Annotated in this window: 46 protein-coding genes (1 of these 46 only partly in view); 22 read left to right on the top strand and 24 right to left on the bottom strand. The window is 64.0% G+C overall.

Going from position 1 to position 40,458, the window contains the following annotated elements; genetic code table 11:
- Positions 1 to 94: 94 nt before the first annotated feature.
- Entirely contained in the window at positions 95 to 568 is a 474-nt protein-coding gene (locus tag WN73_RS07115) for a GNAT family N-acetyltransferase (RefSeq protein WP_162603689.1), read from the bottom strand.
- Between the two features lie 308 nt (positions 569 to 876).
- Positions 877 to 1,071 carry a hypothetical protein gene (locus WN73_RS07110; protein ID WP_161534046.1) on the bottom strand — a complete coding sequence of 65 codons (195 nt, stop codon included), beginning with the start codon at positions 1,069 to 1,071 and terminating at the stop codon, positions 877 to 879.
- 331 nt (positions 1,072 to 1,402) lie between these two features.
- Between WN73_RS07110 and WN73_RS07105 the strand changes: the two genes are divergently transcribed.
- Positions 1,403 to 1,588, top strand: a complete 186-nt coding sequence (locus tag WN73_RS07105; protein WP_028174439.1) for a hypothetical protein — start codon at positions 1,403 to 1,405, stop codon at positions 1,586 to 1,588.
- A gap of 66 nt (positions 1,589 to 1,654) precedes the next feature.
- Here WN73_RS07105 and WN73_RS07100 read toward each other — a convergent pair whose 3' ends face one another.
- The 3 genes from WN73_RS07100 to WN73_RS07090 all read right to left on the bottom strand — a co-directional run bounded on the left by WN73_RS07100 (position 1,655) and on the right by WN73_RS07090 (position 2,681).
- A complete protein-coding gene (locus tag WN73_RS07100) occupies positions 1,655 to 1,828 on the bottom strand; it encodes a DUF3606 domain-containing protein (RefSeq protein ID WP_011088855.1) in 174 nt (57 codons plus the stop codon).
- Between the two features lie 97 nt (positions 1,829 to 1,925).
- Positions 1,926 to 2,117: a DUF3606 domain-containing protein gene (locus tag WN73_RS07095; protein WP_271552160.1), complete on the bottom strand. Its 192-nt coding sequence runs from the start codon at positions 2,115 to 2,117 to the stop codon at positions 1,926 to 1,928.
- A gap of 159 nt (positions 2,118 to 2,276) precedes the next feature.
- Complete coding sequence (locus WN73_RS07090) at positions 2,277 to 2,681, bottom strand: phytanoyl-CoA dioxygenase family protein (RefSeq protein WP_246790646.1); 405 nt, start codon at positions 2,679 to 2,681, stop codon at positions 2,277 to 2,279.
- Between the two features lie 362 nt (positions 2,682 to 3,043).
- Between WN73_RS07090 and WN73_RS07085 the strand changes: the two genes are divergently transcribed.
- Positions 3,044 to 4,396 (top strand): NRAMP family divalent metal transporter, encoded by a 1,353-nt coding sequence (locus WN73_RS07085; RefSeq protein ID WP_271552159.1) that lies wholly within the window; start codon positions 3,044 to 3,046, stop codon positions 4,394 to 4,396.
- Between the two features lie 153 nt (positions 4,397 to 4,549).
- Here WN73_RS07085 and WN73_RS07080 read toward each other — a convergent pair whose 3' ends face one another.
- Positions 4,550 to 4,738 carry a hypothetical protein gene (locus WN73_RS07080; RefSeq protein WP_271552158.1) on the bottom strand — a complete coding sequence of 63 codons (189 nt, stop codon included), beginning with the start codon at positions 4,736 to 4,738 and terminating at the stop codon, positions 4,550 to 4,552.
- A 176-nt stretch (positions 4,739 to 4,914) separates the two neighbouring features.
- On the opposite strand from WN73_RS07080, the gene WN73_RS07075 reads away from it, so the two are divergent.
- On the top strand, positions 4,915 to 6,129 hold the full coding sequence (locus WN73_RS07075; RefSeq protein WP_271552157.1) for a mandelate racemase/muconate lactonizing enzyme family protein: 1,215 nt from the start codon (positions 4,915 to 4,917) through the stop codon (positions 6,127 to 6,129).
- Between the two features lie 6 nt (positions 6,130 to 6,135).
- Here the strand turns inward: WN73_RS07075 and WN73_RS07070 are convergent, their stop codons facing one another.
- The 4 genes from WN73_RS07070 to rocF all read right to left on the bottom strand — a co-directional run bounded on the left by WN73_RS07070 (position 6,136) and on the right by rocF (position 9,474).
- Entirely contained in the window at positions 6,136 to 6,420 is a 285-nt protein-coding gene (locus WN73_RS07070; RefSeq protein ID WP_011088860.1) for a hypothetical protein, read from the bottom strand.
- 114 nt (positions 6,421 to 6,534) lie between these two features.
- Positions 6,535 to 7,077 carry a c-type cytochrome gene (locus tag WN73_RS07065; RefSeq protein ID WP_011088861.1) on the bottom strand — a complete coding sequence of 181 codons (543 nt, stop codon included), beginning with the start codon at positions 7,075 to 7,077 and terminating at the stop codon, positions 6,535 to 6,537.
- Positions 7,064 to 8,332 (bottom strand): sulfite dehydrogenase, encoded by a 1,269-nt coding sequence (gene soxC / locus WN73_RS07060; protein ID WP_271552156.1) that lies wholly within the window; start codon positions 8,330 to 8,332, stop codon positions 7,064 to 7,066. The genes WN73_RS07065 and soxC overlap by 14 nt, the downstream gene beginning before the upstream one ends.
- A gap of 164 nt (positions 8,333 to 8,496) precedes the next feature.
- Positions 8,497 to 9,474, bottom strand: a complete 978-nt coding sequence (gene rocF, locus WN73_RS07055; protein ID WP_011088863.1) for an arginase — start codon at positions 9,472 to 9,474, stop codon at positions 8,497 to 8,499.
- 276 nt (positions 9,475 to 9,750) lie between these two features.
- Between rocF and WN73_RS07050 the strand changes: the two genes are divergently transcribed.
- Positions 9,751 to 10,011, top strand: a complete 261-nt coding sequence (locus tag WN73_RS07050; protein ID WP_028174432.1) for a hypothetical protein — start codon at positions 9,751 to 9,753, stop codon at positions 10,009 to 10,011.
- Positions 10,012 to 10,038: 27 nt separating this feature from the next.
- Here WN73_RS07050 and WN73_RS07045 read toward each other — a convergent pair whose 3' ends face one another.
- Together WN73_RS07045 and WN73_RS07040 are read right to left on the bottom strand one after the other, a co-directional pair.
- Positions 10,039 to 12,777, bottom strand: a complete 2,739-nt coding sequence (locus WN73_RS07045) for an EAL domain-containing protein (protein ID WP_271552155.1) — start codon at positions 12,775 to 12,777, stop codon at positions 10,039 to 10,041.
- Positions 12,778 to 12,838: 61 nt separating this feature from the next.
- Positions 12,839 to 14,056 carry a FecR family protein gene (locus tag WN73_RS07040; RefSeq protein WP_271552154.1) on the bottom strand — a complete coding sequence of 406 codons (1,218 nt, stop codon included), beginning with the start codon at positions 14,054 to 14,056 and terminating at the stop codon, positions 12,839 to 12,841.
- Positions 14,057 to 14,186: 130 nt separating this feature from the next.
- Between WN73_RS07040 and WN73_RS07035 the strand changes: the two genes are divergently transcribed.
- The 4 genes from WN73_RS07035 to WN73_RS07020 all read left to right on the top strand — a co-directional run bounded on the left by WN73_RS07035 (position 14,187) and on the right by WN73_RS07020 (position 17,555).
- Positions 14,187 to 15,980 carry a ShlB/FhaC/HecB family hemolysin secretion/activation protein gene (locus WN73_RS07035; RefSeq protein ID WP_271552153.1) on the top strand — a complete coding sequence of 598 codons (1,794 nt, stop codon included), beginning with the start codon at positions 14,187 to 14,189 and terminating at the stop codon, positions 15,978 to 15,980.
- A 152-nt stretch (positions 15,981 to 16,132) separates the two neighbouring features.
- The gene (locus WN73_RS07030; protein ID WP_182872222.1) at positions 16,133 to 16,963 is read left to right on the top strand and encodes an alpha/beta fold hydrolase; all 831 of its coding nucleotides are present in this window, start codon (positions 16,133 to 16,135) and stop codon (positions 16,961 to 16,963) included.
- A 78-nt stretch (positions 16,964 to 17,041) separates the two neighbouring features.
- Positions 17,042 to 17,203, top strand: a complete 162-nt coding sequence (locus WN73_RS07025; protein WP_156149853.1) for a hypothetical protein — start codon at positions 17,042 to 17,044, stop codon at positions 17,201 to 17,203.
- Positions 17,204 to 17,240: 37 nt separating this feature from the next.
- Positions 17,241 to 17,555 carry a c-type cytochrome gene (locus WN73_RS07020; RefSeq protein ID WP_271552152.1) on the top strand — a complete coding sequence of 105 codons (315 nt, stop codon included), beginning with the start codon at positions 17,241 to 17,243 and terminating at the stop codon, positions 17,553 to 17,555.
- A 194-nt stretch (positions 17,556 to 17,749) separates the two neighbouring features.
- Here the strand turns inward: WN73_RS07020 and WN73_RS07015 are convergent, their stop codons facing one another.
- The 3 genes from WN73_RS07015 to WN73_RS07005 all read right to left on the bottom strand — a co-directional run bounded on the left by WN73_RS07015 (position 17,750) and on the right by WN73_RS07005 (position 19,257).
- Positions 17,750 to 18,091: a phasin gene (locus WN73_RS07015; protein WP_011088870.1), complete on the bottom strand. Its 342-nt coding sequence runs from the start codon at positions 18,089 to 18,091 to the stop codon at positions 17,750 to 17,752.
- Positions 18,092 to 18,229: 138 nt separating this feature from the next.
- Complete coding sequence (locus tag WN73_RS07010; protein WP_028174427.1) at positions 18,230 to 18,415, bottom strand: hypothetical protein; 186 nt, start codon at positions 18,413 to 18,415, stop codon at positions 18,230 to 18,232.
- A gap of 377 nt (positions 18,416 to 18,792) precedes the next feature.
- On the bottom strand, positions 18,793 to 19,257 hold the full coding sequence (locus tag WN73_RS07005; RefSeq protein WP_271552151.1) for a hypothetical protein: 465 nt from the start codon (positions 19,255 to 19,257) through the stop codon (positions 18,793 to 18,795).
- 196 nt (positions 19,258 to 19,453) lie between these two features.
- On the opposite strand from WN73_RS07005, the gene WN73_RS07000 reads away from it, so the two are divergent.
- Entirely contained in the window at positions 19,454 to 19,810 is a 357-nt protein-coding gene (locus tag WN73_RS07000; protein WP_028174425.1) for a hypothetical protein, read from the top strand.
- A gap of 50 nt (positions 19,811 to 19,860) precedes the next feature.
- Here the strand turns inward: WN73_RS07000 and WN73_RS06995 are convergent, their stop codons facing one another.
- Both WN73_RS06995 and WN73_RS06990 read right to left on the bottom strand, forming a co-directional pair.
- Positions 19,861 to 20,436, bottom strand: coding sequence for a hypothetical protein (locus WN73_RS06995; RefSeq protein ID WP_028174424.1), 576 nt, complete (start codon positions 20,434 to 20,436; stop codon positions 19,861 to 19,863).
- Positions 20,437 to 20,482: 46 nt separating this feature from the next.
- Positions 20,483 to 21,010 (bottom strand): GcrA family cell cycle regulator, encoded by a 528-nt coding sequence (locus tag WN73_RS06990; protein ID WP_060908359.1) that lies wholly within the window; start codon positions 21,008 to 21,010, stop codon positions 20,483 to 20,485.
- A 166-nt stretch (positions 21,011 to 21,176) separates the two neighbouring features.
- Between WN73_RS06990 and WN73_RS06985 the strand changes: the two genes are divergently transcribed.
- Both WN73_RS06985 and WN73_RS06980 read left to right on the top strand, forming a co-directional pair.
- The gene (locus WN73_RS06985; protein ID WP_011088876.1) at positions 21,177 to 21,785 is read left to right on the top strand and encodes a S24 family peptidase; all 609 of its coding nucleotides are present in this window, start codon (positions 21,177 to 21,179) and stop codon (positions 21,783 to 21,785) included.
- A gap of 101 nt (positions 21,786 to 21,886) precedes the next feature.
- Entirely contained in the window at positions 21,887 to 22,162 is a 276-nt protein-coding gene (locus tag WN73_RS06980) for a hypothetical protein (RefSeq protein ID WP_060912630.1), read from the top strand.
- Between the two features lie 39 nt (positions 22,163 to 22,201).
- Here WN73_RS06980 and WN73_RS06975 read toward each other — a convergent pair whose 3' ends face one another.
- Positions 22,202 to 23,176: a quinone oxidoreductase family protein gene (locus tag WN73_RS06975; protein ID WP_011088878.1), complete on the bottom strand. Its 975-nt coding sequence runs from the start codon at positions 23,174 to 23,176 to the stop codon at positions 22,202 to 22,204.
- A 223-nt stretch (positions 23,177 to 23,399) separates the two neighbouring features.
- Between WN73_RS06975 and WN73_RS06970 the strand changes: the two genes are divergently transcribed.
- From WN73_RS06970 to WN73_RS06960, 3 genes are all read left to right on the top strand, one after another.
- Positions 23,400 to 23,600: a hypothetical protein gene (locus WN73_RS06970; protein ID WP_060908362.1), complete on the top strand. Its 201-nt coding sequence runs from the start codon at positions 23,400 to 23,402 to the stop codon at positions 23,598 to 23,600.
- 147 nt (positions 23,601 to 23,747) lie between these two features.
- Entirely contained in the window at positions 23,748 to 24,695 is a 948-nt protein-coding gene (locus WN73_RS06965; RefSeq protein WP_027545880.1) for an AAA family ATPase, read from the top strand.
- 5 nt (positions 24,696 to 24,700) lie between these two features.
- The gene (locus WN73_RS06960; protein WP_161534030.1) at positions 24,701 to 26,077 is read left to right on the top strand and encodes a vWA domain-containing protein; all 1,377 of its coding nucleotides are present in this window, start codon (positions 24,701 to 24,703) and stop codon (positions 26,075 to 26,077) included.
- Between the two features lie 26 nt (positions 26,078 to 26,103).
- Here the strand turns inward: WN73_RS06960 and WN73_RS06955 are convergent, their stop codons facing one another.
- Positions 26,104 to 26,286 carry a hypothetical protein gene (locus WN73_RS06955; RefSeq protein ID WP_025576443.1) on the bottom strand — a complete coding sequence of 61 codons (183 nt, stop codon included), beginning with the start codon at positions 26,284 to 26,286 and terminating at the stop codon, positions 26,104 to 26,106.
- 353 nt (positions 26,287 to 26,639) lie between these two features.
- On the opposite strand from WN73_RS06955, the gene WN73_RS06950 reads away from it, so the two are divergent.
- On the top strand, positions 26,640 to 26,861 hold the full coding sequence (locus WN73_RS06950; protein ID WP_038966715.1) for a hypothetical protein: 222 nt from the start codon (positions 26,640 to 26,642) through the stop codon (positions 26,859 to 26,861).
- Between the two features lie 8 nt (positions 26,862 to 26,869).
- Here the strand turns inward: WN73_RS06950 and WN73_RS06945 are convergent, their stop codons facing one another.
- From WN73_RS06945 to WN73_RS06935, 3 genes are read right to left on the bottom strand one after another with little or no spacing between them, the layout of a single operon-like run.
- Entirely contained in the window at positions 26,870 to 28,261 is a 1,392-nt protein-coding gene (locus tag WN73_RS06945) for an NCS2 family permease (protein WP_271552150.1), read from the bottom strand.
- A 13-nt stretch (positions 28,262 to 28,274) separates the two neighbouring features.
- Positions 28,275 to 30,140 carry an adenine deaminase gene (locus WN73_RS06940; RefSeq protein ID WP_038966716.1) on the bottom strand — a complete coding sequence of 622 codons (1,866 nt, stop codon included), beginning with the start codon at positions 30,138 to 30,140 and terminating at the stop codon, positions 28,275 to 28,277.
- Between the two features lie 8 nt (positions 30,141 to 30,148).
- Positions 30,149 to 30,817 (bottom strand): TetR/AcrR family transcriptional regulator, encoded by a 669-nt coding sequence (locus WN73_RS06935; RefSeq protein WP_028174416.1) that lies wholly within the window; start codon positions 30,815 to 30,817, stop codon positions 30,149 to 30,151.
- 197 nt (positions 30,818 to 31,014) lie between these two features.
- On the opposite strand from WN73_RS06935, the gene WN73_RS06930 reads away from it, so the two are divergent.
- On the top strand, positions 31,015 to 32,028 hold the full coding sequence (locus tag WN73_RS06930) for a formamidase (protein ID WP_011088885.1): 1,014 nt from the start codon (positions 31,015 to 31,017) through the stop codon (positions 32,026 to 32,028).
- 86 nt (positions 32,029 to 32,114) lie between these two features.
- Complete coding sequence (locus WN73_RS06925) at positions 32,115 to 33,434, top strand: dicarboxylate/amino acid:cation symporter (protein WP_028174415.1); 1,320 nt, start codon at positions 32,115 to 32,117, stop codon at positions 33,432 to 33,434.
- Positions 33,435 to 33,444: 10 nt separating this feature from the next.
- Here the strand turns inward: WN73_RS06925 and WN73_RS06920 are convergent, their stop codons facing one another.
- Together WN73_RS06920 and WN73_RS06915 are read right to left on the bottom strand one after the other, a co-directional pair.
- Positions 33,445 to 34,818 (bottom strand): hypothetical protein, encoded by a 1,374-nt coding sequence (locus WN73_RS06920; RefSeq protein ID WP_271552149.1) that lies wholly within the window; start codon positions 34,816 to 34,818, stop codon positions 33,445 to 33,447.
- A 96-nt stretch (positions 34,819 to 34,914) separates the two neighbouring features.
- Entirely contained in the window at positions 34,915 to 36,189 is a 1,275-nt protein-coding gene (locus WN73_RS06915; protein WP_039186028.1) for an allantoate amidohydrolase, read from the bottom strand.
- 407 nt (positions 36,190 to 36,596) lie between these two features.
- Here WN73_RS06915 and WN73_RS06910 point away from each other — a divergent pair, with 407 nt between their 5' ends.
- The 5 genes in view from WN73_RS06910 to WN73_RS06890 are tightly spaced (at most 25 nt apart) and all read left to right on the top strand, a layout consistent with a single transcriptional unit that may run on beyond the window.
- Complete coding sequence (locus WN73_RS06910) at positions 36,597 to 37,709, top strand: BMP family ABC transporter substrate-binding protein (protein ID WP_182872229.1); 1,113 nt, start codon at positions 36,597 to 36,599, stop codon at positions 37,707 to 37,709.
- A complete protein-coding gene (locus WN73_RS06905; protein WP_182872230.1) occupies positions 37,706 to 38,818 on the top strand; it encodes an ABC transporter permease in 1,113 nt (370 codons plus the stop codon). The genes WN73_RS06910 and WN73_RS06905 overlap by 4 nt, the downstream gene beginning before the upstream one ends.
- A gap of 1 nt (position 38,819) precedes the next feature.
- Positions 38,820 to 39,746: an ABC transporter permease gene (locus tag WN73_RS06900; RefSeq protein WP_011088891.1), complete on the top strand. Its 927-nt coding sequence runs from the start codon at positions 38,820 to 38,822 to the stop codon at positions 39,744 to 39,746.
- 25 nt (positions 39,747 to 39,771) lie between these two features.
- On the top strand, positions 39,772 to 40,455 hold the full coding sequence (gene biuH, locus WN73_RS06895; RefSeq protein ID WP_182872231.1) for a biuret amidohydrolase: 684 nt from the start codon (positions 39,772 to 39,774) through the stop codon (positions 40,453 to 40,455).
- Positions 40,452 to 40,458 carry the beginning of an ABC transporter ATP-binding protein gene (locus WN73_RS06890; RefSeq protein ID WP_182872232.1) on the top strand. It continues 1,526 nt past the right edge of the window, so the window shows 7 of its 1,533 coding nt (coding positions 1-7); it begins with the start codon at positions 40,452 to 40,454; its stop codon lies off the right edge, out of view. Before biuH ends, WN73_RS06890 begins: the two co-directional genes overlap by 4 nt.

Here is a 40,458-nt window from a genome sequence, read left to right as displayed (position 1 = left end):
AGGGTCAAAAGCTGGCGTCGCAGTCGCAGCGGCCAAGTCCGCAAGTGTGAGAAGCGGCCACGCGGGGCTCTCGAGAGTGGTCGATGGACATGGGCTAGTTGGCGAGAACCTTGGTCATGCACCAGAACGGAACATCGGTTTGCCCGTGCTCACCGGCAACCTGCTCCATGATGTCCGCTTTGTGATGCCAGCCCATGCGCTCGTAGAAGCGGCGCGCACGGTCATTGCCAACGACACAGTGCAGTTCTGCCTCGGCAATGCCGCCCTTGGCCATCTCAATTTCAGCGGCTGTCAGCAGACTTGACGCAACGCGCGTCCCTCGATGTGGCATCGCCACAAAAAGTTGGCCCAAAAGCTGGCCTCTCCACGCCGAAAACGCCACGACCTCTTCGTTCAACTCCGTTACCAAAGTCGAATGCAGGAGTGCCGTCATCCTTTCCAGGAAAAATTCCATGGACCGACGGATAATTTCTGCGTGGGGCATGAAGGGAGCCTGGGTCTCGTGCCAAACCGCGTGATAGAGAGCGGCCACCCGAGAGATATCTGACGCGTGGGCACGACGGATCATCGCGCTTTCTCCGGTAAGCCGAAGGGCGGGTAGAGCGCAGCGAAACCCATCATCCGCTGCATGTGACCGAGCACGCCGCTATCGTCTTCATCGGGTGGGACCGAGCGATGGGTTTCGCAAGTGCTCTACCATCCTACGCGCTGTGGCAATCCTGACATCATGCCAGTGTTTTGCCCGACGGAGCAAACTCTATTTAAATGCAGCAAATCGGATTTGGCGGAATGACAAGGCGGAACATCCGCCCGTCGGCCACCATGTGCGCAAAGGGCCCCAAGAGGCGAGATCCGAAACCGTCAACGATCGCGCTCTCACTGCCTCTGGATGATGTTGGCCGAGCTGGTTGGCTGCGGTGGCGACGCTTCCTGGACCTGCGCAAGGTAGGCCTTGTCGTAATACTCCAGGGCGAGGATATGCATGGCCCTCGCTTTTTCCGGGTCGGATTCTGCCAGAGCCATCCGGGACGCGATTTCGGCTTGCTTCAAATAGTACTCGGCGGTCGGCACGATGGTTTCCCCCAACGACGCCACCTAACGCACAGAATTGCAACTTGTTCCCGGGATGAATTCAAATTTCCGAGGCGGGCTTACCTATTCTGTTCGGGGTCAAGAGCTGGCGTCGCAGTCGCAACGGCCAAAGTCCGCAAGGGCGAGAAGCGGCCATGCGGGGCTCGCTGGGAAATGCCCGATGCTGCCATCATGCCAGTGATTTGCCCGACGGAGCAAACTTTATTCAAATGCAGCAAATCGGATTTGGCGGAATGAAATCTGTTCGCGTCAGGCTGGGACATGCCCTCCCAGGAGGGCGCAACCGGAAAGGTTTTCGGAGAGATCGCCGATGTACTACGTCGCCGCCGCACTGCTGGGGTTGTCGGGACTGTTCTATTCCGCGAGCCATCACGAGCTCGGCCAGTTCGGCGCGGACGTGTGCCGCTACGGCGGCACGTTCTGCGACAATCCGGTGGTCGTCTTCACCGGCGCGGCGCTGGCCGCGGTCTGGGGCATGTTCGTCAGCGTCAAGTAGCCGGACGCGGAGTTCACGTCTCGTTGTTCTCATGGCGCTCGCGCACGGTGCTGTCGGCGACATGCCCTACCCTGCGAGCTCCTTGCGGACGGCCGCGGCCGAATTGCCGACCTTGTCGACGGCCTTTTGCAGCTCCTCCTTCGACACGCCGAGCGCATGGGTCCAGTATTTGACCTCGAAGGCCTCGTCCATGTTGATCTTGCTGCGGTCCGGCTGCTCGCGCTTCGTCAGATTGTCCATCGGCCAATTCCTCGCTTCCTGAAAACGGGAAACGTCGTCATCGGCGCGCCGTTCCTAAATCCGGCCGTTCGCCGGCGGCGTCTGTCAGGCCGGCGGCTTACGCCTCCGGCTTGCCGGGTCGCGCGCCGGCCGCTTCCTTGACGAGGGCCGAGATCGAATTACCAGACTTGCGAAGGGCGTCGGCGAACTGATCGGGCGACAGCTTGAGGCGCTTGCGCAGGGTCTTCACCTGCACCTTGTCGCTCAAGTCGAGCGCATTGCGAAAATTGGCCGGCTTGAGCCTGTTCATGACTGTCTCTGCTGGTGAGGGGTGAGGCCGAACCGCGACAAGGCGGGCTTGACGCCGCCGTCGCCGCGATGGTGACTGTCCCGCTCCTTGCGAAGATTCCGTCGCCGCGGAGACAACATGCGCGATGAAGCGACGTTCCTCCGCATCCGGAATTATCGCTCAGGAGGGGATAAACACCTCGCTGGTGTCCATGCGCACGTTGCGGACGGCGCGACAGGCCTCAATGCTCGCCCGATCGCCCACCGGCATGAAGCTCAGCAACAGCGAGCGCCGCCGCGCGCCGGAGCGGTTGCAGGTCGCCCCATGCGGCAGATCGGCGTCGAACACCAGGATGTCCCCCGCCTCGCCGGCCGTCACGAGCGACAGGGTCTCGTCGGGCGCGCCGCGGTCGAGATGACGCGGGACCACGCGCGTTGAGCCATTGTCCGGCCCGTAAGCATCGAGGAAGACCAGGGCGGCGACGGCCTTCATGCCGGCGCCATCGCGATGCAGGGGCTGGTGGCCGCCGCCCGGAAGCGGCTCGCGGCCCTCGACCTGGGAGAGGAAGAAGGGACCGCCCAGCATCTGCGCCCCTGCCGCCAGCAGCGGCTGCAGGCGACAGGTCCGCTGCACCGTCGGATCGAGATCGATAAGGGCGTGTCGCCAGCCGGCGCCCCGGGGGGGCCGCCCACTGGTCGCCGGTGCCCACGCCGGACTCGAAAGCCGCGCGCAGCGCATCGCGCCACGCCGCGGGGACTGCGCCGCGCAGCAGGAGATAACCGTCACGGTCGAGAGCCGCAGCCTGCTCAGGCTTCAGGGGATCGACCTTCGTGGGTGCCGGATCACGGTTCATGGCGCTCCCTACAACCTCAACGTGCCGTTCGCAAGGGCTGGCAGCATCGGCTTCAGCAGACGCACGACGCTCATCGTGCAGGAACTTTGCGGCCATGAACGCGCTTAAGATCAGGATTCGCAATTCCGGAAGGTCCGCCCTGAAACACCGCCCCGCCAAGCACGACAGCGCCGACGCACCGACGAAGTCCGAGCCGACGCTGCTGCAACGACTGGGTCCCGGCCTCGTCACCGGGGCGGCGGACGACGATCCATCCGGCATCGCCACCTATTCGCAGGCCGGCGCGCAATTCGGCTACGGGCTGCTCTGGACGGTGTTTCTGACCACGCCGTTCATGATCGCCATTCAACTCGTCAGCGCGCAGATCGGCCGGGTCACCGGAAAAGGGCTTGCCGCCAACGTGATGCGGATCGCGCCGCGCTGGGCGGTGCTGGCGCTCGTCGCCATGCTCGTCGCCGCGAACACGTTCAACATCGCCGCCGACATCGCCGCGATGGCCGAGGCGCTCTCGCTCGTCATCGGCGGTCTCAACCACGAGCACGCGCTGATCTTCGCGGCGGGCTCGACCCTGCTCCAGGTGTTCCTGCCCTATCGCCGCTATTCGCCGGTGCTGAAATTCCTCACCCTGGCGCTGTTCGCCTATGTCGCGACCGCCTTCACCGTGGAGATCCCGTGGAGCACCGCGCTGCTCGCCGCGGTGTGGCCGAAGGCGAATGTCAGCGCCGATTATTTCATGATGGTGGTCGCCGTGCTCGGCACCACCATCAGCCCCTATCTGTTCTTCTGGCAGGCCTCGCAGGAGGTCGAGGAGATGAACCAGGGCAAGCGCGACCAGCCGCTGCGCGAGGAGACGCGGCGCGGCGGCGCCCCTGAAATCGCGCGCATCAAGGCCGACACCACGTTCGGCATGCTGCTGTCGAACGGCATCGCCTTCTTCATCATCCTGACCACGGCCGCCGTGCTGAACGCCAACGGCGTCACCCACATCAATTCGGCGACGGAAGCGGCCGAAGCGCTGCGGCCGCTCGCCGGCGACTTCACCTTCGCTTTGTTCGCGCTCGGCATCATCGGCACGGGCCTGCTCGCGATCCCGGTGCTGGCGGGCTCGGCGGCTTACGGTGTCGCGGAAATTTTCGGCTGGCGTGCCACGCTCGAGGCAAAGCCCGACGAGGCCGCCGGCTTCTACACCATCATCGCGGCCGCGACCGCGATCGGCTTCGGCCTCGGCTTCACCGGGATCGACTCGATCCACATGCTGGTCTGGAGTGCCGTGCTCAACGGAATCGTCGCCGTTCCGATCATGGCGATGATGATGCTGATCGTCTCGAGCCGCGCGATCATGGGCCGTTTCAGGGCCCGGTCGTGGCTGGTCGCGCTGGGCTGGCTCGGCACCGCGCTGATGGCGCTGGCCGTCCTCGCTCTGCTCGGCTCGTCGGTGGTCGGCTGACTAACCTTGCGACAGTGCCGCCGAAACCTGCGATGCGATGATGAAGGCCGCAAACACAGCCGGCACGCTGATGAGCCGCAAGAACTGGTCTATCGAAAGCATCGCTGTCCCCCCAAGACAACTGCAAAGACAAAAGCGCCTTCGCTCGCCGCGCTACTTCACCCCTTGCGCAACGTGCTCATCGGCCGTCAGAAACTGATCGGAAATAGCGGCCCCGCTGATTGTGAGCAGCGCCAGAAGCGAGATCATGCCCAGAAATTTCATGGGTGGAGGGTCGGTCCCGATTGTGGCCAAAAACGTCAGCGCCCGGCGCATTTTCGCGACGATCCCCGGAAAGATCATGGCCGTCCCGCCGGATCCCACGGCATTTCCCCGCCAAAGAGGGGCGAGAGGCAGCCTCGGCCGCAGCGCTGCGGGCTTCACGCCGGTCCATGGTTGGCCTAACAGTTGCCGTCAGGACCGGGCCTTGCGACCTGGCCACAAGAAAAACAAAGTCCCGCTGGGCGACAGGGAGCGACATGACCAAATCGTCAAAAGCAACAAGCCTTGAAATCCTTGCCTGCGATGCCGGCTGGAGAAACTACCACTTCGTCAAGCTGACGACCGACGACGGCATCGTCGGCTGGAGCGAGTTCGATGAAGGCTTTGGCTCACCGGGCGGCGGCGCGGCGATCCAGCGCCTATCCACCCGCATCATCGGGCAGAATATCTTCCAGCATGAGCGCATCTACGCCGAGCTGTTCGCCGCCACGCGCCCCGCCGCTGGCGGCGTGGTGGCGCAAGCGCTCGGGGCGATCGAGAACGCCATGCTCGATGCCAAGGCGAAGTGCCTCGGCGTGCCCTGCTACGAGCTGCTCGGCGGCAAGATCCGCGACCGTGTCCGGGTCTACTGGTCGCATTGCGCGACGTGGCGGATCAATCATCCGTCCTGGTACAAGCCGCCGATCGAAAGCCTCGACGGCGTCAAGGCGATGGGCCGCGAGGTGCGCGAGAAGAAGTTCACCGCGCTCAAGACCAACATCTTCTCCTACGACGACAGCAAGCCGACCGGCTGGCGGCCCGGCTTCGGCTCACCTTTCGCACCCGAGATCAACGTCGACCGCATGATCCTGCGCGACCTGCGCATGCATCTGGAAGCGATCCGCGACGGCGCGGGCCCCGACGTCGACATCCTGCTCGACTGCAATTTCAACGCCAAGACCGAGGGTTACCTGAAGATCCTACGCACCATCGCGGATCTCGACATGTTCTGGATCGAGATCGACAGTTTCAATCCGGAAGCGCTCGGCTACATCCGCAGGCAGAGCCCGCATCCGATCTCGTCCTGCGAGACGCTGCTGGGCCTGCGCGAATTCCTGCCCTATTTCCATGAGCAGGCGATGGACGTCGCGATCATCGACACGCCCTGGAACGGCGTCTGGCAATCGATGAAGATCGCATCAGCCGCGGAAGCGTTCGAGGTCAACGTCGCGCCGCATAATTTCTATGGCCATCTCTGCTCGATGATGAACGCGCATTTCTGCGCGGCCGTTCCGAACCTGCGGATCATGGAGATCGACATCGATCGCCTGTCCTGGGACCGCGAGCTGTTCACGCATGAACCGGAAATCGAGGACGGCCATCTGATCATTCCGGACCGGCCCGGCTGGGGCACCGAGCCGAACGAAGAAGCGCTGCGCGCGCATCCGCCGAAGACGAACGGCGGTCTTCTCAACTATGGTCGCAAGAGCTGACGGGGACTACGGCGTCACGGGATTGACGGTCGGGGACGTCTTCGGCCCCGGCCGCTCCGGCTCGACCGGCGATTTCGGTTCGGTGGGAAGCACCTTGGCGCCGGCGGCGTGTGCAGCCTCGCCCGTGGTTGCATACATCGCGACATGGGCCGGCTGCGTCTTGGCCCGGCTCCACGGCCCATGATCCACGACCAGCATCGCAGCAATCGTCAAGGCGGCCACGATCAACGCGATCACGCCGGGATGGCGAAGCGCCTTGGACATGGAGTTAGCGAAGCGATCAGCTGCCATCGAAGGATCCGTGCTTTTTTCCTCTCGCAGGTTAATTCAATGACGTCCCGCGAGTTCCGCCTTCGCCGAAGCAAGTTCCAAGCCAACGCAGGGAACCTCGTCCCCCGCGCGCGTTCACTTTTTGACGTCGGGCCGCGCATCGCCGACAAACCTGTCGCGGTTCGGCATCTTCACGGCCGCAAGCAATTTCGCGTCGAGCGTCGCGTCCGCTCCCACTAGCCCGTTCAGGTTCAGGACATAGGCCGATACCGCATAGACATCCTCATCGCTTAGCGATTGCGGCGCGTTCTGCGGCATGGCGCGACGGATATAATCAAACAGCGTCGGCGCATAAGGCCAATAGCTGCCGACGGTGCGAATGGGCCTGGCTGTTCCGATCGTACCTTGCCCGCCGGCGAGCCGATCACCCAAGCCGCCCTCGCCTTTTTCGCCGTGACACGAGGCGCATTGTTGAGCGAACACTTCACGGCCACGGCTGACTGAACCACTCCCGTTCGGCAGATTGCTGCCGTCGCGCCCGATATCGATATTCCAACCCGCGATCTCGGCGGACGTCGCCGGCCGACCGATGCCATAAGGGCTTTGCGCCTGCGCAACGCTCCCAAAGGTGCACAGCATGATTGCTAATGCGATGCCGCAAATCTCACGCCAGCGCATTGGTCACCTCGCCGTCCGCCGCGATGAGCCAGGGCCAGATCGCATTGTTGTGGTAGAAATAATTCTCGCCGCGCACTGCGAGCAGTTCGGCCAGCGTCGGCTGCACATAGCCGGTCTCGTCAATGGCGCGGCTCTGGATCACCGCGGGCTTGCCGTCCCATTGCCACGGCAAACGGAAGCGTGTCAGCGCACGCGTCAGCACCGGCTCTTGCAATCGCGCGTCCTGCCAGCTCCTCCCGTCGTCGACGGACACCTCGACGCGGGCGATCTTGCCGTGCCCGCTCCAGGCGATGCCGGTGACCTCGTGGAAGCCGGGCGCGCTCAGACGCTGACCGCCGGAGGGACGGGTGATGATCGACTTCGCTTCCATGTAGAAGGAGAACTCCCGCGCCGTGCCGTCGGGCAGGAGATCGGTGTATTTCGAAGTCTCCTCACGCGAATACACGGGCTCGGCAGTCACATGCAGGCGGCGCAGCCATTTCACGCTCATGTTGCCTTCGAAGCCCGGCAGGAACAATCGCAGCGGATACCCTTGCTGCGGTCGCAGCCGCTCGCCGTTCTGGCTGTAGACCAGCATGGCGTCCTCGAGGCATTTCTCGATCGGAATGCTGCGCGTCAGCGCGGCCGCGTCGGCCCCCTCGGCAACCACCCATTTGGCCTCCGGCTTCAGCCCCGCCTCCTGAAGCACCAGCTTAAGGCTGACGCCGGTCCATTCCGCGCAGCTCACCAGGCCGACGAGATCCGATGCCGTCTTGCCATACGGCTTGGTGTAACCGGGATTGCCGGAGCATTCGAGAAAGTGGATGCGTGACTCTGACGGGAAGCGCCGCAGATCGTCGATGGTGAAGATCAGGGGTCTTTCGACAAGGCCGTGGAGCATCAACCGGTGCTGCGCCGGATCGATGGTCGGGACGCCGCCATGATGCCGCTCATAGAACAGCCCGTTCGGCGTAATGATGCCGTCGAGCTCCTGCAAGGGCGTCCGGCTGGACGCCGAGATGTATTGCTTGAGAGCCCTCGAGATGTTCTTGACGACGCCCTTCTCGAAGGGCGATGGCACACCATAGAGCTGACCTCCCGTCGGCTCGCCCGGTGCCTTCATCCATTCGGGAACATTGGGCGGAAGATTGTCGGTCTCCGCAGCAGCAGTGCTTGTGCCGAGAACGGCGCCGCCGACCGCGGCCGAGCCGGCAGTCAGGAAGCGACGACGAGTGGTCGTCACGGGATCATCGTCGGCATGTGTCGTGCTGCTCATTGCGGGCCCCCGGCTGGCGCTGAGACCGCATCAAACATTCTGACGACGGCATTTGCAATTCGCAGCTATTTCAAAAGCAGGCGATTTCGATCAGCGTTGATCTAAATCGCCCGGCAACAACAGCAGTTCCTTTCCTTGCAGCGCACAATCGCCGGCCGCCCGATTCACTCGCCCGGCGCGATCGCATTGCTTGGCGTCGGCCGGTCGGTGATCTGCTGCCCGAACAGGCTGCCGATCAGCTCGACCGCGGTCCGCGCGGTTCGACCACGTTCGTCCAGGAATGGATTGAGCTCAACGATGTCGACCGACCCCACCACGCCGGAATCGTGCAGCAGCTCCATGATCAGATGTGCCTCGCGATAGGTCGCTCCGCCCGGCACCGTGGTTCCGACCCCGGGCGCCACGCATGGATCGAGGAAATCGACATCGAAGCTGACATGCAGCACGCCATTGCTCGCCTTGACCCGCTCGATCACACGGCGGATCAGCACGGCGACGCCGAACTCGTCGATCTGGCGCATGTCGACAACCCTGATCCGGCGTGCGCGCATCAGCTCCTTTTCGAGCTTGTCGATCGACCGCGCGCCGAACAGATCGAGCCTGTCAGGATCGATCGACGCACGCGGGTCATCGCCGAGCAGGCCGTCGAGGCCCGGCTCGCCACACAGAAACGCGGCCGACATGCCATGCATGTTCGCCGTGATCGTCGTCTCCGGCGTATTGTAGTCGGCATGCGCATCGAGCCAGAGCACGAACAGCTCGCGTCCGCGCTCCTGCCAATGGCGCGCCATGGCATTGACCGAGCCCATCGACAGCGTGTGATCGCCGCCGAGGAAGATCGGAAGCGCACCGGTTTTCGCGATCTCGTAACCTCTGCGGCTCAGCACGCGTGTCCAGCGCTGGATTTCGCGGTAATGATTGGCTTTTTCGGGCGGCCTGTCAGCGAGGTCCCTGACCTCGGCCACCGAAAGATCGCCGTAATCGACGACCTCGAAGTCCAGGCTCTCGAGCAGCGTCGCAAGGCCGGCGGTGCGCAGCGCCGGCGGGCCCATCAGGGTGCCGCGCTGCGAGGCCCCCATATCGATGGGCGCGCCGAGCAAGGCGATGCGCCGGGCTCGATCCGGCATGGTCCGATCGGTCACGGCAGTCTCCTGACATCCTCAAGATCGTGCCAGCCTAACAGAGATTCGTCCCCGTCGTTTCACGGGTATTTCCCGGTGAAAAGACGCCGCGCGGGAAGCCGTCCCGGAACAAAATCCAGCGCGCCGCATTTCCCCTGCAAGGCCGGCACCCGCCGTACATTACGGCGCCTGTCGCGGATAGCCAAAGGTCTTCGGACCCGCTGTTCAAAACGAGCGCTCGCGCGGATAGCCAAAGGTGCCGGCCTCATTCACCTCGTCAGAGCGGAGTTTACGAATTTGAGCACCGAAATTCCGCAGCCCCCGTCCCAGCCCGGCATGGCCGAGCGCGCCATCGACGCCGCGGCCGACGTCTCCCACACGATCGGCGAGGTCGCGGGAGGCTTGCGCGCCGCTGTCGACCGCTTGACGCATGTCATCGACGAAGCTCGAAAGCCGGGTAAACCGCTCGCGACGGTCGCCGCAATCACACGTGAAGCGCCGCTCGCGAGCCTGTTCGTCGCCTTCCTGTTCGGGGTTGCCATCGCCCGCCGGCGTTAGCAATGAAGCTTGCGTGGCGTGAGTCAGCTAGGCAGCGGTGACGGATCGGGGCCGCGTCAGGAACTGCCGTTCGAACGCATCCGCGGGCATCGGTCGGCCGAAGAAATAGCCCTGCCCTTCCTCGCATCCCATGCTGACCAGGAAGTCGGCCGTGGCACGGTTCTCGATGCCCTCGGCCACGACGGTGAGCCCGAGCTGCTTGCTGAGGCCGATGGTCGAACTGACGATCGCGGCATCGTCGGAATCGGCGAGCAGATCGAGCACGAACGACCGGTCGATCTTGAGCCCGTCGAGCGGAAATTTCTTCAGATAGCTCAGGCTTGCGTAGCCGGTGCCGAAGTCATCGAACAGGACGCGGACGCCGAGCTCCTGGATCCGCTTGAACATGTCGAGCACGCGGCCCTCGTCATGGAGCAGGATATCTTCGGTGACTTCGAGCTCGAGCAGCGCCGGCGTCAGCCCTGTTGCGCCGAGCAAGGCCGCAGCCGCATGCGCGAGATCGCCGGATTGTAGCTGCGACGGCGAGAGGTTGATCGCGACGCGCACGCTGTTGCCGGACAATTCCCACGCACGCGCCTGCCGGCAGGCCGTCTCCATCACCCAGTTCGCGATCCGCTCGGACAGCGCTGAGGTATTGACCACCGGCATGAACTCCCCGGGGGAGACGTAGCCGCGCACGGGATGCCGCCAACGGATGAGCGCTTCAGCCCCGACCAGGCCGCCGTCGACCAGGCGAACCTGCGGCTGGTAGAACAGTTCGAATTCGCCGCGATCCGCGGCAAGCGCCAGTTCGCTCTCAAGCGTCAGACGGTTCTGCAATTCCTGCCTGATCGCACTCTCGAAGATCACGTGGCTGCCGCGTCGCGTCGCCTTGGCGCGGCTCAGCGCGAGATGGCCGTTGCTCAGGAGGTCGTCCGCGTTGTGTCCACCGTCGGGATAGACGGCAACGCCGATGCTGATCCGGACTCGGTGCTGCCGTGTGCCCGTTACAAGCGGCGCTTCGAACGCGCGCGCGATCCGCTCGGCGAACGCCACAATCGGCTCGCCAGCCTCCGCACAATCAAGTGCGATGGCGAATTCGTCGCCGCTGAGCCGGGCGACCACCGCCTTACCAGCGATTTCGGTCCGGAGCCGCTCGGCGACGGACTGCAGCACGAGGTCGCCGGCCGAATGTCCAAGCATGTTGTTGATCTGCTGGAAGCCGTCGAGCCCCAGCACGAGCAGTGCGACGTCGGAAGACCGCCGCTCCGCCGCGGCGATCAGACCGGTAAGGCCGGCATGCAGCATGTTGCGGTTGGCAAGACCCGTCAGCGCGTCGTGTTCGGCGAGATATCTGACGCGTTCGACCTCGCGCTTGCGGACCGAGATGTCGCGCAGGATCGCTCCATACTGGAAACCGTCCGTTCCCTGCCAGCCCGAGAAGCTCGCTTCGACGGGGAAGGTTTCACCGTTCTTGCGCCGGCCCTCGAACTCGACGACGACCGCCCCGCCGGGCACGAGGAGCGCCTGGCGTGCGGCATCGCGCATGGACGGCCTTGCGTCGCCGTCCGTCGGCACGGCGCACAGCGTGTCGAACGGGCGGCCGATGATCTCGGCCGGCATGTAGCCGAAGATCACGCTCGCGCCGGGATTCCAGACCGTGATCCGGTGATCCTCGTCGGTGCAGACGAGACCGTCGCCGAGCGACATGGCGATGCGATGAAAGCGGCTCTCGGCGATGCGTCCCAGGAGACCGCGGAAATCGATCTCGTCCAGCGCGATCGCCGTCAGATAAGCGATGATCGCGATGTGGAATAGCGATGTGTCAACGACGAAGGGCCATCTTGCCTGCACGAGGGCCGCGGTCAGCTCGACCGCCGCTCCGGCCGCGATGAGGACCGCAACGCGATATCCCGATGCGAAGCGGCGCCACGAATACATCATGAGCAGGCAGATCACACCCAGGCCGAGGATCATGCCGGCATCGGACGTCCAGCGCAGCATCCGGTGCTGGAGGATCGATTCCGCCGCCAGCGCCTGGAGGACGGGCCCCGAGACGATGCCGCCATTCGGAACGCTGAACCGGTCGCCCAGCTCGAGCGCGGTCGCACCGACGATGATCTTCTTGTCTCTGAGCTTGTCGAGTGTCGCGGTATCGCCATGCAGCACGTCGACAAAGGAGACACGCGGAATGGAGGCCGCCCGAATACTGAAGTCGATCAGGAAGGAGGATCGCCGATTGGCGTCCTGCCCAGCCAGCACGATGGCCATCGACGGCATAAAGGCGTCGCCGAGCCTCTCGCCGACCGGATAACGGCGAACGAGCCCGTCGGATTCGACCGCGACATTGACGACGGCCGGCCACGACTGGTTGCTGAACGGCTTCAGGGGGCGATTGACGTGAGCTGGGCCACCATTCGGCGCCGGCTGCTTGAAGGACGGCAGGATCGTCGAGCCGCCGACCTCCCGAAGCGCCTTGACGAACGCCTCGTCGGAGGCCGGCTCCGAGGGCGTGCTGAAATCGACATCGAAAGCCACCTCCTGCGCGCCGGCGCTTTCGAGTTTGTGCAACAGCTCTGCGTGGAGCCGGCGCGGCCAGGGCCACACCCCGATCTGGTCGATCGAGGGCGCGTCGATGGACACCACGACGACATTGCCGCTTGCGGCACGCGATTGCCAGGCAAACCGCAGATCGGTGAGCGCATTGCGCAGCGCGCCATGCCATCCCGTGGACAGCACGACCGCCAGCGCGATCACGACAAGAATATGCGGCCGATGGCGTTTCACTTTGTTCCCCTGCACCGGCGGTACCTGCCGCCAGGCGCTCCCCTATGCCGACGACACGGTCCTAGTGATGGCCCCTGCCCCAATACCAACCGTAGTGGTGGCCATGACTGCCGTCACCGTTGTTGCCGCTATTCCCGTTCCCGCTGTTCCCGTTGCCGTTGTTGCCATTATTGCCGGTGCCACCGCTTCCATTGCTGGTCGCGCCAGTCCCGTTGCTTCCGCTCCCAGAGCTTCCTCCGGACACATCGCCGGTCGACCCGGCAGTGGTCGCAACGGTCGTCGTCGCACTTGACGACGAAGATGTGGCACTGGCAGCAGATACACTGCTGCTGACGGTGACCGCCGTTACGGTGGAGCTGTTGGCGGCTGTGGTCGTGGTGCTCGCCTTCGTGTCGCTCCAGACCGTCTCGGTACCGGTGCTGGCGTTGGCGTTGCGCACGTGCCCCGGCGCAATTGCACCGTGGGCGAGCCCATGCGTGACCTTGTGGACGTTCAGCTTGACCTCGCCGAGCGAGCTGGAGATGCGCACGACGCCGCCTTTGGGCGCCTGACCGCCAGCCGCCTTGGTCCCCTTGTCGATCGGACCCAGCGCATGGATCGCATGGCCGCTCGCCGCGTTGCGCGGCGCCGACAATCCCGATTTCGGCACAGGAATTCGCTCGATCGTCGAGGCGCGCGGCTTGCCATGTTCGATCGGATTGAACGTCCCCGCGCCGCTCAGGCTGAGGCCGGGCTTGCCATGCTCAAAGGCCGTGGCCGCTTGTCCGGGCATGACCTGAGCGATCTGTCCCGTCTTGAAGTCTGAGACTTCGACCTGGCCGCGGAGCACGCCGACCCTGGTGCTGCCCGCATTCACGGTGACGCTGAACTGCGTTCCCTTGACCACGGCGGCGAGGTAGGGCGTCTCGACCTCGAAATGCTTGACGTTACGCTTCTCCACCTCGAGCAGGATCGAACCTGACTGCTGGATGATCGTGGTCGAGAGACCTTCCTTCTTCTCGGCCGGCAAGCCGACCACCGAGTTGGGAGATATCAGTATCGTTTCCTCGCCGCGGACAAGCAGCACGCGTCCGGTACGTCCGGTGCGAATGGTATCGCCGGGCTTGAGCGCCTCCTGCTGATTCAACGACACCTGCTGCGCGCCGTTGGTGGCGACCCAGACCTCGCCGGCGGCTTTGCTGACCGACCAGACGCCATCCTCCGCCGCGAGTGCACCGGAAGCCATTCCCAGGATCAGCGCCGCCGCGAAGGCGCACCGCATTCCAATTCTGCCGAGCATCACGATCCTCAGTCCGCGTTACGTCCGGGCCTGAGGGGTATTCGAAATCACTCAAGAGAGGATTAGCAGGAAGAGGTCAGTGGAACTGCCGCATTAACCATTCATTGACCATAAAAACCTATGAAAAATCATGCGGCTAACGAACCCTTACCGCCCCGTGGCGATCGCTCCGTCAAATTACGGAGAGAGGTTTGCTGCGCGCGTTGAGAAGCGGCATTTCGCTACCACATTGGCGTTGCTGGTACCGCTTTTTGCGGGAAGTCCGCAATCATTCGCACAACAGGCGAACCAGCCGGGTTTTGATCCGCGCCAGCCCGAGAAATACTTTGAAAACCAAACCGAGCGGGAAACACTGAGCCGGCCTCCGGTCAAGCTACCGACGGTCGGCCAGGCCAACACCGGTGGCGATACCAAGCCTCAGTTCGTGCTGCGCGGTCTCAAGGTCAGCGGCGCCCACGCCATCTCTCGCGACCGCATCGCCGCGGTCTATCAGCCTTATCTCGGCAAGAAGGTCTCGCAGTCGGATCTCGCCGCGATCGCCGGCGCGATCAGCGACCTCTACCGCGCCGACGGCTTCCATCTGAGCCGGGCCGTCGTGCCGCCGCAGGACATCGCCGACGGCATGGTCCGGATTCAGGTGATCGAGGGCGCCATTGTCCAGGCCGATCTGAAAGGCGATGGCGCCGAGCAGTTCGGCGTGAGGCCGATGCTCGGACCGGTTCTGGCCGAGCAGCCATCGCGCCTGGCAACGCTCGAACGCCAGCTTTTCCTCATCAACGGCAGGCCGGGTGTCCGGATCATCGATACCGCGTTGGAGGAGATCGGCGGTGCGACCGGCCGCTTCCGCCTCACCGTCTATTTGAAGACGTGGCACGTGTTCACATCGTTCGGCCTGGACAATCTCGGCTCGTCCTCGGTCGGCCCCTGGCAGACCTATGCGACCGGCGCGTTCAACTCCTACCTCACGCCCGGCGATACGCTGGCGGTCAACCTGTCGACCATTGCCAACGACCCGCGCGAGCTCGGCTTTGCGCGGCTGTCCTATGACGCACCCGTCGGCGTCGACGGCGTGCGCCTCGGCGCGTCCGTCCTCTACAGTGCGGTCCGGCCAGGCGACGCCCGCCGCCTCGACAGCGACATCACCACGACCGAAGCTTTCGAGGTGCGGGCAAGCACCGTGCCCTTCATGTCGCAATCGTCGGCACTGACGCTTACCTTGGCTGGGACCTTCAGCAACGTGTCCGAGCATGACCTTTACGGTCCCTGGTACAACGACCATATCCGGACCGCGAGCCTGACCGCCGACTATCGGCTCCAGGATCGCTTCGGCGGTACCAATTTCGCGACGCTGACCTACCGTCAGGGCCTCGACGTCTTCGGCGCATCGCATTTCGACGACGATCTGTTGTCGCGCGACGGTGCGTCATCGAACTTCTCGGTGCTGAATCTCTGGTTCACGCGCTACCAGACGCTCAACGACACCTGGTCGCTCAAGCTCTCGGCGGCAAGCCAGACGGCATCGCGGCCGCTGTTCACCTCGCAGCAGTTCTATCTCGGCGGCGCGGCCTTCGGCCGGGGCTACGGCGCAGCCGAGATCAGCGGCGACAACGGTCTTGCCGGCTCGCTCGAGTTGCGTTTCGACCAGAAGCTCAATTTCCGCTACTGGACCGGCTACCAGCTCTACGCCTTCGGCGACGCCGGCGCAGTCTGGAACGACGGCTACCGCCTGAGCGACGGCCTGTCGCTGACATCAGCCGGAGCCGGCGCACGGTTCTTCCTGTGGGATCTCCAGGCCGATCTCGGCGTGGCCGTCCCCTTGAGCTACCGCGCACCGGACAACGAGCGCCGCAGCCCGCGTTTCCTGTTCACGCTGTCGAGCGCATTCCGGCTCTGCCCCGAACGCGGCAGGAGCGGCTGCCTCTAGCTGCAAAGCCCTCATGCCGCGTACCCGGCATGCGGCCCTTTTGCGGCCTTGCGCACAGACTTGCCTAAATTTAATCCCGTAACCTGCTCACGATCGCTCGATCCGGGCGCTTGCAGTGACCATTTTCAGTCGAAAGTGATTGGGACGGAACCATGAAGAGGGTGTTTGCAATTCTGGCGTTTCTTTGCGCCCTCGGCGTCGGCGAATATTTCGTCGTCAGCCGGTTTGCGATCCGCCATGAGCTTTTGACCCTGTTCGATGCCTCGCGCCAGCGGCCGATCTCGGTCGATATCGCGGTGCGGCGCGACTACGAGACCAAAGCCAATCTCGGTCTCTGGAAGCTGCCGCTCGCCATCATCAGCAACGGCAATACCGTCAAGGCCACCGAGTATTCCTTCCTCGCCAACGCGCTCGCGGCGCGCGGCTATCTCGTTGCCAGCATCCAGCAGGACCTGCCCAGCGATCCGCCGCTAATGACCCATGTCGGCCAGCAATATGTCGGCCGGCGTGAAGTCTATATCCGCTGCGAGGCCAACATCCTCTTCGCCCTGGGCGAACTGAAGAGGCGGCAGGAGAACGCCGACTACGACCACATCACCCTCGTCGGCCATTCCAACGGCGGCGACGTGTCCATGTATGTCGCCCATCAGCACCCGGAGCTGGTGTCGAAAGTGATCACGCTCGACAATCTTCGGGTGCCTTTCGTGCTCAGCGACAACTTGAAGATCCTGTCGTTCCGCTCGAAGGATCCGCATTTCCTGACCGACCCGGGCGTGCTGCCGACGCCGGAAGAGGCCAAGGCGCGCGGCATCGACATCGTCCACACCGGTGCGCAGCACACCGAGATGAGCGATCGCGGGCCCGACGCGGTCAAGGAGAAGATCCAGGCGACGCTCGACCGCTTCCTGCGCGACAGCGCCAGCAGCGCGCTCGCCCCGGCCGACACGAAAAGTCCGATGATCATGAACCCCGGCGACTATTAGCCGGGGACGCCTTGCGGCAGATCAAGGCGGCTCCGGGCCGGCCCCGATAGACAGGGTCTCACAATCTCGGAGAGGCACGTGTCGCACTACATCGAAAGCCTTGATACGAAACGGCTGGGCCTGCCCGCGACAAGGACGCCTGGATTCGTGCGGCATCTGTATCGTTCGACCCGCAGGCTGCTGCGGTCGATCATCGCCCGCATCGATCTCTCCCAATTTCCGGGCTCGTGCTGCGGATGAGCACAGTGGCTGCAAGCGAACGCACGAGGGTTGCCCGATGCTCCTGCATTTGAGAGGAATTTGCCTGGTACTTGCCGTAGCCTCGAGTTCCTCGTCCGCTCTCGCCGCCGATGCCGGTCACGGTGCCGACCTCGCCAAGCGCTGGTGCGCAAGTTGCCATGTCGTGGCCAATGGCCAGGCGGTAGCCAGCGCCGACGTCCCTTCCTTTGCATCCGTTGCGCGCCGGCCGGACTTCAGTTCGGAGAAGCTCGCCTTCTTCCTGCTCGACCCGCATCCGAAGATGCCGAGCTTTCCCTTGAGCAGGACCGAAGCCGGCGACCTCGCGGCCTATATCGGATCACTGCGTCCATAGAGCGCCGGCCAGTCGCGACACTTGTCGCAAAATGCAAATCCCTGCCGGAGGACCGACAGGGATCAGCAGAAAGGATGATGGACGGCGAATGAGAAACCATTCGGTGGCCCATCATGGACCTGCACCAGCATCGAAATGCGGATCTCAATGCTGCGCAAGATCAATTTGTAGGCACGCAGCGCGCAAACCAGGAATCAGGATTTGCCCTTGCCCGGCTGCATGAGACTGCCGGTCATCTGGCGCATGTGGTCTCCGGCGCTGGTGAACTGGCTACGCAGGAAGTCGGACTGGATTCGCATCGCTTCCTGAAGGTCGGTGGCATGAACAAGCTTGCGCGCGTGCTCGAACGCCGACTTCATGTTCTGCTCGGTAAAAGCGAGCGCCTGCTTTGACACCTCCGTCCCTGCTCCCGGAACGGATGACATCGATTTGGTGGCGGCATCGAAAAACATGCCGAATGCCTGTTCCGCCTGGTCGATCGTCTTTTCGGCTAGGTCGCGCAGTTCGGCCGGAACTTCGATTTTCGGTTCGATCATGGTCGCACTCCTCCCTTTTTCTTAGCTGAATACCACACTTGCCGGACCACCTTCCAGCGGCGCCCCCGGGGCAAACGTCCCCGGCGGCCCGGCTCGGGCAGGAAAATCAAGGAAAAGGCGTAAGATGCGCGGTCCAGCTCAGGACAGGGGGTGTTCGGGAAGGACTTCTTCGGTGGCGAGGTCTTCAACGAGCTTGATGACCTCGAAACGCTGGCGAGGCGCGAGCTTCAAAAAAGCACGGAGCAGGCGCAGGCTTTCGACAGTGCCGCTCGCCGGCGCGCCGAGCTTGAGGTGCAGTTCAGCCGCGAAATTGAGGTTCTTCATCTCGCACCTATGACCAGCATCGGCCTTCCTGATCCGACATCGTCCCACTCGAGAGCCGAACACCGCCATGGTGAGGACGAACTTTCGGCCAAGGGGGCCCCGGCGGGTTAGCACGCTCAACTACATATCCGAACGGGCGGGCTCAACCGAACAGGTTGTAGTTATGCCAAGAAACAACCCTTCCGGCAAGCCCGACCAGCGGCCTAGCGATGCTTCGTCTGCATCGCACTACCGCAATTCCGGATAACAGGAATATGGACCGTCGTCACCCACCTGCGTCAAGAAGCGGCATCAGTCACGCACACGGCCCTGATCGCTGTCAACCTGCGCAGCATTTCGCCTTGTTTCCGGCGTGAATGGGCATTGACGGAGGCGATCTAACGCTTCTTGAGCGTATACACGTAATTGTTGAGTCCCACCTCGGCGGTTGTATCGCCGACGAAATGAACGTCGATCTCGCAGCCGGTCTCCAAAGTCCGGATCGGGGCGCCAGCGAAGCCGAGCGAGGCGGCAAGCGCCTTGGGATCGGCCTTCTTGTCGGCACGTCGCATCTCGTCGAATGCGCCCTGGAAGATCATGTCGGGGCCATAATCCGTCACCTTGTACTGCGGCTTGGCGCAGGCAAAGGGGCGCGGTCCCGAGATTTCTTTCGCCTTCAGGACGACTGTCTTGCCCATCAGACGTGCCCGCTCGGTGTCGTCGGGCTTGCGTTGCGGATCGGCCCATGGCGCGACCACGGCAGCCGTGAATGTCCAGCTTCCGATGTAGAAGGGATCTGCCGCCGCAGCGGCGCCTGCGGCACCGACAGACACGAGAAGGCAAACAGTTGCGGCGAATTTCATCTGACGTATCCCCTTGAGCCTTCGGCTTGGACTCGCCTGTTCGCTTCAAGGTTCATCGCTTCCGACATGTTTCTGCCGATGAACCGCTGTTCAAGATCGGACGACCAAGCGTTGCGATACGGCCACGCAGATCACGGGCGCCATGGCTGACGGATTCAACCGATTCGGGCGCGCCTCAGCACCAAAGGACGACGGCATGCTTTCTCGCTGCGATCTCATCAAGGGCGCCGCGGTTGCGCTTCTCACCCTCTCGATACAAGGCGCATGGGCGCAGGAGACCAAGATGAATCTGTTCAAGATCGTGACCATCAAGGACGAAATCGTCGTCGGACTGTCGGCGGAGGAGCTTCAGGCGCTCGGCGGCAATGATGCGAGCGCGATTGCGCACGCGCTGGCGCAGAAGGGTGACCTCACCGTCTGGCAATACAACGTGCATCGCGGCCCGAACGGCGAATTGCAGCAGGCGCCGACCGCCAGGATCGGGCTTTTGGCCAACGCCTCGCTCCGTGTCGAGCCCTACACGACGCCTTACCAGATTGTACCGCATCCGTAAGCAGCAGGCAGACCGGCACGCCGGCGGCCGAGACCGCCGGCGTGCCGCGATCATCTGCGCTGGTCTGCACGCTGTGTCCCGGCCTCCGTCGCAAAGCCGTAGATCAGTGCCAGCCGGTCCAGGCATTCGCGAAACCGCCGCGCAAAATAGTCGTTCCAGCGCTGCGTACGGACGGCGCGACGCTGCCCGATCTGATCCATGGTCAGACCCAGGACCAGCACGTCGTGCACCAGCGCGGCGCCGTCGGTGCCGAGTTCGCGCTCGACCCGGTTCAGCCGCAGCACCGCCTGCCGCTGGCTCTCGGTGACGGGCTCGCGTGAGCGGGCGCCATCGACATATTCGCGGGTTGGGTCCATGGCCTGAGGCCCCCGCTCCGCCCGCTCCCAATCGTTCTGGAAGGCGCGCCCGCCGCGGTATTGAGCCTCGTCGATCTGGTGGTGCGAGTGCAGACGGCCGAGCGGATCGCTGCGGATCGACCGGATCGCCATAATCTTCTCGCCGGGATCGAGCGCCAGCGGATTGTCGACCTCGACCTCTGCCACTTCCGCATTGAATGGCACCTCGCGCGACCTCCGGTCGTAGATCTGTGCCAGTTTGTAGGATCTGTTGCGTCGGACACGTCCCACTCGGATACTCCTTGCAAGATTGACGATTGAACGGCTGAGCGCACTTTCAGGCGGCGGAGACCAGCCTCAGCACGACGGGACCCGCGACACGGGCGGAGGCAGCCCCGGAGCGGCGCGTCAGGCGCGCATGCGGCGCGCAATAGCTGGAGCGCGGCTGGCACGGGTGGCCGCAGAAGGCGATCTCCTCCCCGTCCTTGTCGCCGCCATAGGGGTAGCGGCAGTCGGCCTTCGCAAGTTCGACCAGCTGGACAAGGCGCGGCTGGACGCCGACACAGCGCAACTTGACCTGCGCGGCCGGCTTCAGTGCGGACTTCGGCGGCAGATTCAGTAGCGCCGGCCGGCGCGGCGAGAGCAGACCGGCCTCGCCCGGCAGAGACGGCGCGATCGACGGGCTCATCACCCATTGCGGCGCAGCGAGTCCGAGCCGCTTGGCGCGGCCGGCGACTGCGCTGCGCGTGTAAGCCGTTCCAAACCTTGCGTTAATCTGTCTTCCGATCTCCGCATAAGACATTCCCTTGAGAAAATAGTCGCGAAGCGCGTCGGAGTGCTCCGACGGCCAATGACCCGGTTCCATGCTGCTGTCCTGTGATGCACCCCCTCCGATCGCACGACCGGGAGGCGAAACACACATTCCGGTATTCCGAAGCGAGAGTCAAGGCGGAATTCTGATATTCATAATTGCATCAATTCCGAATTTCGGATTACAAGAGGCGAGACGATGGACAATCGAGGGAATCACCATGTTGGACGTTGCGATGATCGAGCGGGGCCTGGAAAAGACAGGTAAAAGCAAGGGCGGCCTGGCGGCAGCCATGGGCGTGCGCCCCGGCGCGGTCTCGGAGATTCTTGGCGGCGAGCGCCTGGTGAAGGCCTCGGAGATCATTCCGATCATGGAATATCTCGAGCTCAATCTCGCGCCGATCATGGGGCGCGTGGGCGCCGGCGCCGTGATTGAGCCGGATTATGAGCAGGTTCCCCCGGAGGGGCTCGGCGACATCGCGCTGCCGTTCCCGATCATGGAAGAGACGATTGCATTCGAGATCGTGGGCGATTCGATGCTGCCCAAATACGAGAGTGGCGACGTGATCGTGGTCTACAAGGACCAGCGTCATCCGCTGTCGAGCTTCTACGGCGAAGAGGCCGTAGTCCGGCTCAAGACCGGCGAACGCTATTTGAAGACCATCGAGCGGGGCAAATCCCCTTCCGTCGTCAATCTCAACAGCTTCAACGCCAAGCCGATCGTCGGCGTCAAGCTCGACTGGGTCGGGGAGATCTGCCTCTCCATGCCCAAGGGTCAGCTCGAACGGCTGCGCGCCAAGTCGGCGCGCCCCCGCAAGAAGGGCAAGTAGGCTACCGATTTCTGATTTTTAGAAATCGAACTTGACTTAATTCTGCTTTTCGGAAATACTCTGCCGTGCTCCCGACCGTCGGGGCGCGGCAGGATCGTTCCATGCAGTATTTCGTCGTGATGATCGACTACGGGCGGCGCGGCCGCGAGGCGGTCGTCGACCCTGAAATCACGAGACGCGAGGTCATCTCCCGTGTGGCCTCGGGTGAATACCGGAACATCTCGTTCATCCACGAGATCGCGGAGAACTCGGTCGAGGACGTCACCGAGGCCATCCTGGCCGAGGCCACCCTTCCCCACGTTCCGCCTGGAGATGTCGACCTCCACGCAAGCCGCCTCGATCACGCCCGCGACCTGCGCAAGCACGAACGGACGTGACGCGGGCCCGGGCGGTCCGCGTCAGCGTCGGGCAGAACATCACACCAGGAGCACGGTCGATCCCGTCGTCTTGCGCGCGGCGAGATCGGCATGCGCCTTGGCCGCGTCCTTCAGCGGATAGGTCTGGTGGACCTCGATCTTGACCGCGCCGGACTTGACGACGTCGAACAGCTCGCCCGCCATCGCCACCAGGCTCTCGCGCTTGGCGGCATAGGTGAACAGCGTCGGACGGGTGACGTAGAGCGAGCCCTTCTGGGCGAGCAGGCCGAGATTGAGCGGCTCGACCGCACCGGAGGACTGGCCGAACAGCGCAGCGACGCCGAGCGGTGCGAGGCAGTCCAGCGATTTCAGGAACGTATCCTTGCCGACGGAGTCGTAGACCACCGGCACCTTCTTGCCGCCCGTGATCTCGTCGACGCGCTTCACGAAATCCTCGCGCGTGTAGATGATGACATGGTCGCAGCCATGCGCCTTGGCCAGCTTTGCCTTCTCGTCGTTGCTGACGGTGCCGATCACGGTCGCGCCGAGATGCTTGGCCCACTGGCTCAGGATCAGGCCAACACCACCGGCCGCGGCATGGAGCAGGATCGTGTCGCCGGCTTTCACCCGATAGGTCTGCCGGATCAGATATTGCGTCGTCAGCCCCTTCAGCATCATCGCCGCCGCCGTCTTGTCGTCGACGCCGTCAGGCAACTTCAGCAGACGATCGGCGGGGATCAGCCGCGCCTCGGAATAGGCGCCAAGCGGCGAGGCGCCATAGGCGACGCGATCGCCCGGCTTCAGATCGGTGACACCCGGGCCGATCTCCTCGACGATGCCCGCCGCCTCGCTGCCGAGCCCGCTCGGCAGCTGCGCCGGATAAAGACCCGAACGGTTGTAGATGTCGACGAAGTTGAGACCCACGGCGGTGTGGCGGATACGCGCTTCGCCCGGTCCGGGCTTGCCAACACTGACCTCCTCCCAGACCAGGACTTCCGGCCCGCCGGTCTTGTGAAAGCGAATGGCATGCGTCATGGGGTTGCTCCCTTATCGTTGCAGTGAGGGTCCGAGAACCGGATCGGCCTGTGAAATAGGCATTTGATCTGCCCGTTACAGTACAGAGACGTAACAAGAATATCACAGCAAACGACAAACGCGCGCCGTTCCGCCTCTGTTCGAAAGAGTTGATGACGGCTCCGGGGCAACCGGCAGTAGCTTTTGCGCGGGGTTTGGTGGTCGCCTGCGAAGGAGAGCCGAGATGCCAGCTTATGTACAGCATCATCAGGATATCGAGATCGCGCCTGTGATTTGCCCCACGTGCATAGGGTTCCTGCCGATGTATGTGCGCGAGGTCGAACCGCATTGGAGCCTTGCCAAGATCGACTTCGTCTATGAATGCGCCGATTGCGGCGCCGAGGTCCGGCAGACGATCCGGAAGCCGGCGCTGCTGCGGCACTGACCGCGCGATCGGCAGACCGCTCAAGTATTTGCGTTAAGCGGAAAAAACGCCGTTCACGCGGGTCTGATGTCTCCCAAACGAGACTTGTTCTTTGCCCGGAACGCAGGCAGAACAAGCCTCAAGCAAGACCTTTGGGAGCGCCAATTCGTGGCTGAACAGAAGCCCTCGACCGCGATCGAGGCAGTGGAGAGCGGCCTCGCCGCGCAAGGCTATATTGCCAGCCGGCAGATCGCGACCGCCGTCTATTTGTCGCAGCAGATCGAGAAGCCGATCCTGGTCGAGGGCCCTGCAGGCGTCGGCAAGACCGAGCTTGCCAAGGCGATCGCCGCCTGGCGCGGCATGAAGATGATCCGCCTGCAATGCTACGAGGGCCTTGATGAGGCCAAGGCGCTCTATGAATGGAAATACGCCAAGCAGCTTCTCTATACGCAGATCCTCAAAGACAAGCTCGGCGAGGTCCTCGGCGGCGCGCAGACGTTGCACGCTGCGCTCGATCAGCTCCACGATTTCGGCGACGTGTTCTTCTCCAAGGAGTTCGTCGAGCCGCGGCCGCTGCTCCAGGCGCTCGAGCAGCCCGGCGGCTGCGTGCTGCTGATCGACGAGATCGACAAGTCGGACGCCGAGTTTGAATCGCTGCTGCTGGAAATCCTGTCCGACTTCCAGGTCACGATCCCCGAGCTCGGCACCGTCTCCGCCATTACACCACCGACCGTGATCCTCACCTCCAACAGCGAGCGCGACTTGGGCGATGCCCTGAAGCGGCGCTGCCTGCATCTGCATATCGGCTTCCCCGAGCAGCGGCTGGAGGAGCGCATCGTCGAGAGCCGCGTGCCCGGCATCTCGCAGACGCTGCGCCGGCAGATGGTCGGGTTCATCCACGAGATCCGCTCGCTGGATTTGAAGAAGCTGCCCTCGGTCAGCGAGACCATCGACTGGGCGCGCGTGCTGGTGCTGCTTCAGGCCTCCGAGCTCGACACGGAGATCGTCAAGGACACGCTTAACGTGCTCCTGAAATACGAAGCCGATATCGAGGCGGCCCAGCCCCAGGTCACGACCTTCATTGCCAAGGCAGCACGATCCAACGTCTTCGGTTGACGCCGATGCGCGAGAACATCCATCGTTTCTTTCGGGCCGCACGTGGCGCGGGCGTACACGTCTCGCCCGCCGAAAGCATCGACGCGATGCGCGCGGTCGCGCAGGTCGGCTTTTCAGACCGAACCATCCTGCGCGACACCCTGCTTCTGACGCTCGCCAAATCGCAGGACGAGAAACTCGCGCTCGGCGACTGCTTTGATCTGTTCTTCAGCCAGCCGGAGCCGCGGCAGGAGCAGCCCGAAGGCACCGACGAGGATGCGTCGCAGGAGACGGATCAAGCCCCCTCTTCCAGCGCGTCCAGTGATGCGGGCGGCGGTTCGCCGCAGGAGGGACTAGGCGCGCTCGCGCAGATGCTGCTGTCGCAGGATCGCAATGCGATCGCGGCAGCGATCGCCAGCGGGGCCGGCGCCGCGTCCCTGTCCGACATCCGCTATTCCACGCAGCGCGGCATCTTCTCCAGCCGCATCCTCGACGCCATGGGCCTGCAGCGCCTGCGCGACGAACTCGATGAGCTGACCGCAACCAATCCCGCGCTGGCCGAGCGCCTGCGCGCCGCGCTCGACGCCTTGCGCGAAGCGGTCCGCGACACCGTCTCCCAGGGGCTTGCGCTCTATGCTCGCGAAGAGGCCGAAAACCTGCGCAACGAGATCCTGCGCAACGCGCCGCTTGCGCGGATCGAGCGGCGCCAGGTCGCCGAGATGCGCGCCCTCATCCGCCAGATCGCGCGCCGCCTGCGCGAGCGCTATTCCAAGCCGCGCAAGCGCCAGCGCCGCGGGCATCTCGACGTCCGCCGCACGCTGCGCCGCAATGCGGCCTGGGGTGGTGTGCCCTTCCTCACGGCGTGGAAGCGCAAGCATCGCGACCGGCCGAAAATCGTCGCGCTCTGCGACGTCTCCGGCTCGGTCGCGCAGGTCTCCGATTTCTTCCTGCTCCTGATCCACTCGCTGCACGAGGTGGTCGACGACGTCCGCTCCTTCGCCTTCTCCTCACATCTGATCGAGGTCAGCGACATTCTGGAATCGAAGTCGCCGGAAGAGGCGATGGCCGAGATCATGTCCAAAGTCGGCTTCGGCTCATCCGACTACGGCTCGTCGCTGGTCGATTTCGAGAAGGATTTCATGAGCGCGCTGACGCCGCAGACCACGGTGATCGTGCTCGGCGATGCCCGCAGCAACAATCTCGATCCGCGCGCCGACATCCTGCGCCGGATCTCCGAGCGCTCGAAGCGGCTGGTCTGGCTCAATCCCGAGGGGCGGCTCGCCTGGGGTTTTGGCGATTCGGAGATGCCCCGCTATGCGACCTTTTGCAGCGTGGTGCGCCAATGCGCCACCGCGCACCAGCTCGAGCGCGCAGTGTCCGATATCGTGGCGACTTATCAGTAGACGGGGATCACGTCCGTCGTCTGGCGTCAGGCGGCAGCCAACTCGGCCTGGACGAGGTTGCACTCTCGAAAGTGATAGGCGATTTCGTCGAGCGCGCGCTGCTCCCATTCCTGGGCCTGCGCGAGCCAGAACATCCGGCGCTCCGAATCCAGCGCGGCGCGCTCCCGGCACAGGAATTCCTGACTGCGAATTTCCACCAGCCTGTTCATGCACTCACACTCCAGTTGTGTGAAGCCAATCCCCTGCGAATCAACCTAGCAGAGTCCCGTACCCCTCGCCTCACGATTTCTGTGCATATTGCGACGCAGAATGGGACAGCAATGCTTGCCGTGCACTGCGGTAGCTTTCACCACACGATCAACAGCCAATCATCAATTAGTGATCGCAGGTCGGGACGATAGTCGTGCGCGAACGATCTTAACTCTTGTGGCGCAACGAAGTGCGGCAATTCGTGAAGAGATGTTCCAAGCAGCTCACCGAATTCCCGACTCATTGTCGTCGCATGGTCTTCATGCAGCGCCGTTAACAGAGGCGCGCGAACGGTACGATCGCTTGAGGCAATATGAGCAACGATTTCGACTTCGATCTTTCACCCGACCAGTGGGAAGCACTGAAGGCGCTTCGCAATCCGGTGTCGAATGGTCGCCTCGCGAAGGCTTATGTCGTCGAAAGCCTCGTCAAGCTCGGCCTTGTCGTCGTCGATGACGGCGCGCCCGCGATGACACCGGCCGGCCGCAAGGCGCTGGTGCGCGGATCGTGCAAATTGCTGGATCTCGCGGCGTAGGGCGAGCATCAAAAGATCTGGGCGATCACGATCGCGTAAGCGATGAACACGGCGCCGAGCCCCCACACCATCGCCGGAATCTGCGACCGCCGGCCGACTGTCACTTCCAGGGCGATGTAGCTCAGCGTTCCCAGGGCCATTCCGTTGATGAGGTTATTGGTCAGAACGGTGACGAGCAGCGTCAGCACGATCGGAACCGCGTTGCCGAGATCGGTCATGTCGATGCGGGCAAGCCCCTGCATCATCAGCACACCGACGAGCACCAGCGCGGGCGCAGTCGCTTGCGGCGGGATGATGACGAAGATCGGCCAGAAGAACAGCGCAAGGAAGAAGAGCCCCGCAACGGTCAGCGAAGTCAGCCCCGTTCGGCCGCCGGCCTGCACGCCGGTGATGGACTCGATGTACGCCGTGACGACGGAGGTGCCGAGCAGCGGGCCGACGATGGATGCCGTCGCATCGGTGGCAAACGCAGCGGTGGCGTTCGGGATCGAGCCATCGGGCTTGCGCAGGTTGGCGGCGCCCGTCACGCCGATCAGCGTGCCAAGCGTCGAGAAGAATTCGGCACACAGGAAATAGAACAGCAGCGGCAGCGCGACGACGAAATGGCTGAAGAGATAGCCGAAATCGAGCGCCATGAACGTGCTGCTCGGCCAGCGGGGCCATGACATGATCGCCGAAGGCACCGACGTCACCATCTTGCCGTTGCCGCCGGGAACGAAGAAGCCGATCAGGGTGAGTACCGCGATCGACAGCATCAGCGCCGCCGGAACCCGGCGCGCCACCAGCACCGGCGTGAGCAGGAGGCCAAACAGCGTCAACAGCACCGGCGGGCCGCGCAGCGATCCCATCGCGATGTAGGTCGACGGGTTCTGGACCACGAAGCCGGCGCCGCGCAACGCAATGAAGACGATGAGCGTGCCGACGGCCGCCTGGATGCCGATCTTCAGCGCTTCCGGCACATCCTTCGCGACTTTCTCGCGCAGCTTCGACAGGCTGAGGATCAGGAACAGAACGCCGGTGAAGGCGACCATGGCGAGCGCACCTTGCCAAGGCATGCCCATCTGCTTGACGATGACATAGGTGAAGATGACGTTCGACCCCATAGCCGGCGCAACCGCGAGCGGCAGATTGGCCCACAGCCCCATCATCATCGAAGCGAAAATCGCGGCGAGTGCCGTGGCGCTGACCAGATCGCCACGATCCATTCCGGCGTTGGACATGATCGCCGGGTTCACGGCGATGATATAGGCCATCGCAGCGAACGTGGTCGCGCCGGCCATCACCTCGCGGCCGACACTCGTGCCACGCTCGGTGAGGCCAAAGATGCGATCGAGCAGTCCGGCGGCTGCGCGCGGCGCCGGCTCTGCGGAGGCGGCTTGCGGCTTCGTCATCTCGTTCATCCAGTCCTCCCCCCTACCAGATCACCGGGTGCGCTTCGCCGGTCTGCACGTTGATGAAGCCGAGCGGCGCCTGCTCACACGGCGCCACCAGCACCCAGCTCCAGGGCGCGCAGGTCAGCGTCGCGAACATCAGCCGCTCGGGGAATCCCGGATACCAGCGTGGCCGGTAGGTCGGCTCATACATCCAGTCGACCTTGCGCCCCTCCGCGTAGAGCGCCTGCATCTCGGCATCGAGCGCTTGCGCCGAGCGGCAGCTCATCAGCCCGCCGACCTCGAAGCGCACAGTTGCAACGAGCTCTCCCTCACGCACCAGCGCCCACCCGCCCTGAAGTTCGATAAGCGCGTTCACCGCCTTCGCCATGGCCGCGTCTGAGGAGCCGACCACCCAGATATTGTGCTTGTCGTGCGCCACCGAACAGGCAACCGCCGTCTCCGGCGTGCGCGGTCCACAACCGCGCCAGAACATCTTTGCGATGCGCCCGTCGCCCGAAAAGCGGTCGACGATCGCAAATTTGGTGATGGCCTCGCTCTCGTCGCGCTGCACGGCACCGTCACGCACCGGCAGTTCGAGGGTGTAGAATTCGGGATGCCAATGGAAGGGACGGATCACGGCCGCCTTCATCGTGGCACGGCCGGGCTCGGCTCGCAGTTCGAAATCCTGAGGCTTGATCGAGCGCTTGATGTTGACCGTCTTCGTTGCCCAGTCCGGCCAGACGATCTCGGGCACTTGGCCGATGTAGCGCTCGCCTTCGGAGATTTGGACGCCGTCGGCCCACACTTCGGCGATCGTGAGTTTGCCAACATCCGAAAGCAGCACCACGTCGCCGAAACGGCCTGGAGCCAGGCTGCCGACGAACGGCGTAAGCCGCATGTGGCGCGCCGGATTGATGGTGAGACACTGGATGGCGATTTCCGGCGCGAGGCCGGCCTCGATCGCGAGCCGCGCATTGTGGTCGCTGGCGCCGAGCTCGAGCGTGTGGCTGGCACTGCGGTCATCCGTCGTGAACGCGATCTGCGACCAGTCCTGCAAACCCTTCGCGAGCAGCCATCTGACGATCTCGTCCATGGCATAGACGCGCAGCTCGACGAACAGGCCGCGGGTGAGCTTGTCCCAGGTTTCTTCCGGAGTCTGCACTTCGTGGTCGGACGCGAGCCCGGCCGCCGCAAAGGCGTTGATAGAGGGCAGATCCCGCAAGCCGGAGGCATGGCCTTCGACGACGCCGCGCGCCGCGAATGTCGCCTCGATCATGCCCCAGAGCCGCTTGTAGGACGGATTGTCGGGATTCCAGACCGCTGGCCAGTCCATGACCTCGTCGAGCCCGGTCACCATCAGGCTCTCGGCCATGAAGCGCGCCTGCTCGTCGCGGCCATACCAGCCGCCACCCCATTCATAGGCCGTGGGTGGCACCGCCGAACCAGGCTGCGGAAAGATCTTGAGCGGCGAGCCGCGGCGACGCGCTTCGAACCAGAACTCGAGATTGCGCGCACCGTTGACGTTGGAGAACTCGTGGCTTGCCTCGCAGGTCCAGGTATTGCCATGCGGCAGCACCAGCGCGGCCTCCCATTCCGGCGTCAGATGCGAGCTTTCGATATGCTTGTGCACCTCGCCGAAGCCGGGCACGGCGGCAACATCAGGCCGATGCACCCGCTCGCGGACCTCGCCCGGATAGCTGCCGGCGGGCCCGACCCAGGCGATGCGGCGGCCCTTGATGACGATCTCCTGATCTTCGCTCCAGGTACGGCTGTGCACGTCGAGCAGCCTGCCGACCCGCAAGGAGCGATCGGCCGGCCGGTGGCCGAGCGCCGTCAGCACCAGGTCCTGGCGGATGCGAACCTCGTCGGGCGCAGTGATCAGAAGATCGTCGGGTATCGCATTCATGACCTGCCTCACTCTACGCCGGTACGTTCGCGGCTCGTGGTCCGCGTCCGCGAAGATTTGCCGGCCTTGCCGCCTCGCGCCGCAGCGGCATCGCGCTGCCGGACATCCTTCAGGAGGGTCGTGAGCGCCCACTCGATGGCATCGGCGATCTCGCTGCTGGTCATGCCGAAATCCTCGCGCATCGCATTCCAGGCCAGCACGTTGTTGAGATAGGACGCGAGCGCCTCCGCCTGGCGAACCTCCTTCGCGGGGAGATGTCGCACCAGCGGCGCCATCGCCTTGCGATGCTGGTCGATCAGGTGCCGCCGGAAGCCGGCGCGCACCCGGCGGCCGGCCCGCGTCATCGCAATGGCGCGCGCCAGATGCGGATGGCGGTCGAACCGCTTGCACAGTTTGCGGAAAATCTCCGGCAGCTCGTCAGGCGAGGTGAAGGGAATGTAGCTGAAGACGTTGTCCTCGATCCACTCGCCGGCCGCAGCAAACAGTTCCGCACGGGTCTTGAAGTGCCGATAGATGGTTCGTTCGGCCACCTTCGCGCGCTTGGCCACCGCGGCCATGGAAATGTCGTCGGCCGCCTCGTCCTCCAGCGTCTCGACGAAAGCCGCAACGATGCGCTGCCGCGTCATCTCGGCATATTCGTCACGAAGACTGGCGATATGTCGCTTTGCTGTACTCATGTCAGAAGTCTGACATCAGGCGATTTGGAGGGTCAAGCCGAGACTTGAGGCACGCCGCGCCGCAACAATGGGCGTCGGCACGCTCGGCCGCCCGCCTGAAAAATGGACTTTTGCGCGTCGCCAAAATCGGATTTGCTCTTCCACGAAACGATCGCACGCAGCGGCGCGGCGCTCTGGTTCCAGCAAGGGAGCTGATCATGAACGGGCTTGGCGGGTTGAACAAATCGCCTGAGGGCGTGGTCATCGGGCTCGTGCAGCTGCAACTGCCGAACGTCGTCACGCGGGCCGATCTGGCAAGGCAGACCGAGCGTATCGTCTGGATGGTCGGCAAGGCGCGCCGCAACCTTTCCACCATGGATCTGGTGGTGTTCCCCGAATATTCGCTGCACGGCCTCTCGATGGACACCAATCCCGAGATCATGTGCCGGCTCGACGGACCCGAAGTCACGGCCTTCAAGAAGGCCTGCGTCGACAACAGGATCTGGGGCTGCTTCTCCATCATGGAGTTCAACCCGCACGGCAATCCCTATAATTCCGGCCTGATCATCGACGACCACGGCGAGATCAAGCTGTACTACCGCAAGCTCCATCCCTGGATTCCGGTCGAGCCGTGGGAGCCCGGCGACATCGGCATTCCCGTGATCGAGGGTCCGAAAGGCGCCAGGATCGCGCTGATCATCTGCCATGACGGCATGTTCCCGGAGATGGCGCGGGAATGCGCCTACAAGGGCGCCGAGATCATGATCCGCACTGCGGGCTACACCGCGCCGATCCGCGAGGCCTGGCGCTTCACCAACCAGGCCAATTCGTTCCAGAATCTGATGGTGACGGCCAATGTCTGCATGTGCGGCAGCGATGGCTCGTTCGATTCCATGGGCGAAGGCATGATCGTCAATTTCGACGGCGCGGTGCTGGCGCACGGCACCACCGGTCGCGCCGACGAGATCATCACCGCCGAGGTGCGGCCCGATCTCGTGCGCGAGGCGCGGATCAATTGGGGCGTCGAGAACAACATCTACCAGCTCTGGCACCGCGGCTATGTCGCGGTGAAAGGCGGCGCGATGGACTGCCCCTATACCTTCATGCAGGACATGGTCGCTGGCACCTTCCGCCTGCCGTGGGAAGACCAGGTCAAGGTCACCGACGGCAGTTCCTGTGGCTTCCCGGCACCGACACGGATGTACGGCAAGACGGCGAAGGCGGCGGAATAGAGCCGTTTTCGGCTCCGACCGCGACATTCTGGCACGGTAGTTGCTCCTTTTGACGCCCGAGACGCGCCAAATTGGGGGAGTTCACCATGTCGACCATTGCCGCGGCCCCGGCCGCCGAGCGCAAGCCGCTTTACGCCTCACTGTTCGTCCAGGTCCTGGCCGCGCTGGCGCTTGGTGTCATCCTGGGAATGGCCGTTCCGGACTTCGCGATCGGGCTCAAGATCCTCAGCGACGCCTTCCTGAAGCTGATCTCGATGATCGTGGCGCCGATCGTGTTCTGTGTCGTCGTCCACGGCATTGCCGGCGCCGGCGACCTCAAGAAGGTCGGCCGGGTCGGCGTCAAGGCGCTGGTCTATTTCGAGGTCATGACGACGGTCGCCCTCGTGGTCGGCTTGCTGCTCGCCTACCTGTTCGGCCCCGGCCACGGCATGAACATCGATCCGTCGACGTTAGATGCGAAGGCGCTCAACACCTACGCCGACAACGCCCACAAGCTGTCCGGCGGCGGCATCGGCGCCTTTCTGATGAACGTGATCCCGACCACCTCCTTCGATGCGCTGTCGCGCAATGACGTGCTCCAGGTGCTGTTCTTCGCGGTGCTGTTCGGCGTCGGTCTTGCGCTCGTCGGCGGCGAGAAGGGCGCGCTCGTCACCTCCATCATCGACGCAGCCTCCACCGTGCTGTTCCGCGTCATGGGGCTTATCGTCCGTGTCGCTCCACTCGGCGTGCTCGGCGCAGTCGCCTACACCGTCGGCAAATACGGCGTCGGCTCGCTGAAGCAGCTCGTCTCACTGGTGATGCTGTTCTACGTCTCGGTCGGCATCTTCGTGCTTGGCGTGCTCGGGGGCGTGATGGCGCTTGCCGGAATCAACATCCTCAAATTCCTCGCCTACCTGCGCGAGGAGCTCACCATCGTGCTCGCAACGGCGTCCTCCGACGCGGTGCTGCCCCAGATCATGAAGAAGCTGGAGCGCATGGGCGTGAAGGATTCCGTGGTCGGCCTCGTGATCCCGACCGGCTATTCGTTCAACCTCGATGCCTTCTCGATCTACCTCACACTTGCCGTCGTGTTCATCGCGCAAGCGACCAACACGCCGCTGTCGTTCGGCGATCTCCTCCTGGTGCTCGGCGTTTCGCTGATCACCTCAAAGGGCGCACACGGCGTGCCGGGCTCCGCCATCGTGATCCTGGCCGCGACGCTCAACGCGGTGCCGAGCATTCCGGCGATCGGCCTCGTGCTGGTGCTCTCGGTCGACTGGTTCATCGGCATGGCCCGCGCGCTCGGCAACCTCGTCGGCAACTGCGTGGCGACGGTGGTGGTGGCGGCCTGGGAAGGCGACCTCGACCGCGCCAAGGCGGCTAAGGTGCTCGAAGGCGGCGAGATGGTGGACGTAACGGCGGGCTAGCGCTCGCGGATCAATCGTTCCACTGGAGGAGCGGCGTTCCATACGCCCTCCTCCAAACGGACAGGAAGCGTGGAAACCAGGAGTGAGCTACGGCGCCCTTGTAAGCCCAGGTGCGATATTTCAGACCATGCTCCGAGATCAATTCCTGATAACCGCCATGGACCTCGGTCGCGGTCCGGATGTCCTTCAATATTCCCTGGGCGCAGGCCCGATAGGTGTCGCCTCCCGAGAATTCATCATAGTCCAGCATGCGATCGGCAAATTCGACGTTGAAGGTCGGCCAGGACGAACGCCCCTGATAGGCGGGGGCCGCGATCTTGTGGATCATCTTGTTCCGGGGATTATCCGCGGACACCAGGAAATGGAACGTGCTGGGGATGCGGAAACGCGGCTCGGCGATGATCAGATCCGTCGTGGCCGCGAACAGCGCGCGCTCGCTTGCCTCGCTCATATCCCAAAATCCGCGATGCACGCTGACGAAGTCCAGGGCGACCGATGACACCGGCGAGCCCGCCGGACCATCCAGAGAGTGCCTGATATAGCCGCCCTTGCCGAACAGGCGGAGCAGGTCCCTCTTGTAGTGCCCGAGGTCGTGCCCGAGCAGCCGCATCAGCTCATTCTCGTCGACGACCCCGAGCTCCACGCCCCATACGAACGTCGTGTAGACGCAGGCGTTGGTGACGAAACGCCTGCGCTCGGCACGCGTGTCCGTCGCCGCGGAGCGCGGCGCGCGGGCGTCGCAGAGCAAATGCCTGACACCGTCGTCGTCGAACGGCTCCAGCTCACGCGCGAGCTGAAGGATCGCGCGCTTCAGGTCGCCGCCGTATTCGGCCAGCAGCAAGCGGCCGGCATGCGCGCATTGTGACATCGCCAGATAGGACGACGCTCTCTCCTCGGCAGAGATCATCTGCCGCAGGCCGGCCAGAATGCCGAGCAGCGTGTCCGACGGGCGCGAGAAATAGTTCACGCCGAGATACCGTGCGTGTCCCGCCGGGACGATGGTCGTCGTGACGACGTTGGCTCGAACCGCCTCCAGCAACAGACGGACGCTCTTTTCGAGCAGACGCGCCCGCCGCACCGCGTCCTGCGCATCCATGATGGTCTCGGGGTCGAGGACGTCAGGATAGAACCAGGCGAAGTCGCGCGGATAATAGGCGGATGCGTGCGGCGCTCCCGTGACGAGAAAGGACTCGGTCACCGAGAAGGCGCTGTCCATCGAGTGCCGGTAAAGATCCTCGATGGCCGACAACGAAGGATGCGACTTTCTCAGGAATCGATCACCGAGAAAATTGACGGCCTGAAGAGCGTTGGCGGCAAAGGTCGCGGCCATACCCTGGTAAAACCGATTTCCGCGATGTGACGGCAAGGAAATATCGCTGTTCATGTGCGCCTGGTGTCTCGGGATCCCGGCGATGGCCGGCCACCGTTCCAAGCGTGACTGATTCGTGTCTCGTCCCGATGACGTGCGGGCTCCCAATAGTCACTTCGCGCCGGCGCGATCCTCCCGCGGCCTGAAATTCTCGATCACCCTGAGCAGCACCCGGGCGCCGGCGTCGGCGTCGGCGAGCTCGACATGCTCGTCCGGGTGATGGCTGACGCCGCCACGGCAGCGGACGAAAATCATGCCGACATCGGCGATGTCAATCATGGCCATGCCGTCGTGCCCGGCCCCGCTCGGCAGGTCGAACACGGAAACGCCTTCCGCGGCGATCGCCTGCGCGATCTGGTCTTTCAGCCAGGGCGCGCAGGGTGCGGTGCGGTTCTCATGGGTGACATCGAGCTGGAGCGCCAGCTGCCGGCGCTTAGCGATCGCCTCGATCTGCCTGACGACGTCGGCGACCGCGCGCTTGCGGTGCATGTCGGTCGGCGCGCGCATGTCGATCGTGAAGGACACCTCGCCCGGGATGACATTGGTCGCGCCGGGCCTCGCCTGGATGTAGCCGACGGTGCCGACCAGGCCGCCCTCGTCGGTCCGGCAGAACTGCTCGATCGCGCCGATGCATTCGGCCGCGCCGGTGAGCGCGTCACGGCGCAGCGCCATCGGCACGGTGCCGGCGTGACCGGCCATGCCGTTCAGCCGCGCGGCCAGCCGTGTCGCGCCCGCAATCGCGGTGACAACGCCGACGGGCAGGTTCTGTGCTTCCAGCACCGGACCCTGCTCGATGTGCAATTCGAGATAGGCCAACAACTCGCGCCGGGCCCGCGCGGCCGCGCCGACATGGTCCGGGTCGAGGCCAAACTTGACGAGCGCATCGCGCATCGACACGCCGTCGCGATCGCGCGTGTTCAGGACGCTCTCGTCGAAAGTGCCGGCCACCGCACGGCTGCCGAGCAGCGTTGAGGCGAAACGTACCCCCTCCTCGTCGGCAAAGCCAATGACCTCGATCGCGAACGGCAGGCGCTTGCCGCGGCGGTTGAGATCGGCGACGCAGGCGATGGCCGTGATCACACCCAGCGGCCCGTCCCATTTGCCGGCGTCGCGCACGGTGTCGTAGTGCGAGCCGAGCATCAGGCAGGGCGCCCCCGGCCGCTCGCCCTCATAGCGGCCGCAGACATTGCCGATCGCATCGAGATGCGCGCTCATGCCGGCCTCACGCATCCAGCCGAGGATGAGATCCGCAGCGGCGCGCAGCTCCTTGCTGAGATAGATGCGGGTGAGCTTGTCGGTCTCTTCCGAAATCGCGCCGAGCACGTTGATGCGGCGAACGATCTCCTCGCCGAGCGATGCATCTTGAACGGCGGTAGCAGCACCCATCTCGGTCGAGCTTTCCATCTTCTGGGACCGCGGCGGCGGCGGCCTGGCGGCGATCGATACAAGTTCGGTGCCAGCAAAATAATGCGGCCGGCGCCGTCCCCAATCAGCGCGTGGTTAGCATGAATGCGCCTCGCCGGCAGACTGCCCGACGCCAGTCATGCACATGCGAGAGCTGGTTAAGGCTGCTCAACTCCACTGCATACAATAGAACAATATTGCCCATAAATTGACCTGCTATTTTCCTCAGCGGGATTCCATCAAGATATATATCCTTTATTTTCAATAGTTTGTATCGTTATGCACACTTCATAGCCTCTGGCACAAAGCTTGCGACAACTTATCCCGGCTCCGCCAAACCGGCGGTGGCCGCGAGATCAAGGCGGGGCATCCGCCAAGGGGAGCAAGCAATGGATATTGGCAGGATTTCACGACGTCGTTTGTTGCAGGGCGGCGCCGCCCTCACCCTCGGCGCGGCGGCGGGCGCCCGCCCGGCCTTCGCGGCCGACACCACCATCGGCTTCATCTATGTCGGCTCGCGCGACGACTACGGCTACAACCAGGCGCATGCCCAGGGCGCGGCAGCGCTTAAGAAGATTCCCGGCCTCAAGGTCGTCGAGGAAGAGAAGGTGCCGGAGACCGACGCGGTCGAGAAGACGATCGAGTCCATGATCAATCTCGATGGCGCCACCCTGCTCTTCCCGACCTCGTTCGGCTACTACAATCCGCACATGATCAAGATGGCCAACAAGTTCCCGAAGCTGCGCTTCGAGCACTGCGGCGGCCTCTGGACCGACAAGGACCCGAAGAACGCCGGCAGCTATTTCGGCTATATCGACGAAGCCCAGTACATCTCCGGCATCGTCGCCGGCTACACCTCCAAGAGCGGCAAGCTCGGCTTCGTCGCCGCAAAGCCGATCCCGCAGGTGCTGCGCAACATCAATGCCTTCGCGCTCGGCGCAAAGCTCGCCAATCCCAAGGCGACGACGCAGGTGATCTTCACCGGTGACTGGTCTATGCCGGTCAAGGAAGCCGAAGCCACCAACAGCCTGATCGACCAGGGCGTGGACGTCCTCACCTGCCACGTCGACGGGCCGAAGACGATGGTCGAGAACGCGGCGCGCCGCGGCGCCTTCGTCTGCGGCTATCACACCAACCAGTCGCCGCTCGCGCCGAAGGCGTATCTCACCGGCGCCGAGTGGAATTGGGAAGCGCTCTATCCGAAATTCGTCAAGATGATCGCCGCCGGCGAGAGCATCCCGAACTTCTATCGCGGCGGCCTCAAGGAAGAGATCGTCAAGACCTCGCCCTATGGCGAAGCCGTCTCCGCCGAGGCGCGCAAGCATGCCGACGACATCAAGGCCAAGTTCCTGTCGGCGGAAGGATACGCGATCTTCAAGGGAGGGCTCGTCGACAACAAGGGCAAGACGATGATCCCTGCCGGCACCGATCGCGGCCAGAAGGATCCCGAACTGGAGAAGATGGACTATCTCGTCGAAGGCGTGATCGGAGCGACTTCGTGACCACGGAAGCGGCGGATTCCGCCGAGGCGGCCGGGACAATTGCCCCGGCCGCCGATCCGGGATTCCTCCAGCGCCACGGCGCGACAATCGAGTACATCCTGATCCCGGGCGCGGCGCTCGCCGGCGCGCTCGTGGTCTTCGGCATTTTCGTCGCGATGTTCGGCAAGAACCCGCTCGACCTCTTTTTCTACATGTACTACGGCGCCTTCGGCACCTGGTTCTCCTGGCAGAACACGCTGACGCGTGCTGCGCCGCTGATCCTCACCGCGCTCTGCACCGCGCTGCCCGCGCAGCTCGGCATGGTCATCATCGGCGGGGAAGGCGCGCTGCTGATCGGCGCGCTGTCCGCGACGAGTGCTGCGCTCGCACTCCAAGGCATGCCGCCGCTCGTCGTGCAGATCGCCATGGTCATCGCCGGCGTAATCGGTGGCGGTCTGTGGATCATGCTATCTGGCGCGCTGCGGCAGTACCGCGGCGTCAACGAGACCATCTCGAGCCTGCTGCTCGTCTACATCGCGCTCGCGATCCTCAACCATCTCGTCGAGGGGTTGATGCGCGATCCCGCCAGCCTCAACAAGCCGTCGACCCGCGAGATCGGTGCCGCCAACATGATCGGCTCCATCCCCGGCACCGACGTGCATTGGGGTCTCGTCTTCGGCCTGATCGCGGCGATCGCCGCCTACATCCTGATCTATCACACCGTGTTCGGCTTCGCTGCGCGGGTCGCCGGCGGCAACATCCGCGCCGCGAAGATCGTCGGCCTCGGCGTCAGCAAGCTGATCCTGACCGTTTGCTTCCTCGCCGGCGGCGCCGCAGGCCTTGCCGGCATGGTCGAGGTCGCGGCCGTGCAGGGGCGCACCAACGCCAATCTCGCGGCTGGCTACGGCTTTACCGGCATTCTCGTTGCGTTCCTGGCGCGGCAAAATCCGCTCGCCGTCATCCCCGTCGCGATCCTGCTCGGCGGCATCAGCGCCAGCGGCGGCCTGTTGCAGCGCCGCCTGGGGCTGCCCGACGCCTCCGTGCTGGTGCTCCAGGGCATCATCTTCGTCTTCGTGCTGGCCAGCGATGCGCTCTACGGCCGCATCGGATTCTTGAAGGGAAGATCCTGAGATGGCAGACGGATCGATCGGACTCTGGACCGTCCCGCTCGCCGTGCTCGGCGGAGCCATTCGCGTCTCCACGCCTTTCCTGTTCGTGAGCCTGGGCGAATGCATCACGGAGCGCTCAGGCCGCATCAATCTCGGCCTCGAAGGCACGCTGGTGATGGGCGCGATGAGCGCCTACGGCATCTCCTATCTCTCGGGATCACCATGGTTGGGTGTGCTCGCCGCCGGCATCACCGGGGCGCTTCTCGGCGCACTGCATGCCGGCATCTGCTCGCTGCCGCGCGTCAACGACGTCGCGGTCGGCATCGCCCTGATGCTGTTCGGCACCGGGCTTGCCTTCTATCTCGGCAAGCCGCTGATCGAGCCCACCGCACCGCGGTTGCCCGCGATCGATTTCGGCTGGTGGAGCGACATCCCGCAGGTCCGCGCGGCGCTACGCGTCAATGTCCTGTTCCTGATCGGCGTCGCGCTCGCGCCGATCCTTTACTGGGCCTTCCGGACCACACGTTGGGGCCTTCTCATTCGCACCGCCGGCGAAAGCTCTGACGCTGCACGCGCCATGGGCCATTCCGTGCTGCTGATCCGCCTGCGTGCCACCATGGTCGGCGGCTTCCTCGCCGGCATCGGCGGCTCGTTCCTGTCGCTGTTCTATCCCGGAAGCTGGAACGAGGGCCTGTCCTCCGGGCAGGGCATCACCGCGGTCGCGCTTGTCATCTTCGCGCGCTGGGATCCCCTGCTCTGCCTGTGGGCCTCGCTCGCCTTTGGCGGCGCCGCGGCGCTGGGACCGGCACTGCAATCGGTCGGCGTCACCTCAGGCTATCACCTCTTCAACGCCGCGCCCTACATCCTGACGCTGGCGATCATGATCATCACCTGCTCGCCCAAACGCACGCTGACCGGCGCGCCCGCCGAACTCTCGATCACACGGTAACACGCGACACGCAACGAGGTCGTCCATGCCCGAGCGCTACATCAAGTCCGAGCCCTATGCCTGGCCCTATAACGGTGACCTCCGTCCCGAGAACACGGCGCTGATCATCATCGACATGCAGACCGATTTCTGCGGCGTCGGCGGCTACGTCGACAAGATGGGCTATGACATCTCGCTGACGCGGGCGCCGATCGAGCCGATCAAGAAGCTGCTCGCGGCGATGCGCGCCCAAGGCTTTCACATCATCCATACCCGCGAGGGCCATCGTCCCGATCTCTCCGACCTGCCCGCCAACAAGCGCTGGCGCTCGCGGCAGATCGGCGCCGGCATTGGCGACCCCGGACCCTGCGGACGTATCCTGGTGCGCGGCGAGCCCGGCTGGGACATCACCGAGGAGCTTAGCCCCCTGCCGGGCGAGCCCATCATCGACAAGCCTGGCAAGGGCTCGTTCTGCGCCACCGACCTGGAGTTGATCCTGCGCGTGCGCGGCATCGAGAACATCGTGCTGACGGGCATCACCACCGACGTCTGTGTCCACACCACCATGCGCGAGGCCAACGACCGCGGCTTCGAATGTGTCCTGCTGCACGATTGCTGCGGCGCCACGGACAAGAGCAATCACGATCATGCGCTGAAGATGATCAAGATGCAGGGCGGCGTATTCGGCGCGGTCTCGACCTCCGAGGCCTTCATAGGAGCGATTTCGTGATCA

Source organism: Bradyrhizobium sp. CCBAU 45394 (assembly GCF_028128655.1).
In the GTDB taxonomy this organism is placed as follows: domain Bacteria; phylum Pseudomonadota; class Alphaproteobacteria; order Rhizobiales; family Xanthobacteraceae; genus Bradyrhizobium; species Bradyrhizobium diazoefficiens.
Note: the sequence above shows the minus strand (reverse complement) of the source record. Positions and strands in the feature narration are given on the sequence as shown.

Bases quoted from the DNA above. Each gene is read 5' to 3' on its own strand.
- WN73_RS07115 (WP_162603689.1), bottom strand. From the start codon at position 568: ATGATCCGTCGTGCCCACGCGTCAGATATCTCTCGGGTGGCCGCTCTC.
- WN73_RS07105 (WP_028174439.1), top strand. From the start codon at position 1,403: ATGTACTACGTCGCCGCCGCACTGCTGGGGTTGTCGGGACTGTTCTAT.
- WN73_RS07100 (WP_011088855.1), bottom strand. From the start codon at position 1,828: ATGGACAATCTGACGAAGCGCGAGCAGCCGGACCGCAGCAAGATCAAC.
- WN73_RS07095 (WP_271552160.1), bottom strand. From the start codon at position 2,117: ATGAACAGGCTCAAGCCGGCCAATTTTCGCAATGCGCTCGACTTGAGC.
- WN73_RS07090 (WP_246790646.1), bottom strand. From the start codon at position 2,681: ATGCTGGGCGGTCCCTTCTTCCTCTCCCAGGTCGAGGGCCGCGAGCCG.
- WN73_RS07085 (WP_271552159.1), top strand. From the start codon at position 3,044: ATGAACGCGCTTAAGATCAGGATTCGCAATTCCGGAAGGTCCGCCCTG.
- WN73_RS07080 (WP_271552158.1), bottom strand. From the start codon at position 4,738: ATGATCTTTCCGGGGATCGTCGCGAAAATGCGCCGGGCGCTGACGTTT.
- WN73_RS07075 (WP_271552157.1), top strand. From the start codon at position 4,915: ATGACCAAATCGTCAAAAGCAACAAGCCTTGAAATCCTTGCCTGCGAT.
- WN73_RS07070 (WP_011088860.1), bottom strand. From the start codon at position 6,420: ATGGCAGCTGATCGCTTCGCTAACTCCATGTCCAAGGCGCTTCGCCAT.
- WN73_RS07065 (WP_011088861.1), bottom strand. From the start codon at position 7,077: ATGCGCTGGCGTGAGATTTGCGGCATCGCATTAGCAATCATGCTGTGC.
- soxC (WP_271552156.1), bottom strand. From the start codon at position 8,332: ATGAGCAGCACGACACATGCCGACGATGATCCCGTGACGACCACTCGT.
- WN73_RS07040 (WP_271552154.1), bottom strand. From the start codon at position 14,056: ATGCTCGGCAGAATTGGAATGCGGTGCGCCTTCGCGGCGGCGCTGATC.
- WN73_RS07035 (WP_271552153.1), top strand. From the start codon at position 14,187: ATGCGGCTAACGAACCCTTACCGCCCCGTGGCGATCGCTCCGTCAAAT.
- WN73_RS07030 (WP_182872222.1), top strand. From the start codon at position 16,133: ATGAAGAGGGTGTTTGCAATTCTGGCGTTTCTTTGCGCCCTCGGCGTC.
- WN73_RS07020 (WP_271552152.1), top strand. From the start codon at position 17,241: ATGCTCCTGCATTTGAGAGGAATTTGCCTGGTACTTGCCGTAGCCTCG.
- WN73_RS07015 (WP_011088870.1), bottom strand. From the start codon at position 18,091: ATGATCGAACCGAAAATCGAAGTTCCGGCCGAACTGCGCGACCTAGCC.
- WN73_RS07010 (WP_028174427.1), bottom strand. From the start codon at position 18,415: ATGAAGAACCTCAATTTCGCGGCTGAACTGCACCTCAAGCTCGGCGCG.
- WN73_RS07005 (WP_271552151.1), bottom strand. From the start codon at position 19,257: ATGAAATTCGCCGCAACTGTTTGCCTTCTCGTGTCTGTCGGTGCCGCA.
- WN73_RS07000 (WP_028174425.1), top strand. From the start codon at position 19,454: ATGCTTTCTCGCTGCGATCTCATCAAGGGCGCCGCGGTTGCGCTTCTC.
- WN73_RS06990 (WP_060908359.1), bottom strand. From the start codon at position 21,010: ATGGAACCGGGTCATTGGCCGTCGGAGCACTCCGACGCGCTTCGCGAC.
- WN73_RS06985 (WP_011088876.1), top strand. From the start codon at position 21,177: ATGTTGGACGTTGCGATGATCGAGCGGGGCCTGGAAAAGACAGGTAAA.
- WN73_RS06980 (WP_060912630.1), top strand. From the start codon at position 21,887: ATGCAGTATTTCGTCGTGATGATCGACTACGGGCGGCGCGGCCGCGAG.
- WN73_RS06975 (WP_011088878.1), bottom strand. From the start codon at position 23,176: ATGACGCATGCCATTCGCTTTCACAAGACCGGCGGGCCGGAAGTCCTG.
- WN73_RS06970 (WP_060908362.1), top strand. From the start codon at position 23,400: ATGCCAGCTTATGTACAGCATCATCAGGATATCGAGATCGCGCCTGTG.
- WN73_RS06960 (WP_161534030.1), top strand. From the start codon at position 24,701: ATGCGCGAGAACATCCATCGTTTCTTTCGGGCCGCACGTGGCGCGGGC.
- WN73_RS06955 (WP_025576443.1), bottom strand. From the start codon at position 26,286: ATGAACAGGCTGGTGGAAATTCGCAGTCAGGAATTCCTGTGCCGGGAG.
- WN73_RS06950 (WP_038966715.1), top strand. From the start codon at position 26,640: ATGAGCAACGATTTCGACTTCGATCTTTCACCCGACCAGTGGGAAGCA.
- WN73_RS06945 (WP_271552150.1), bottom strand. From the start codon at position 28,261: ATGAACGAGATGACGAAGCCGCAAGCCGCCTCCGCAGAGCCGGCGCCG.
- WN73_RS06940 (WP_038966716.1), bottom strand. From the start codon at position 30,140: ATGAATGCGATACCCGACGATCTTCTGATCACTGCGCCCGACGAGGTT.
- WN73_RS06935 (WP_028174416.1), bottom strand. From the start codon at position 30,817: ATGAGTACAGCAAAGCGACATATCGCCAGTCTTCGTGACGAATATGCC.
- WN73_RS06930 (WP_011088885.1), top strand. From the start codon at position 31,015: ATGAACGGGCTTGGCGGGTTGAACAAATCGCCTGAGGGCGTGGTCATC.
- WN73_RS06925 (WP_028174415.1), top strand. From the start codon at position 32,115: ATGTCGACCATTGCCGCGGCCCCGGCCGCCGAGCGCAAGCCGCTTTAC.
- WN73_RS06920 (WP_271552149.1), bottom strand. From the start codon at position 34,818: ATGAACAGCGATATTTCCTTGCCGTCACATCGCGGAAATCGGTTTTAC.
- WN73_RS06915 (WP_039186028.1), bottom strand. From the start codon at position 36,189: ATGGGTGCTGCTACCGCCGTTCAAGATGCATCGCTCGGCGAGGAGATC.
- WN73_RS06910 (WP_182872229.1), top strand. From the start codon at position 36,597: ATGGATATTGGCAGGATTTCACGACGTCGTTTGTTGCAGGGCGGCGCC.
- WN73_RS06900 (WP_011088891.1), top strand. From the start codon at position 38,820: ATGGCAGACGGATCGATCGGACTCTGGACCGTCCCGCTCGCCGTGCTC.
- biuH (WP_182872231.1), top strand. From the start codon at position 39,772: ATGCCCGAGCGCTACATCAAGTCCGAGCCCTATGCCTGGCCCTATAAC.